Annotated in this window: 50 protein-coding genes (2 of these 50 only partly in view); 25 read left to right on the top strand and 25 right to left on the bottom strand. The window is 70.8% G+C overall.

Annotated elements, in window-relative coordinates; all coding sequences use genetic code 11:
* A protein-coding gene (locus AB0N68_RS07405; RefSeq protein ID WP_363332422.1) for an ABC transporter substrate-binding protein crosses the window boundary here: on the bottom strand, positions 1–52 show its 5' end (the start). 1,499 nt of this gene lie to the left of the window's left edge; 52 of the gene's 1,551 nt are visible here — the first part of the coding sequence; the start codon lies at positions 50–52; the stop codon falls past the left edge of the window.
* 164 nt (positions 53–216) lie between these two features.
* Between AB0N68_RS07405 and AB0N68_RS07400 the strand changes: the two genes are divergently transcribed.
* The 3 genes from AB0N68_RS07400 to AB0N68_RS07390 all read left to right on the top strand — a co-directional run bounded on the left by AB0N68_RS07400 (position 217) and on the right by AB0N68_RS07390 (position 2,754).
* The gene (locus tag AB0N68_RS07400) at positions 217–1,119 is read left to right on the top strand and encodes a MurR/RpiR family transcriptional regulator (RefSeq protein WP_085605640.1); all 903 of its coding nucleotides are present in this window, start codon (positions 217–219) and stop codon (positions 1,117–1,119) included.
* 1 nt (position 1,120) lies between these two features.
* Positions 1,121–2,263: an MFS transporter gene (locus tag AB0N68_RS07395; RefSeq protein ID WP_259953850.1), complete on the top strand. Its 1,143-nt coding sequence runs from the start codon at positions 1,121–1,123 to the stop codon at positions 2,261–2,263.
* 122 nt (positions 2,264–2,385) lie between these two features.
* Complete coding sequence (locus tag AB0N68_RS07390) at positions 2,386–2,754, top strand: hypothetical protein (protein ID WP_280564549.1); 369 nt, start codon at positions 2,386–2,388, stop codon at positions 2,752–2,754.
* Positions 2,755–2,762: 8 nt separating this feature from the next.
* Here the strand turns inward: AB0N68_RS07390 and AB0N68_RS07385 are convergent, their stop codons facing one another.
* Positions 2,763–3,665 (bottom strand): ROK family protein, encoded by a 903-nt coding sequence (locus tag AB0N68_RS07385; RefSeq protein WP_259953848.1) that lies wholly within the window; start codon positions 3,663–3,665, stop codon positions 2,763–2,765.
* Complete coding sequence (gene pyrE, locus AB0N68_RS07380) at positions 3,662–4,222, bottom strand: orotate phosphoribosyltransferase (RefSeq protein WP_187662600.1); 561 nt, start codon at positions 4,220–4,222, stop codon at positions 3,662–3,664. Before pyrE ends, AB0N68_RS07385 begins: the two co-directional genes overlap by 4 nt.
* Positions 4,223–4,259: 37 nt before the next feature.
* Here pyrE and AB0N68_RS07375 point away from each other — a divergent pair, with 37 nt between their 5' ends.
* Positions 4,260–5,105 carry an exodeoxyribonuclease III gene (locus AB0N68_RS07375; protein ID WP_259953845.1) on the top strand — a complete coding sequence of 282 codons (846 nt, stop codon included), beginning with the start codon at positions 4,260–4,262 and terminating at the stop codon, positions 5,103–5,105.
* A gap of 46 nt (positions 5,106–5,151) precedes the next feature.
* The gene (locus tag AB0N68_RS07370; RefSeq protein WP_280564544.1) at positions 5,152–6,009 is read left to right on the top strand and encodes a Cof-type HAD-IIB family hydrolase; all 858 of its coding nucleotides are present in this window, start codon (positions 5,152–5,154) and stop codon (positions 6,007–6,009) included.
* Positions 6,010–6,142: 133 nt separating this feature from the next.
* Here the strand turns inward: AB0N68_RS07370 and AB0N68_RS07365 are convergent, their stop codons facing one another.
* From AB0N68_RS07365 to AB0N68_RS07355, 3 genes are read right to left on the bottom strand one after another with little or no spacing between them, the layout of a single operon-like run.
* Positions 6,143–6,373 carry a hypothetical protein gene (locus tag AB0N68_RS07365; RefSeq protein ID WP_313366521.1) on the bottom strand — a complete coding sequence of 77 codons (231 nt, stop codon included), beginning with the start codon at positions 6,371–6,373 and terminating at the stop codon, positions 6,143–6,145.
* The gene (locus AB0N68_RS07360; protein WP_259953842.1) at positions 6,363–7,001 is read right to left on the bottom strand and encodes a hypothetical protein; all 639 of its coding nucleotides are present in this window, start codon (positions 6,999–7,001) and stop codon (positions 6,363–6,365) included. Before AB0N68_RS07360 ends, AB0N68_RS07365 begins: the two co-directional genes overlap by 11 nt.
* Positions 6,998–8,227 carry an MFS transporter gene (locus AB0N68_RS07355; protein WP_259953840.1) on the bottom strand — a complete coding sequence of 410 codons (1,230 nt, stop codon included), beginning with the start codon at positions 8,225–8,227 and terminating at the stop codon, positions 6,998–7,000. Before AB0N68_RS07355 ends, AB0N68_RS07360 begins: the two co-directional genes overlap by 4 nt.
* Positions 8,228–8,306: 79 nt before the next feature.
* Between AB0N68_RS07355 and AB0N68_RS07350 the strand changes: the two genes are divergently transcribed.
* From AB0N68_RS07350 to AB0N68_RS07330, 5 genes are all read left to right on the top strand, one after another.
* Complete coding sequence (locus AB0N68_RS07350) at positions 8,307–9,560, top strand: sensor histidine kinase (RefSeq protein ID WP_259953838.1); 1,254 nt, start codon at positions 8,307–8,309, stop codon at positions 9,558–9,560.
* Entirely contained in the window at positions 9,557–10,246 is a 690-nt protein-coding gene (locus tag AB0N68_RS07345; RefSeq protein WP_259953832.1) for a response regulator, read from the top strand. The genes AB0N68_RS07350 and AB0N68_RS07345 overlap by 4 nt, the downstream gene beginning before the upstream one ends.
* Positions 10,247–10,284: 38 nt before the next feature.
* Positions 10,285–11,466 carry a benzoate/H(+) symporter BenE family transporter gene (locus AB0N68_RS07340; RefSeq protein WP_280564539.1) on the top strand — a complete coding sequence of 394 codons (1,182 nt, stop codon included), beginning with the start codon at positions 10,285–10,287 and terminating at the stop codon, positions 11,464–11,466.
* Positions 11,467–11,572: 106 nt separating this feature from the next.
* Positions 11,573–12,457, top strand: a complete 885-nt coding sequence (locus AB0N68_RS07335) for an ABC transporter ATP-binding protein (RefSeq protein WP_187664243.1) — start codon at positions 11,573–11,575, stop codon at positions 12,455–12,457.
* Positions 12,454–13,536, top strand: a complete 1,083-nt coding sequence (locus AB0N68_RS07330; RefSeq protein WP_292794968.1) for an ABC transporter permease — start codon at positions 12,454–12,456, stop codon at positions 13,534–13,536. Before AB0N68_RS07335 ends, AB0N68_RS07330 begins: the two co-directional genes overlap by 4 nt.
* An 85-nt stretch (positions 13,537–13,621) precedes the next feature.
* Here the strand turns inward: AB0N68_RS07330 and AB0N68_RS07325 are convergent, their stop codons facing one another.
* The gene (locus tag AB0N68_RS07325; protein ID WP_292794967.1) at positions 13,622–17,140 is read right to left on the bottom strand and encodes a bifunctional proline dehydrogenase/L-glutamate gamma-semialdehyde dehydrogenase; all 3,519 of its coding nucleotides are present in this window, start codon (positions 17,138–17,140) and stop codon (positions 13,622–13,624) included.
* Positions 17,141–17,279: 139 nt separating this feature from the next.
* Between AB0N68_RS07325 and AB0N68_RS07320 the strand changes: the two genes are divergently transcribed.
* Both AB0N68_RS07320 and AB0N68_RS07315 read left to right on the top strand, forming a co-directional pair.
* Entirely contained in the window at positions 17,280–18,188 is a 909-nt protein-coding gene (locus AB0N68_RS07320) for a LysR family transcriptional regulator (protein ID WP_280564535.1), read from the top strand.
* Positions 18,189–18,287: 99 nt separating this feature from the next.
* Complete coding sequence (locus AB0N68_RS07315) at positions 18,288–18,875, top strand: nitroreductase family protein (protein ID WP_280564533.1); 588 nt, start codon at positions 18,288–18,290, stop codon at positions 18,873–18,875.
* 68 nt (positions 18,876–18,943) lie between these two features.
* On the opposite strand, the gene AB0N68_RS07310 is transcribed toward AB0N68_RS07315, so the two are convergent.
* Positions 18,944–21,154 carry an ATP-dependent Clp protease ATP-binding subunit gene (locus AB0N68_RS07310; RefSeq protein WP_187662612.1) on the bottom strand — a complete coding sequence of 737 codons (2,211 nt, stop codon included), beginning with the start codon at positions 21,152–21,154 and terminating at the stop codon, positions 18,944–18,946.
* Between the two features lie 85 nt (positions 21,155–21,239).
* Positions 21,240–22,439: a bifunctional phosphopantothenoylcysteine decarboxylase/phosphopantothenate--cysteine ligase CoaBC gene (gene coaBC, locus AB0N68_RS07305; protein ID WP_280564531.1), complete on the bottom strand. Its 1,200-nt coding sequence runs from the start codon at positions 22,437–22,439 to the stop codon at positions 21,240–21,242.
* A 93-nt stretch (positions 22,440–22,532) separates the two neighbouring features.
* On the opposite strand from coaBC, the gene AB0N68_RS07300 reads away from it, so the two are divergent.
* The gene (locus AB0N68_RS07300; protein ID WP_280564529.1) at positions 22,533–23,231 is read left to right on the top strand and encodes an NRDE family protein; all 699 of its coding nucleotides are present in this window, start codon (positions 22,533–22,535) and stop codon (positions 23,229–23,231) included.
* A 723-nt stretch (positions 23,232–23,954) separates the two neighbouring features.
* Here AB0N68_RS07300 and AB0N68_RS07295 read toward each other — a convergent pair.
* Positions 23,955–24,923: a GlxA family transcriptional regulator gene (locus AB0N68_RS07295; protein WP_280564527.1), complete on the bottom strand. Its 969-nt coding sequence runs from the start codon at positions 24,921–24,923 to the stop codon at positions 23,955–23,957.
* Between the two features lie 86 nt (positions 24,924–25,009).
* Between AB0N68_RS07295 and AB0N68_RS07290 the strand changes: the two genes are divergently transcribed.
* Complete coding sequence (locus AB0N68_RS07290; protein ID WP_259953815.1) at positions 25,010–25,171, top strand: hypothetical protein; 162 nt, start codon at positions 25,010–25,012, stop codon at positions 25,169–25,171.
* Between the two features lie 37 nt (positions 25,172–25,208).
* Positions 25,209–25,805 (top strand): hypothetical protein, encoded by a 597-nt coding sequence (locus tag AB0N68_RS07285; RefSeq protein ID WP_259953813.1) that lies wholly within the window; start codon positions 25,209–25,211, stop codon positions 25,803–25,805.
* A 4-nt stretch (positions 25,806–25,809) separates the two neighbouring features.
* On the opposite strand, the gene AB0N68_RS07280 is transcribed toward AB0N68_RS07285, so the two are convergent.
* Together AB0N68_RS07280 and AB0N68_RS07275 are read right to left on the bottom strand one after the other, a co-directional pair.
* Positions 25,810–27,036, bottom strand: a complete 1,227-nt coding sequence (locus AB0N68_RS07280) for a glycosyltransferase (RefSeq protein WP_292794974.1) — start codon at positions 27,034–27,036, stop codon at positions 25,810–25,812.
* A gap of 5 nt (positions 27,037–27,041) precedes the next feature.
* Entirely contained in the window at positions 27,042–28,271 is a 1,230-nt protein-coding gene (locus AB0N68_RS07275; protein WP_232089256.1) for a glycosyltransferase, read from the bottom strand.
* A 121-nt stretch (positions 28,272–28,392) separates the two neighbouring features.
* On the opposite strand from AB0N68_RS07275, the gene AB0N68_RS07270 reads away from it, so the two are divergent.
* Both AB0N68_RS07270 and AB0N68_RS07265 read left to right on the top strand, forming a co-directional pair.
* A complete protein-coding gene (locus AB0N68_RS07270; protein ID WP_187662619.1) occupies positions 28,393–28,980 on the top strand; it encodes a hypothetical protein in 588 nt (195 codons plus the stop codon).
* Positions 28,981–28,992: 12 nt separating this feature from the next.
* Complete coding sequence (locus AB0N68_RS07265) at positions 28,993–29,760, top strand: hypothetical protein (protein ID WP_280564523.1); 768 nt, start codon at positions 28,993–28,995, stop codon at positions 29,758–29,760.
* Positions 29,761–29,835: 75 nt separating this feature from the next.
* Here AB0N68_RS07265 and AB0N68_RS07260 read toward each other — a convergent pair whose 3' ends face one another.
* A complete protein-coding gene (locus AB0N68_RS07260; protein ID WP_280564521.1) occupies positions 29,836–32,850 on the bottom strand; it encodes an alpha-mannosidase in 3,015 nt (1,004 codons plus the stop codon).
* 134 nt (positions 32,851–32,984) lie between these two features.
* Here AB0N68_RS07260 and AB0N68_RS07255 point away from each other — a divergent pair, with 134 nt between their 5' ends.
* Positions 32,985–34,010, top strand: coding sequence for a LacI family DNA-binding transcriptional regulator (locus AB0N68_RS07255; protein WP_187662622.1), 1,026 nt, complete (start codon positions 32,985–32,987; stop codon positions 34,008–34,010).
* A gap of 78 nt (positions 34,011–34,088) precedes the next feature.
* On the opposite strand, the gene AB0N68_RS07250 is transcribed toward AB0N68_RS07255, so the two are convergent.
* Positions 34,089–35,393 carry a glycoside hydrolase 5 family protein gene (locus AB0N68_RS07250; RefSeq protein ID WP_280564518.1) on the bottom strand — a complete coding sequence of 435 codons (1,305 nt, stop codon included), beginning with the start codon at positions 35,391–35,393 and terminating at the stop codon, positions 34,089–34,091.
* 178 nt (positions 35,394–35,571) lie between these two features.
* Between AB0N68_RS07250 and AB0N68_RS07245 the strand changes: the two genes are divergently transcribed.
* The 4 genes from AB0N68_RS07245 to AB0N68_RS07230 are packed head-to-tail and all read left to right on the top strand — an operon-like array spanning position 35,572 to position 41,928.
* Positions 35,572–36,873, top strand: a complete 1,302-nt coding sequence (locus tag AB0N68_RS07245) for an ABC transporter substrate-binding protein (protein WP_280564516.1) — start codon at positions 35,572–35,574, stop codon at positions 36,871–36,873.
* A 41-nt stretch (positions 36,874–36,914) separates the two neighbouring features.
* Positions 36,915–37,802, top strand: coding sequence for a carbohydrate ABC transporter permease (locus tag AB0N68_RS07240; protein ID WP_060922295.1), 888 nt, complete (start codon positions 36,915–36,917; stop codon positions 37,800–37,802).
* A complete protein-coding gene (locus AB0N68_RS07235; RefSeq protein WP_197971856.1) occupies positions 37,799–38,731 on the top strand; it encodes a carbohydrate ABC transporter permease in 933 nt (310 codons plus the stop codon). Before AB0N68_RS07240 ends, AB0N68_RS07235 begins: the two co-directional genes overlap by 4 nt.
* Positions 38,728–41,928: a GH92 family glycosyl hydrolase gene (locus AB0N68_RS07230; protein WP_363332411.1), complete on the top strand. Its 3,201-nt coding sequence runs from the start codon at positions 38,728–38,730 to the stop codon at positions 41,926–41,928. The genes AB0N68_RS07235 and AB0N68_RS07230 overlap by 4 nt, the downstream gene beginning before the upstream one ends.
* A 1-nt stretch (position 41,929) precedes the next feature.
* On the opposite strand, the gene AB0N68_RS07225 is transcribed toward AB0N68_RS07230, so the two are convergent.
* Complete coding sequence (locus AB0N68_RS07225) at positions 41,930–42,808, bottom strand: endo-beta-N-acetylglucosaminidase H (RefSeq protein WP_280564510.1); 879 nt, start codon at positions 42,806–42,808, stop codon at positions 41,930–41,932.
* A gap of 189 nt (positions 42,809–42,997) precedes the next feature.
* Between AB0N68_RS07225 and AB0N68_RS07220 the strand changes: the two genes are divergently transcribed.
* Positions 42,998–44,860 carry a heavy metal translocating P-type ATPase gene (locus AB0N68_RS07220; protein ID WP_280564509.1) on the top strand — a complete coding sequence of 621 codons (1,863 nt, stop codon included), beginning with the start codon at positions 42,998–43,000 and terminating at the stop codon, positions 44,858–44,860.
* 115 nt (positions 44,861–44,975) lie between these two features.
* Positions 44,976–45,254 (top strand): hypothetical protein, encoded by a 279-nt coding sequence (locus AB0N68_RS07215; RefSeq protein ID WP_071329275.1) that lies wholly within the window; start codon positions 44,976–44,978, stop codon positions 45,252–45,254.
* A 12-nt stretch (positions 45,255–45,266) separates the two neighbouring features.
* On the opposite strand, the gene AB0N68_RS07210 is transcribed toward AB0N68_RS07215, so the two are convergent.
* A complete protein-coding gene (locus tag AB0N68_RS07210; RefSeq protein WP_363332408.1) occupies positions 45,267–46,901 on the bottom strand; it encodes a fucose isomerase in 1,635 nt (544 codons plus the stop codon).
* Positions 46,898–48,415, bottom strand: a complete 1,518-nt coding sequence (locus AB0N68_RS07205) for an FGGY-family carbohydrate kinase (RefSeq protein WP_280564505.1) — start codon at positions 48,413–48,415, stop codon at positions 46,898–46,900. Before AB0N68_RS07205 ends, AB0N68_RS07210 begins: the two co-directional genes overlap by 4 nt.
* Positions 48,416–48,617: 202 nt before the next feature.
* Between AB0N68_RS07205 and AB0N68_RS07200 the strand changes: the two genes are divergently transcribed.
* Positions 48,618–49,496, top strand: coding sequence for a hypothetical protein (locus AB0N68_RS07200; RefSeq protein ID WP_363332406.1), 879 nt, complete (start codon positions 48,618–48,620; stop codon positions 49,494–49,496).
* Between the two features lie 10 nt (positions 49,497–49,506).
* Here the strand turns inward: AB0N68_RS07200 and AB0N68_RS07195 are convergent, their stop codons facing one another.
* From AB0N68_RS07195 to AB0N68_RS07160, 8 genes are all read right to left on the bottom strand, one after another.
* Positions 49,507–50,490, bottom strand: a complete 984-nt coding sequence (locus AB0N68_RS07195) for a LacI family DNA-binding transcriptional regulator (protein WP_187662631.1) — start codon at positions 50,488–50,490, stop codon at positions 49,507–49,509.
* Positions 50,491–50,518: 28 nt separating this feature from the next.
* A complete protein-coding gene (locus AB0N68_RS07190; RefSeq protein WP_280564499.1) occupies positions 50,519–51,430 on the bottom strand; it encodes a dihydrodipicolinate synthase family protein in 912 nt (303 codons plus the stop codon).
* Positions 51,424–52,251 (bottom strand): SDR family oxidoreductase, encoded by an 828-nt coding sequence (locus AB0N68_RS07185; protein WP_187662633.1) that lies wholly within the window; start codon positions 52,249–52,251, stop codon positions 51,424–51,426. The genes AB0N68_RS07190 and AB0N68_RS07185 overlap by 7 nt, the downstream gene beginning before the upstream one ends.
* Positions 52,252–52,265: 14 nt before the next feature.
* Positions 52,266–53,351 (bottom strand): mandelate racemase/muconate lactonizing enzyme family protein, encoded by a 1,086-nt coding sequence (locus AB0N68_RS07180; RefSeq protein WP_259953794.1) that lies wholly within the window; start codon positions 53,349–53,351, stop codon positions 52,266–52,268.
* Between the two features lie 42 nt (positions 53,352–53,393).
* The gene (locus AB0N68_RS07175; RefSeq protein WP_187662635.1) at positions 53,394–54,248 is read right to left on the bottom strand and encodes a carbohydrate ABC transporter permease; all 855 of its coding nucleotides are present in this window, start codon (positions 54,246–54,248) and stop codon (positions 53,394–53,396) included.
* Positions 54,245–55,198 (bottom strand): carbohydrate ABC transporter permease, encoded by a 954-nt coding sequence (locus AB0N68_RS07170; RefSeq protein WP_280564493.1) that lies wholly within the window; start codon positions 55,196–55,198, stop codon positions 54,245–54,247. Before AB0N68_RS07170 ends, AB0N68_RS07175 begins: the two co-directional genes overlap by 4 nt.
* A gap of 8 nt (positions 55,199–55,206) precedes the next feature.
* Entirely contained in the window at positions 55,207–56,454 is a 1,248-nt protein-coding gene (locus AB0N68_RS07165; RefSeq protein ID WP_187662637.1) for an ABC transporter substrate-binding protein, read from the bottom strand.
* A gap of 87 nt (positions 56,455–56,541) precedes the next feature.
* Positions 56,542–57,142 carry the 3' portion of a FadR/GntR family transcriptional regulator gene (locus AB0N68_RS07160; protein WP_187662638.1) on the bottom strand. Its footprint extends 116 nt past the window's final position, so the window shows 601 of its 717 coding nt (coding positions 117–717); its start codon lies beyond the right edge, outside the window; its stop codon occupies positions 56,542–56,544.

The following is a 57,142-nucleotide window of genomic DNA, read 5'->3' as shown; positions in this document are numbered from 1 at the left end:
CGAGGCCCGTGGCGGTGAGGGCGCCGAGGGACGCCCACCGTGCTGTGCTCATGCTGTTTCCTCCTGGCTGGGACCGCGTCGCCCTGGCTCGGATCAGGCGGTGCTGCCTGATACCCCGCGAACATCGTCGGTCTGGGTAAGTACCAAAAGTACACGAAAGTACCTACGCGTGTAACAGAAGTTCCTCTAGTGTTATGAACACCGATCGGAGACCCCATGCCCCACGATGCCGCCCGCGACGATGCCGGCACCCACCTCGTGCTCGTGCGGATGCGCGCCCTCCGCCCCGAACTCCGTCCGAGCGAACAGCGCATCGCCGACCTGTTCCTCGCCGACCCCGCCGGAACCGCCGGGCTCTCCGTCGCGGAGCTCGCGCACCGCTGCGACACCTCGACCACGTCCGTCGTGCGGTTCTGCAAACGACTCGGGTACGAGCATGTGCGCGAGTTGCGCAACCACGTGCTGCGGGAGGTCGAGCGCGAGACGTTCGACACCGCAGCACTCCCCGCCGTGTCCGGCGACATCGACCGCAACGACACCCTCGCCGATATCGTCGCGAAGGTGTCGCTCGCCGAGACGCTCTCGCTCGCCGACACCGCCAAGGTGCTCGACACCGACGCGCTCCGCGCCACGGTCGAGGCGATCACCTCCTCGACCCGGGTGGACATCTTCGGCGTGGGCGCGAGCTCCATCGTCGGGCTCGACCTCCAGCGCAAGCTCACCCGGATCGGGCGGACGGCGTTGGAGTGGTCTGACCCGCACGCCGCGTGGACCTCGGCCGCCACCCTCGGGCCGGGGAACGTCGCGATCGCCGTCTCGCACACGGGCGCCACGACCGACACCATCGAGTTCCTCCTGCTCGCCCGGCAGGCGGGCGCGACGACCATCGCCATCACCAACCACGCCGGCTCCCCGCTCGCCGGTCAGGCCGACATCGTGCTGACCACCGCGGCGCGCGAGACGGGCTTCCGCTCCGGGGCCCTGGGCAGCCGGATCGCCCAGCTCATGGTCGTCGACTGCATCTTCATCGGGGTCGCGCAGTCCAACTACGACCGCTCGATGGAGGCCCTCCGCGACACCTTCGCCGCCGTGCATCACGTGCGCGCGGGCGGTGCCTGAGATGAGCGCGAGCCGACTCCGCGTCGGGCTGTTCACGGCGTTCGGCGGCCTCGGCGTGACCGCGGCGTTCGTCCCTGCCGTCCTCCCCTCCGCGGAGCGCACGACGGACGCCGACCTGAGTGCCGCCGTGCCCGTCCTCTTCGCGGGACTCCTCGTGGGCGTGCTGCTGTCGGGTCCGCTCCTCGTGCGACGCGCGCCGCGGACGACGCTCGTGCTGGGCAGCAGCCTGCAGGCGGCCGCCATCGTCGGTGTCGCCCTCGCGACGGATCCGGGCGTCTTCATCGCCTCCGCCGCGCTCGCGGGGCTCGGGTTCGGTCTCGTCGAGGCCGCGGGCTCCGTGGCCGCCAAGGCCGCCAGCACCGAAAGCGCGACCGGGGTGCTGAGCGCCCTGATGGGCACGGTCGCCGTGTGCGCCGCCGTCACACCGCTCGTGGTGGCGCTCGGGGCCGGTTCCCGTCCGGCTCTGGCGCTGCTCGCGACCGTACCCCTGGCGACCGTCGCGGTGCTCGCCGGTGCCACCACTCTCGCCCGTTCGACCGAGCCCCCGGCGCGACGGGACGCCCGCTCCCTGCTCGTCCTCCTCCCCTTCGCGCTGGCTCTGCCGCTCTACGTCGGCGTGGAGACCGTGCTGTCCGGCTGGTCGGCCGTGATCCCGGAGCGGGTGCTCGCTATCGAGCCCGCCGCCGCCGCCCTCGGCACCTCCGCCTTCTGGGCGCTGATGGCCGTCGGCCGCTTCGGCGCCGCCGCGCTCCGGCGCGCGGCGGTTCCGCCGCTCGCGCTGCTGGCGACCGCGACGGGGGCTGCCGCCGTCCTCCTGGTGCTCGCCGGCGTGCTCCTCGGCGATGAGCCGGTCGCAGCGCTGATCATCCTCGCCGTCGTGGTGGTCCTGCTGGCCCCGAGCTACGGACTCATCCTCGGACTCGCGCTCGACCGTCTCGATCCGGTCCGCAGCGCCGCGGTCACCGGGGCGCTCGTGGCCTGCGGCGCGGTCGGCGGCACGTTCGTGCCCACGCTGGTCCTGCTGATCGGGCGCGACCCGGCATCGAGCGTCACGTTCCTCGTGTCCGCCGTGTTGTGCGCGATCATCCCCGTGCTGATGCTCGTGGCGTCGCACTCCGGGCGCGCCGTCCCGGCGTTGCGGTGACCGACTCTTCCTCCCCTATCGAGCCTGCACGCGACCTCTTCACAGATGCCGGAATTCCGACCGGCGCCCGCACGGCGACCACGTATCGTCGAAGCCACAGCCGCACCGAGGAAGGGAGCACCGTGTCCGCGGACACCCTCACGATCATCGTCAGCGCGATCGGCATCGTGCTCACCCTCGGCGCGAGCCTGTTCGCGGCAGGGGCGTGGATGATCCGTCGCATCGCCGAGCGTCTCGGCACCGTCGACCACCGGCTCTCCGCGCGCATCGACACCGTCGAAGAGAAGCTCGGCGCCCGCATCGACACCGTCGAAGAGAAGCTCGGCGCCCGCATCGACACCGTCGAGGAGAAGCTCGGCGCCCGCATCGACACCGTCGAGGAGAAGCTCGGCGCCCGCATCGATGCGGTGGCGGCGGACGTCACGGACCTGAAGATCGCCGTCGCCCGGCTCGAAGGGCCCCCGCGACGCCTGCTCGTGTCCGGAAGCTGAGCCTCCCGTCAGCGCAGGACGAGGGCGGCGGCGCCGATCAACGGCCCCTCGTCGCCCAGGCCCGAGCGGACGACGCGGGTGCGACGCGAGTATTCGTGCACGGCGCTGGCGGTGAGAGCCTGCTGGACGAGGTCGATGTAGTCCGCCGACACCTGCGAGAAGCCCCCGCCGATGGCGACGACATCGAGGTCGACGAGGGTGGCGGCATCGGCCAGCGCCTCCCCGACGGCGCGGGCCGAGCGCTCGATCGCCGCACGGGCGACGGCGACACCGGCCGCGGCATCCCGAGCCAGGTCCTCCCCGGTCGCGCCGGGCCAGCCCTGCTCCCGCGCCCAGGCGGCACTGGCAGGTCCGGAGGCGATCTCCTCGAGAGTGAGCCCGCCCTCGCGGCGCACCTGGCCGAGGTGCCCGGCGTTGCCGCTCGCCCCGGGCACATACGCACCACCCACGACGAAACCGCCGCCGACGCCGGTGGACACGACGATCGACAACGAGGCTCCCGCCTGCTGCGTCGCCCCCAGCCACGACTCCGCGAGCGCGAGCGCGCCGCCGTCGTGACCCAGGACCGCCGGGACCTCCCGGCCGAGTGCGGTCGAGGCCGCACGGGCGACCGCGTCGACGAGGCCGAAACCCCGCGCGAGGGGCATGTTCACCGGCAGGATCTCACCGCGGGTCCGATCCACGGGACCCGCGCTGCCGATCCCGGCGCCGACGAGCTCCGCGTCGGCGGGAAGGGCCGCGAGCGCATGCCGCACGATCGCGTCGACCGCCGCCGCCAACGACGCCGACGTCGCCTCACGGCCGGTGGGCTGCCGGCTGCGGCTGCCGGGGACGAGCGCGCCGTCGTCGGCGACGAGGGCGGCCTCCATCTTCGTGCCGCCCACATCGACGGCCAGCGCGTAGCGGGTCACTGCGGGTCGAGCCCGAGGTCGTCGAGGTCGAACGCCGCGCGCCACTCCAGACCCTCGGCCTCGATGGCGGCCTGCGCGCCGGTCTTGCGGTCGACGATCACCGCGACGGCGACGACCTCCGCGCCTTCCTTGCGGAGCGCCTCGACGGCCTTGAGCGCGGACTGCCCGGTGGTCGAGGTGTCCTCCAGCACGACCACGCGCTTGCCCTTCACGTCGGCGCCCTCGATCTGGCGACCGCGGCCGTGGTCCTTCGGCTCCTTCCGCACGACGAACGCGTCGAGCGGACGGTCGGTGCCGACCGAGGCATGCAGGACGGCGTTCGCGATCGGGTCGGCGCCGAGCGTCAGACCGCCGACGGCGACGACGTCGAGATCGGCGATCAGGTCGAGCATGATGCGGCCGATCGCCGGGGCTGCGCGGTGGTCGAGGGTGAGCTTGCGCATGTCGACGTAGTACGTCGCCTTCTTGCCGCTGGAGAGGGTGAAATCGCCGTGGAACACCGCCTCGTCCGTGATGAGGGCGAGGAGGGTCCGGCGGTCTGCGTCGAGTGCGGTCACGGCATCCAGTGTAGGAGGCACACCCTAGGCTGGACGCATGCGCTTGGCCACCTGGAACGTCAACTCCATCCGCACCCGCGTCACCCGCACCGTCGAGTTCGCCGTCCGTGAAGACATCGACGTGCTCGCGATGCAGGAGGTGAAGTGCAAGCCGGAGCAGTTCCCGTATGCGCCGTTCGAGGAGGCCGGCTACCACGTCGAGGTGCACGGCCTGAATCAGTGGAACGGCGTCGCGATCGCGAGCCGTCTGCCCGTCACCGATGTCCGCACCGCCTTCGACGGCATGCCAGGGTTCGCGAAGGGCCACGAGGGCCCCGATGCCCCGCAGGAGGCGCGCGCTCTGGGCGTCATGGTCGACGGCGTGCGCGTCTGGAGCCTGTACGTGCCCAACGGCCGCTCGCTCGATGACCCGCACTATGTCTACAAACTGCATTGGCTCGAGCAGCTCAAGCGGTCCACGGCGGCCGAGCTGTCGGCGAACCCCGACCTCCCGCTCGCCCTCGTCGGCGACTTCAACATCATCCCGTTCGACCATGACAACGGCGATCCCGACATCGTGGTCGGCCGGTCCACCCACGTGTCCCCCGCCGAGCGCGACGCGTTCTTCGCCCTGACCGACGCGGGGGTGACCGATGTGGTGCGTCCGCTGCTCCCCGAGGGCTACACCTACTGGGACTACCAGCGGCTGAAGTTCCCGCGCAACGAGGGCATCCGCATCGACTTCATCCTCGGCTCGAAGACGTTCGCCGATGCCGTCACCGGCGCGTCGATCCACCGCAACGAGCGCAAGGGCGAGCAGCCCAGCGACCACGTGCCCGTGGTGGTCGATGTGGACTTCGGCGGCGACGACGCCGACGACGACCTGCCGATGATCTTCTCCTGACCCTTCGACAGGCTCAGGCCCTTCGACAGGCTCAGGGACCCATCGCATGGCAGACTCAGGGACCCATTCCGTGCGGCTGATCGCGACCGACCTCGACGGCACCCTGCTCGATAGCTCGTCCACGGTGTCGCCGCGTACCCGCGCGGCGCTCGATGCCGCGCGGGATGCGGGCGTCGCGGTGGTGCCCGTCACCGCCCGCCAGCCCATCGGCCTTCGCGTGATCGCCGCCGACGCCGGATTCGACGGGTGGGCGCTGTGCGGCAACGGCGCGTACGCGACGCACCTCACCGAGGGCCGCATGCTGTTCGCCGAGGAACTGCCGCCCGCGACCCTTCGCACCGTCGCCGACGCGCTGCGCGCCAGCGTTCCCGGCCTGCTCTTCGCGAGCGTACGGGAGGGCGGCGAGACGTTCGTCGCGCAGCACGGCTACGCGACGATCGCGCAGCTGTCCGACCACAAGCGCGACCCCGCGACGATGAGCGGCGTCCCGCTGGACGAGGTGCTGGCCGCGCCGACGCTCAAACTCGTGATCCGGCACCCCGAGCTCGCGCCCGCCGCACTCTTCGAGACCCTGCGGTCCCTCGGGCTCACCGGCTTCGAGGCCACGCTGTCCGGCGCCCCGTTCGTCGAGGTCATGGCGCAGGGCGTCACGAAGGCCACGGGACTCGCGCGCCTCTGCACCCACCTCGGCATCGATCGCTCCGACGTCGTGGCGTTCGGAGACGCCCTCAACGATGTCGAGATGCTCCGCTGGGCCGGTCACGGCGTGGCGATGGCGCACGCGGAACCCGTCGTGCAGGAGGCCGCGGACGAGACCACCGCGACCAACGACGAGGACGGCGTGGCCCGCGTGATCGAGCGCCTGCTCGACTATCGGGCTATCGCCTCTCGGGCGAATACCTGACAAATCGATTCACCCGACACATCGATATTGCGGGCGGAGCATGCGGGTGGTCGTACCCGTCGCGTTCGCCACCGTCTGCACGTTCACCGTCCCCTCCAGGTTCGAGAACCACCACGTCAGCGTTGTGCCACCGCTACCGCAGAAGTGCGCCGACGAGAGTGAAGATGCCGAAGCCGATGAAGAGTATCCCGACGATGAGCATCCTCATCGGCGTCCTCCCGGGCGGCATCGCATCATCAGCTAACGGCTCCCCGTACATCCTCTCCACGCCGTGATGGAAGATCTGGGAAACAGACCTGCGGAAAATCATCAGGGCAAGCCCGATCACGATCAGTATCGGTCCGATCACTGACTCAGCAGACACGTGCAGTCCCGGGAGCGAAGCTCATAGGTGGTGCCATCGGAGAACTGCCACCCCGCACACGCCGTGCGGCAGCATCCTCCGCTTCATCCCGCGATGGACTGAAGTCAACGAAGGTCTCGTCACAGAACGGTTCGCGAAGCTCGGACCAGTCGGAGCCCGAGAACCGTCCTGCCCCAGGCAGGAAGACCGCTTCTCCGTCGACGCTACGAACGTGAAGTACACCGTCGTCGTCCACCTCCCAACGCGCATCGCCAGCATCTCCCTCGCTGGCGTCAGCGACACAAAGCCGGGCGTCAGCAGACGTCTCGATGTGCCCCAATGAGATTCCCGACAGCTGGGCAGTTCCGTCCGCGTAGAGCTCGATGGTTGTGTTGGCGGCATCCGGGACGTCTGGGTCCTTCGATCGCTGCCAGCTGATCGGGAACTCGAACTGATCGCCGGGCCCCGGTGTCTTCGTGAGAGCAGGAATGACCAAGACCGCGCATATCACCACGAGGAAGATGGCCACCCCCGCCCCCACTACTCCCCACAGCACGGTTTTATTCACTTGCACGCGATCTCTCCACAGTGCTTCAGAATGAAGTTGTAGTACTGAGTACTGGATCGTATTGCACTCGGCGCTCTTCATGTCGCTTCATAGTTCTGCCCTTCGCCGTCGTGTCCGTTCGCCCGGTTCTGGTCCGGCCGCGCGTCGACGCGCGGCGGTCGGAGACCGAGGAGCGCCACGGCCCCGGCTCCCGCCGTGAGCACCGCGATGACGCCGATTCCGACCGCCGGCACCGTCGCCGTCGCCACGGCCCCGGCGACCAACGGGCCACCCGCGTCGCCCAGCTCCCGGCCCAGTTCCGCACTGCCCATCGTGCGTCCCATGCGTTCCGCGGGCGTCGATGCCGCCAAGTGCGAGAACGCCACCGGCGTCGCCAGGCCCACCCCGGCGCCGACCAGCACGCCCGTGACGCACAGCACGATCGGCGTCACCCACAGCGCGGTGAGCCCGATGCCGAGGCCGATCAGGAGCAGCCCGCCGACGGCCCCGAGACGGACGGAGAGCCGACCGCGGTCGTGCGCCGCGCCGACGAACGGCTGCACGATGCTCGACACGATCGCCAGCACCGTGACGATCGCCATGCTGCCCACCGTGCCGAGCCCGGCCTGTCGCCCGAGCAGCGGGAGGAATCCCACGGCCACGGCGAGCGCACCGGTCGTGGCCGCCAGCACGAGGGTGGGGACGAGGAACCCAGGGGCGAGGAGCTCCCGGCCGAGGTCGACGAGCGTCACCCGCTTCCGCGGCAGCACGGGCACGGCGGGGACGGCGAGGAGCACCCATCCGGCTGCCGCGAGTCCGAGCACGGCGAGGGCCCAGAACAGGGCAGGGATCCCTCCCACCACCACGAGCACCGCGCCGAGCAGCGGGCCGAGCGCGTATCCGAGACTCTTCCAGGAGCCGTAGCGCCCGAAGTAGCGGCCACGGGACGCGTCGTCCGTCAACCGGGCCACCGCAGCGGACGAGGCCGGCGAGAACGCCGAGGCCGCGGCTCCCTGGCCGAAGCGCGCGATCACGAGACCGACCATGCCGGGGGCCTGAGCTCCGACCACCGAGAACGCGGCGAAGGCCAACAGCCCGCCGATGATCACGGGACGCACGCCGACCCGGTCGCTGAGGGCGCCGAAGAGCGGTTTCAGCAACACCTCGGCGAGGTCGTACAGCGCGAGCGTGAAGCCGAAGGCCAGCAGCGTCCAGCCGATGTCCTCGGTCTCGGCGCCGAGGGCCGCGGCGATGCCGTGCGCGCCGAAGGCGGTGGTGAACCCGGCGAGGTAGAGCGGTGCCAGGCGCGGGCGCGGCGAGGAGGTCACACCTGATCCTGGCAGACGTACCGCCCGCGTCCGTCGCACGGGGGATGCCGCGCGACAGTCCCCGCCCTACGGTGGAGGGATGGCCTTCACCCGGACGCCGACCCTGCGCGACCAGCGCGGCGACCTCCTCCTCGCGCTCGTCCTCTTCGTCGGTGCGATCCTCAGCGCGGCGCTCTCCTCCATCGCCCAGGTCTACGGCGACGAGCAGGCCCCGCTGTGGACCGCGCTCGTCTACGCCGTCGTCGTGGCGGCGCCGCTCGGGTTCCGCCGACGCTGGCCCGGCACCGTGGCCGTCGTGGTGTCGCTGGCCTACTTCACGGCTGTGACGATCCGAGTGCCGGAGATCTACGTCGGCAACATCGCGATGTTCATCGCGCTCTACACGGTCGGCGCCTGGATGAACGATCGCCGGAAGGCCCTCGTCGTCCGCGTCGCCATCATCGTCGGCATGTTCGTGTGGCTCCTCATCACCATGTACCGCGACGCCATCAGCGAGGCCGATAAGGCGGACGTCGTCGCCGGAGCCATGTCGCCCTACGTGGCGTTCATGCTCATCCAGATCCTCCTCAACGCCCTGTACTTCGGCGGTGCCTATTACTTCGGCGAGCGCTCCTGGGCGGCAGCCGAGCAGCGCACCGTGCTGGAAGAGCGCACCCGCGAACTGGAGCGCGAGCGCGAGGTCACCGCGGCGCAGGCGGTGGCCCTCGACCGGGTGCGGATCGCCAGGGAGCTGCACGACGTCGTCGCCCACCACGTGTCGGTGATGGGCGTGCAGGCGGGCGCCGCGCGCCTCGTGCTCGAGAGCGATCCCGCCCAGTCGGCGCGCATCCTCTCCGGGATCGAGTCCTCCGCGCGGGACGCGATCCAGGAGCTGCGCCAGCTGCTGGAGACGCTGCGCACTCCCGGCGGCGACACGACCGAGTCGGCGTCGACCGTCTCCCTCGACGACATCGCGGCGCTCGCGCAGGCATCGACCGAGGCGGGTCTCCCCACCGCGTACACCGTGATCGGCGATCCGGTGCCCGTTCCCTCGCTCGTCGCCGTGAACCTGTACCGGATCGCACAGGAATCGCTGACCAACGCCCGTCGGCACGCCGGACCGGGGGCGACCGCGGACGTGCGCGTGCGCTACGACGACGACGGCGTGGAGGTCGAGGTCGTGAACACCGGCCGCGCCATCGCCCAGCTGCGACCCGGTCTCGGACAGCTCGGGATGCGCGAGCGCGCGGCAGCCTCCGGCGGCACCGTCGAGGTCACTCCGCGCGTCGCCGGGGGTCTGCGGGTCCGGGCGCGGGTGCCGCTCGGCACGGCCGTGCCGGAGGGCGCACGATGACCGCGCCGATCCGAGTGCTCCTCGTCGACGACCACGCCCTCCTCCGCGCGGGATTCCGCACGATCCTCGACACCCAGCCCGACATCGCCGTCGTGGGCGAGGCCTCGACGGGAGCCGAGGCCGTCGCGCAGGCCGCCGCGCTGCGCCCCGACGTCATCACGATGGACGTGCAGATGCCCGACATGGACGGGATCGAGGCGACGCGCCGCCTCGTCGCCGACCCGTCGGTGGGCGCCGCGATCGCGATCGTGACGACGTTCGACCGCGACGACTATCTCTATCAGGCGCTCGAAGCCGGCGCGAGCGGATTCCTCCTCAAGAACGCGGGCGCCGAGGATCTCATCTCCGCGGTGCGCGCTCTCGCGGCCGGGGACGGCATGCTGGCACCCGAGGTGACCCGCCGCGTCCTCACCCGCTTCGCCGGAGCGACCCCGGAAGCCGGCGCCGCTCCCGCCCGCGCGGTGGCGAAAGCGCCCGCGACGGCCGTACTCGCGGAGCCGCTGACCGAGCGGGAGGCCGAGGTGCTGACCCTGCTCGCCGACGCCCGCAGCAACGCCGAGATCGCCCGGGCTCTGTTCATCGGCGAGGCCACCGTGAAGACCCATGTCTCGCGCATCCTCCAGAAGCTCGGTGCCAGGGACCGCGTGCAGGCCGTCGTGCTCGCGCATCGGATGGGGCTGGCCTGACCGGAGGCGGACCGCTCCCCCGCGATACTCTCGGAGCCATGCCCGCCGCCGTCCCCGTAACCCGTCCGATCGTCGCCGGGATCGTCACGGCACTGGTCGGGTTCACGAGCTCCTTCGCGGTGGTGCTCACGGGGCTCGACGCCGTGGGCGCGTCGGCGGCGCAGGCGGCCAGCGGACTCCTCGCCGTGAGCCTCGCGATGGGGCTCGCCTGCATCGTGCTGGCCTGGCGCTACCGGATGCCGATCACGGCCGCGTGGTCCACCCCCGGTGCCGCACTGCTCGTGGCGACCGGCAGCGTCGAGGGCGGCTGGCCCGCCGCCGTCGGAGCCTTCCTCGTGACGGCGTCCCTCATCCTCCTCACGGCGCTCTGGCCCGCGCTTGGCGCCCTGATCGCGCGGATCCCGCCGTCGATCGCGCAGGCCATGCTGGCAGGGGTGCTGCTGCCGCTCTGCCTCGCGCCGATCACCGGGGTCGTCGCGAACCCGTGGGGTGTGCTCCCGGTCGTGCTGACCTGGCTGCTCTTCGCCCGTCTGGCTCCCCGGTGGGCCGTGCCGCTGGCCTTCGCCGCCGCGGCCGCGGTCGTCGCTCTGTCGCTGGTCTCCGCCGGGACCCCCGTCGACCCGGCCGTCCTCCTGCCGCGGTTCGAGCTGACGATGCCGGCCTTCACGGTCGGGGCCCTGGTCGGCATCGCGCTTCCGCTGTTCATCGTGACCATGGCGTCGCAGAACGTGCCGGGTATCGCGATCATGCGCAGCTTCGGCTACAAGGTCCCGTGGCGTCCGGCGATGCTCGTGACCGGTCTCGGCACGGCGCTCGGCGCTCCGGCGGGCGGTCATGCGATCAACCTCGCCGCCATCAGCGCGGCCCTCGCCGCGTCCCCCGACGCCGACCCCGACCCCACCCGGCGCTGGCTCGCCGGTGTCTCGACCGGAGCGTCCTACCTCGTGCTGGGCGCGTTCTCCGCCGCCTTCGCCACGCTCGTCGTGCTCGCCCCGACGGCGGTGATCCCGGCGGTCGCGGGGCTGGCGCTGTTCGGCGCCTTCGGCGCGGCCGTCCAGCAGGCGATCGACGACCCCGGTGAGCGGCTCCCCGCGGTCGTCACGTTTCTCGTCGCCGCCTCCGGCATCGCGGTGCTCGGGGTGAGTGCGGCGTTCTGGGCGTTGGTCGCCGGCCTGCTCGTGCGCACGGTGCTGCACGTCGGCCGTCCGTCCCGCGGCTGATCCGTCGCAGTCCCCCCTGCGGGGGATGCCCCGCCCCGCCCGCACTCAATAGCGTGAAGATCATGCGGATCACCTTCGGACGGAGCACCACGACATGACAACCGGACTGCTGGAACTCTCCGGCATCACCAAGAGCTACGGCAGCCGCCGGGTGCTGGACGACGTGTCGTTCACGGTCGCGCCGGGCCGCCTCACCGGCTTCGTCGGCGGCAACGGCGCCGGCAAGACCACGACCATGCGCATCATCCTCGGCCTGCTGTCGTCGGACGGCGGACGGGTCGACCTCGACGGGGCGCCCCTCACCACCAGCGACCGCCGCCGCTTCGGCTACATGCCCGAGGAGCGCGGCCTGTATCCGAAGATGAAGGTCCTGGAGCAGATCGTCTACCTCGCGCGCCTGCACGGATTCAGCAAGCCGGAGGCGACGGAGCGGGCGACCGCGCTGCTCACGGAGCTCGGGCTCGGCGAGCGCCTCGACGACACGATCGAGTCGCTGTCACTGGGCAACCAGCAGCGCGCGCAGATCGCCGCGTCGCTCGTGCACGACCCCGAGGTGCTGATCCTCGACGAGCCCTTCTCCGGCCTGGACCCCCTCGCGGTTGACGTCGTCGCCGGGGTCCTGCAGGCCAGCGCGGCCCGCGGCGCCTCGATCCTCTTCTCCTCGCACCAGCTCGACGTGGTCGAGCGTCTCTGCGACGATCTCGTCATCCTCGCCGGAGGCACCATCCGGGCGGCCGGATCCCGGGACGGCCTCCGCGCCGAGCACGCCCGCGATCGGTACGAGCTGGTCTCCGCGGGGGACGCCGGGTGGCTGCGCACCGAGCCCGGGGTCACGGTCGTCGACTTCGAGGGCGGCTACGCGCTCTTCGACGCGGACGGCCCCGACACGGCCCAGCGCGTGCTGCAGTCTGCGGTCGCGCGCGGCGACGTCGCGAGCTTCGCACCCAAGCACCCCTCCCTCGCCCAGATCTTCAAGGAGGTCATCCAGTGAACGCCTCGACCCCCGCACGGAACGGGATCTGGCTGGTCGCCGAGCGGGAGATCGGCTCCAAGCTCCGCAGCAAGGCGTTCCTGATCTCGACCGGCATCCTGCTGCTCATCGCCCTCGCCGGCGTGCTGTTCGGCGGCTTCGCGAGCCAGAACGACGACGCCATGCCGGTGGCCGTGACCTCGGAGACCGCGGGCGCCGTGTCCGCCCTGCCCGACGTCGAGGTGACCGAGGTCGCCTCCCGCGCCGAGGCCGAGGAGCTGGTCCGCGAGGGCGACGTCGATGCGGCGGTGCTCGCGGGCGACAACGCCGCGGGCTACACGATCGTCGCCCTGGAGGATGCCCCCGGGTCGCTCGTGTCCGGGCTGTCGCTCTCGCCCGAGGTCGTCATCCTCGAGCCGGTGACCACCAACCCGCTGCTGCGCTACTTCATCGCGATCGCGTTCGGGCTCGTCTTCATGATGGCGGCGGCCACGTTCGGCGGCACCATCGCGCAGAGCGTGGTCGAGGAGAAGCAGACCAGGGTGGTCGAGGTGCTGCTGTCGGCGATCCCCGCGCGCACCCTGCTCGCCGGCAAGGTCATCGGCAACACGGTGCTCGCGATGGGGCAGATCCTCGCCCTCGCGGCCGTCGCCACCATCGGCCTCATCGTGACGGGTCAACGCGAGGTTCTGACCACCCTCGGCGCCCCCATCATCTGGTTCGCGGTGTTCTTCCTGTTCGGGTTCATCCTGCTCGCGGCGATGTTCGCGGCGGCCGCCTCCATGGTCTCCCGCCAGGAGGACATCGGCTCGACGACGACCCCCATCACGATGCTCATCATGGCGCCGTACGTGCTGGTGATCGTGTTCAACGACAACCCGTTGGTGCTGACGATCATGTCGTACGTGCCGTTCTCGGCTCCGGTCGGAATGCCGATGCGTCTCTTCGTCGGTGAGGCGCAGTGGTGGGAGCCGCTGCTGAGCCTCGCGATCCTCCTGGCGAGCTGCGTCGCGGCGATCGTCGTCGGCGCGAAGATCTACGAGAACTCCCTGCTCCGGATGGGCTCGCGGGTGAAGCTCGCCGAGGCTCTGCGCGGCTGACTCCCGAGACCCCGCTTTCGCGCCGAGACCCCCTGCTGCACGCGCGTGCAGCAGGGGGTCTCGACGTGTAGCCGGGGTCTCGGGATCAGAGGATGCCCTCGGAGAGCGTGGTCGGGTTGCCGAAGCGGTGGTTGGTGATCGACACGGCCTGTTCGCGCAGGAACGGGAGCATCTCCACCCGGCCCGCTCCGGTCACGGCGTGCGACCAGACCGCGACGTCGGGGCTGCCGTCGAGGGCCGTGTGCAGCGCGCCGGCGTCGCCGCCCACGAGCCGCACCCGCTGCCACGACCGGGCCCCCTTCGCGTAGCGCTTGGTCCACGCGGCGTCCGACTCGGTCTTCACGGTCACGCCCTGCGCCTTGAGCGCCTTCTCCACCCGGGACGGCAGCGACGCGGCCGACACGGTGAACGGGCTGCCGCTGCGCAGGGCAGCGGCGAGCACCCGGACCCCCTCGGCGAGCGGCGCGTCCTCGGCGACGCGCACGTCGACGGCCACCGGACGGTACCGGAACACGTTGCGCTCGACGCCGAGTCCGGACTTGTCGCTCACGGCGCCGAACTCGTCGATCCACGCGCGCTCGTCGGCGGCCGCGGCACGATGCAGCCACTCGATGCCCGCGGGGTCGAGCTCGGGTGCGGCGGCCTCCAGCAGCCCCGTCACCGCGGGGGTCACCGCCGCCCCCGGAGCCGCGGCGGGCAGCTCGCCCGCACGCCACTCGCCCAGACCGAAGAGGTAGTTCGGACCGCCGGCCTTGGCCCCGGCGCCCACCGCCGAGCGCTTCCAGCCGCCGAACGGCTGACGCTGCACGATGGCGCCGGTGATCCCTCGGTTCACATACAGGTTGCCGGCCTCGACGCGGTCCAGCCAGGTCGCGACCTCGGCGGAGTCCAGCGAGTGCAGCCCCGCGGTGAGGCCGTAGTCGACCGCGTTCTGCAGCCGGATGGCCTCATCGAGGTCCTTCGCGTGCATGATGCCGAGCACGGGTCCGAAGAACTCGGTGAGGTGGAAGTACGAGCCCTCGCGCACGCCGGTCTTCACCCCCGGTGTCCACTGCTTCCCCTCGTCATCGAGCTTCCGGGGCTCGACCAGCCAGCGCTCGCCCTTGTCGAGAGTGGTGAGCGCGGTGAGGAGCTTGCCGTTCGCGGGCTCGATGATCGGCCCCATCTGCGTGGCGGGGTCGTCGGGAAGCCCGACGCGCATCGAGGTGACCGCGTCCACGAGCTGCCGCTCGAAGCGCTTCGAGTCCGCCACCGACCCGACGAGGATCGCCAGCGACGCGGCCGAGCACTTCTGCCCCGCGTGGCCGAACGCGCTGCGGGCGACGTCGGCGGCGGCGAGGTCGAGGTCGGCCGACGGCGTCACGATGATCGCGTTCTTGCCGCTGGTCTCGGCGAGCAGCGGCAGGTCGGCCCGGAAGGAGCGGAACAGCTGTGCGGTCTCGTAGGCCCCGGTGAGGATGACCCGGTCGACCTGGGGGCTCGCCACCAGGCGGGTGCCGAGGTCGCGGGAGGCGAGGTCGACGAGGGCGAGCAGATCGCGCGGGACGCCCGCGGCCCACAGCGCCTCGACCATCACGGCGCCGCACCGCTGGGTGAGCTTCGCGGGCTTGATGATCACGCCGGATCCGGAGGCGAGGCCGGCCAGCACACCGCCGGCGGGGATCGCCACGGGGAAGTTCCACGGCGGCGTGACCACGGTCACCTTCGACGGCACGAACTCGGCGCCGGGGATGGCCTCGAGATCCTTCGCGCGCTCGGCGTAGTAGTGCGCGAAGTCGATCGCCTCGCTGACCTCGGGGTCGGCCTCGGCGATGGTCTTGCCTGCTTCGTGCGCCATGATCTCCAGCAGCTCGCCGCGGCGGGCGGCGAGCTCGTCGCCCGCGCGGTGCAGGACGGCGGCGCGCTCGGCGGCGGGAAGCGCTGCCCATTTCTCGGCGGCGGACGTGGCGGCCGCGAACACGGCGTCCAGCTCGGCGTCGGTCTCGATGCGGGCCGCGGCGATCGCGTCCCGGCCGAGCGTCGAGGAGACCGAGCGCTGCAGGATCTCCCGGCCCCACGCGCGGTTCGCGGCGAGCGCGGGATCGGTGTCGGGCTCGTTCGCGAAGCCGTCCGTCGTGGCGGCGGGGCGCGGAGCCGTGCGGTCCTGCGTGCGGTTCGGGCCCGGCACCGACGGGTCGGCGACGAGCGCGGCGAGCGAGCGCTCGAAGCGCTCCCGCTCGCGGGTGAGCAGGGTCGGGTTCGAGGCCAGCTCGAACACGGCCGACATGAAGTTCTCGGGGCTCGCGTTCTCCTCGAGGCGCCGCACGAGGTAGGCGATGGCGACGTCGAACTCCGCCGGGTTCACGACCGGCGTGTAGAGCAGGAGACGGCCGACGTCCTTGCGGACGGCCTCGGCCTGCCCGGTCGCCATGCCGAGCAGCATCTCGTACTCCACGAGGGCGCCCTTCTGCCCCTGGGTCCCTGAGGCCGCGCTCCCCTGGGTCCCTGAGCCTGTCGAAGGGCCGGTCACACCACGGGCCTTCGCCAGCAACCACGTGTACGCGATGTCGAAGAGGTTGTGACCGGCGACGCCGATACGCACGGCGTCGAGCCGCTCGGGGGTCATCGCCCAGTCGAGCACGCGCTTATAGTTCGTGTCCGAGTCCTGCTTGGTGCCGTAGGTCGCGAGCGGCCAGCCGTGCACCTTCGCGTCGACCTCCTCCATCGCGAGGTTCGCGCCCTTGACGACGCGCACCTTGATCGGCGCTCCGCCCTTGGCGCGGCGCGCGGCCGCCCACTCCTGGAGCCGCTGCATGGCGCCGAGCGCGTCGGGGAGATACGCCTGCAGCACGATGCCCGCCTCGAGGTCCTCCAGGCCCGGCTGGTCGAGGATGCTCGTGAAGGCCGCGATCGTCAGGTCGAGGTCGCGGTACTCCTCCATGTCGAGGTTGATGAACTTCTGCGTCCCGGTGCGGGCCCCCTTCGCCTCGGCCTTCGCCGCGAGCCGGTACAGCGGGGTGAGCTTCTCCACGACATCGGCGACGGCCTCGTCGAACGACCACATGGAGAGCTGACTGACGACGCTCGAGACCTTGATCGAGACGTAGTCGACGTCCGGGCGGGCGAGGAAGTCGTACGTGCCCTGCAGTCGGCGGCCCGCCTCGCGCTCGCCGAGCACGGCCTCGCCGAGGAGGTTGAGGTTGAGCCGGTTGCCGGTCTTGCGGAGCTTGGCGATGGCCGGGCCGAGCTTGGACGGCGTGGCGTCGAGCACGAGGTGGCCGACCATGGCCCGCAGCACGCGCCGCGAGATCGGGACGACGACGTTCGGGAGCTTCGGCGCCCAGAACCCGCCGGCCTTGATGGCGGCCCGGAGGTAGCCGGGCAGCAGCGTGGGCGTGATGTCCGACAGCTCGGCGAGCTTGCGGCCGGCGACCCGCAGGTCCTCCGGACGCATGACGCCGTCGACGAAGCCGACGGTGAAGTCCAGTCCGTTCGGGTCCTTGAGCACCTCGGAGAGGCGCTGGGCGGCCGGCTCGACCGGGTGGGTCTCGCTCTCGGCGAGCCAGCGCTGCACGAGCGCGGCGACCTCTTCGGTGCGGGGGGTGGTGTCGTCGATGACGGTCATGGGGCGGGGGTACCTTCCTCGGCCTCGCACACCCGGGTGTCGTGTGCGGCTGGATCATTGTCCAGCCGCTCGGTAGGCTCCGTCTATCAACCGATTCGAGTGGATTCTGTTCACTCATCCCGAACGATTGGGAGCCGTCGTGCTCGACGTCCACCGCCTGCGTCTGCTCGTGGAACTGTCGCGCCGCGGCACGCTCTCCGCGGTGGCCGACGCGCTGTCCTACAGCAAGGCGTCCGTGTCCCAACAGCTCGCCGCACTGGAGCGCGATGTCGGGGTGCCGCTGCTGCGTCGGGTCGGTCGCGGGGTGCAGTTCACCCCTCAGGGGAACGTGCTGGTCGCCGAGGCCATCGGCATCCTCGATCAGATCGAGCACGCCCAGGTCGCCGTCGCCGAGTCGCTCACCGAGGTGACCGGCACCGTGCGCCTCGCGGTGTTCCAGTCCACCGCGCACTCCCTGCTGCCCCGCGCCCTCGCGGCCCTCGGCGAGCGCCACCCCGCCCTGCGCGTCGAGGTGACCGAGCGCGACCCGGAATCCGGCCTCGTGGGCGTCTCCAGCCGCGACTACGACCTCATCCTCGCGGAGCAGTATCCGGGGCGCACACGCCCCATCCACGCCGACCTCGACCGTGTCGTGCTCGCCCACGACGCCATCGCCCTCGCCCGGCGCCCCGGAGCTGCGGGAGCCGCCGACCCCGTCGCCGCCCTGTGGGCCACCCGCGCGGAGCCGTGGGTGCTCGAGCCTGCCGGCACGGCGTCCCGCGCGTGGGCCGAGCAGCTCTGTCGCACCGCCGGGTTCGAGCCGGACGTGCGTTTCGAGCTCGCCGACCTCACCGCGCACGTCCGGCTCATCCACGCCGGGCTCGCGGTCGGGCTCCTCCCCGAGCTCGTGTGGGCGGGTGACACCCCGACGGTCGACCTCGCCCCGCTCCCGCAGGAACCGCGCCGGGAGATCTTCTCCTCCGCGCGGCGGGTGTCCGCGGACGCCCCCTCGATCCGCGCCGTCCGCGCCGCGCTCGCCGACGCCGCCTCCCGCAACCTCCTGGACTGACGCGAACCGACCTCCGGGAATATGCATGCACATGCATCGGTTCATCCCCCGTGTACGCGGACGACGGTGTCCGATCCCCTCCGTCCGAAAGGCACTTCCGTGAGCACTCCCGTCATCGACCGCACCGCCCCGACCGAGCACCCCGTCCTCGACGTCCTCGCCGGCCGCTGGAGCCCCCGCGCGTACGACGCGCAGCATCCGATCGACGAGGCCAAGCTCGCCACCGCGCTCGAGGCCGCCCGCTGGAGCCCCTCCGCCAACAACATCCAGCCGTGGCGCTTCATCGTCGCCCGCCGCGGCACCGCCCTGCACGCCCAGATCGTCGACGCGCTCATGGGCTTCAACCAGGCCTGGGCCGGCAACGCGGCCGTGCTCGTCGTCGCGATCGCCGAGACCGCGACCGCCGACGGCACGGCGATCAGCCACGCGTTCTACGACCTCGGCCAGGCCGTGGCGCACTTCTCCGTGCAGGCCCACCACGACGGCCTCGTCGTGCACCAGATGAGCGGCTTCGACCCCGAGGTCGTCCGCGAGTTCGCCGACCTGGAGGCGCGCTTCACCCCCGCCACCGTCATCGCCGTCGGCGAGTTCGGCGACATCGAGGCCCTGCCGGAGGTGCTGCAGGAGCGCGAGGTCGCCCCGCGCGTGCGTCGTCCGATCGCGGAGACGGTCGTCCTCAGCGCCTGAGCATCGACACACGAAAGGCCCGGTATTCGTCGCGCATACCGGGCCTTCTCGCTATGTGCCGGTCGGGATCAGTCGTCGAGCAGCTCCGCCTCGATCACGTCGTCGTCCTCGACCTCCGGCTCGGGGGTCGTCGCCGTGAGCACGAGGCCCGTACCGTCGGCCGCCACGTCCACGCGGACGGTGTCGCCGTCGTGCACGCCACCCGAGAGGAGGGCGGTCGCGAGCTTGTTCTGCACCTCGGTCTGGATGAGGCGACGCAGCGGGCGGGCGCCGAACACCGGGTCGTAACCGCGCTCGGCCAGCCACGACCGCGCCCCAGGAGTGACCGCCAGCGTGAGGCGACGGTCGCGCAGCCGGTCGTGAAGCTGGTCGACCGACAGCTCCACGATCTGCGCGAGGTCGTCCTCGGTGAGCGCCTGGAACATCACGATGTCATCGAGACGGTTCAGGAACTCGGGCCGGAACGCCTGGCGCACGAGCGCCATCACCTGCTCCCGCTTCTCCTCCACGGAGAGCACGGGGTCGATGAGGATCGGCGAGCCCAGGTTGGAGGTCAGGATGAGGATCACGTTCGAGAAGTCGACCGTGCGCCCCTGCCCGTCGGTCAGCCGCCCGTCGTCGAGCACCTGCAGCAGCACGTCGAACACCTCGGGGTGCGCCTTCTCGACCTCGTCGAGCAGGATCACGCTGTAGGGACGACGCCGCACGGCCTCGGTGAGCTGACCGCCCTGCTCGTAGCCGACATACCCGGGAGGGGCGCCGACGAGCCGGGAGACCGAGTGCTTCTCGCCGTATTCCGACATGTCGATGCGCACCATGGCGTGCTCGTCGTCGAAGAGGAACTGCGCGAGCGCCTTGGCCAGCTCGGTCTTGCCGACACCGGTCGGTCCGAGGAAGAGGAACGAGCCCGTGGGACGACCGGGATCGCTGATGCCCGCGCGCGAGCGGCGCACGGCGTCGGACACCGCCTTGACGGCATCCTTCTGGCCGATGAGGCGCTTGCCGAGCTCGTTCTCCAGGTGCAGCAGCTTCTCGCTCTCCCCCTGCAGCAGCCGCCCGACCGGGATGCCCGTCCAGGCCGCGATCACGGCCGCGATGTCCTCCTCGGTGACCTGCTCGTTCACCATGCGCGGCTCGCTCGAGGCGGTGGCCTCGGCCTGCTCCGCCTCCGCGATGTCGCGCTCCAGGCGCTTGATCGTCTCGTACTCGAGCTTCGACGCCTTCGTGTAGTCGGCGTTGCGCATGGCGAGGTCGCGCTGGGTGATCGCGTCGTCGAGCTGCTTCTTCAGCTCACCGACGCGGTTGAGACCCTGCCGTTCCCGCGCCCACCGGGCTTCGAGTCCGGCGAGCTCCTTCTCGAGCTCGACGAGGTTCTCCCGGAGGGTGCCGAGACGCTCCTTGGACGCGGCGTCCTTCTCCCGCTTGAGCGCGAGCTCCTCCAGCTTCAGCCGGTCGACCTGGCGCTTGAGCTGGTCGATCTCGACCGGAGAGGAGTCGATCTCCATCTTCAGGCGCGACATCGACTCGTCGATCAGGTCGATGGCCTTGTCCGGAAGCTGCCGCGCGGGCAGGTAGCGGTTGGACAGCGACGCCGCGGCCACGAGGGCGCTGTCGGAGATGGTCACCCCGTGGTGCGCCTCGTAGCGGCCCTTGAGCCCGCGGAGGATCGCGATCGTGTCCTCGACGGTCGGTTCGCCGACGTACACCTGCTGGAAGCGGCGCTCGAGGGCGGCGTCCTTCTCGATGAACTCGCGGTACTCGTTGAGCGTGGTGGCGCCGATGAGCCGCAGCTCGCCGCGGGCCAGCATCGGCTTGAGCATGTTCGACGCCGCGACCGAGCCCTCGCCGCCGCCCGCACCCATGAGCACGTGCAGCTCGTCGATGAACGTGATGACCTGGCCGTCCGACTCGGTGATCTCCTTGAGGACCTGCTTCAGGCGCTCCTCGAACTGGCCGCGGTACATGGCGCCCGCGACGAGGGCGGAGATGTCGAGCGAGACGAGCTCCTTGTCCTTGAGGGACTCCGCGACGTCGCCCGCGACGATGCGCTGCGCGAGCCCTTCGACCACCGCCGTCTTGCCGACGCCGGGCTCGCCGATCAGCACCGGGTTGTTCTTGGTGCGACGAGTGAGCACCTGGCTGACACGCCGGATCTCACTGTCCCGTCCGATGACGGGGTCGAGCTTGCCCTCGCGGGCGCGGTCGGTCAGGTTGATGCCGAACTGCTCGAGGGCGGACTGCTGTTCCTGGTTCGGGGATCCGGTCTGCGGGGTGGTCATGCGCTCCTCCTGGAGATGCTCCTTCTGAAAGTTGAGTTTGGTTGACTCAAGTTTAGCATTCGGCGGTGCGCGACTCCACCGCCCCTCACCTCTCGCGGGCGACCTCGTCCCAGACGGCCGCCGCCACCTCGCGCTTGCTCCCCGCCGCGGTCCGCGCCACGACCCCGCCGGGCCCGAGGATGTGCACGGCGTTCTCGCCGCGCTCGAACCCCTGCTCCCAACCGACCTCGTTCACCACCAGCAGGTCGACCCCCTTGCGCTCCTGCTTGCCGCGGGCGCGGGCGAGCATCTCCGCCTCATCCTCGGGCGTCTCCGCCGCGAACGCGACGATGAGCTGTCCCGCGCCTCGCTTCTCGACGAGCGCGGCGACGATGTCCTCGTTCTCGACGAGCTCGATGGTGCCGACCCCGCCGCGGTCCTTGGTGAGCTTGCGCGCGGAGACCTCGACCGGTCGATAGTCGGCCACGGCCGCCGCCATCAGCACGACGTCGGCCGCCGCGGACTCCTCCTTCATCGCCGCGGACAGCTCCGCGGCCGTGCCGACCCGGACGATCCGGACGTGCGGGTGGCGGGCCTCCGCGAGCACGTCCCCGGAGACGTTCGCCGCGACGAGCGCCACCTCCGCGCCGCGCGCCGCCGCCTCCGCCGCGAGCGCGACCCCCTGGCGCCCGCTGCTCCGGTTGCCGAGGAAGCGCACCGGATCGATGGGCTCCCGCGTCCCGCCTGCCGAGACGACGACCCGCACGCCTGCCAGGTCGCCCGGTGTCAGCAGCGCCTGGGCCGCCGCCAGGATCTCCTCCGGCTCGACCATGCGACCGGGTCCGCTGTCACCGCCGGCCAGCTCGCCGTCGGCCGGTCCGACCACGTGCACGCCGCGTTCCCGGAGCGTCGCCATGTTCGCCTGCGTGGCCGCGTTCCGCCACATCTCCGCGTGCATCGCGGGCGCGACGAGCACGGGCGCCTCGGTCGCGAGCAGCGTCGTGCCGAGGAGGTCGTCGGCCAGCCCCGCGGCCATCTTCGCGAGCGAGTTCGCCGTCGCCGGGGCGATCACGATGAGGTCCGCTCCCTGGCCCAGGGCGACGTGCCGGACGCGGGCAACGTCCTCATGCACGCTCGTCGTCACCGGGTGCCGACTCAGGGCCTCCCAGGTCGGCAGGCCCACGAAGCGCAGCGCGTCCTCGGTGGGCACCACGGTCACCTCATGACCGGCCTTCGTGAGCAGGCGCACGAGGTGCACCGTCTTGTACGCGGCGATGCCGCCCGTGACTCCGACGACGATGTTCACGCCTCGATTCTGCCCCAGGGTCCGGACGCCCGGGTCATCGCGCACGGATTCGTCGCGGGTCCCGCCCGCCTCGACCGACCTAGACTCGGAAGCGTGTGCACGGTGGTGATCGATGTCGAGACCGCGGGATCCGCGCGGCTGCTGGCCGTCCGCGACGAGGACCCGGCTCGGGAGTGGGATGCCCTGGGCGAGTGGTGGCCCGAGGAGTATCCGGGGGTGATCGGCATCCGTGACCGGCGGGCCGGTGGGGCCTGGCTCGCCGTGAACCCCGTGGAACGACGCCTCGCCGTGCTCCTCAACCGCGCCGACGTGCAGGACCTCTCGGCGGGCGCGGCCGTCTCCCGCGGCACCCTTCCGCTCGCCGCGGTCACCGGCCGCTCCCCGCAGGGCGCGCCGCGGATGCGCGGCTTCAATCTGCTCGAGGTCGGGCCGGACGGCGCCCGGGTGCTCTCCTGGGACGGTGCCGGGCTGCGGGACACACCCATCGAGCCCGGGACGCACATGATCGCCCACGACGACCTCGACGACGAGGAGACCCCGCGCATCGCCGCCTGGCTCCCGGAGTTCCGCGCGCTGGGACCCGCCGCGGCGAGCGCCGACTGGGCGACCGAGTGGACCGCGCTCCTCGGAGCCTCCGCCGCCCTGCCCCCGGAAGACGACCGCGCCATCATCCGTGACAACCGCCCGCACGGCTACCCGACGCAGTCCCTCCTCTACGCGGTCGCCACGGTCACGCCCACCGGGGTCGACGTCCGCGACGTCACCCTCCCCTCCCCCGCCCACTGGCACTGACCCCTCCTCGCTTCCCGATCCCGTCCCGTCCCGCCCCGCGATCCCCGCGCGGGATCAAAAACGCACCTCCCAGCCCCTTCTGCGGAGCCATTCTGATCCCGCCCGCCCGTCACTTCTCGCGCGGGATCAAAAACGCACCCGGTCTGCCATTCCGCGGAGCCATTCTGGTCCCGCGTCGATGCAGCTAGCCTGCCGGCCGGTCCGAGGAGATCCACTGCGGAGCGCACAATGCCCACCCCCGGCGGCTCGGGCCGGAGTGGGGCGCAACGGAGCGGGACGGAAAGAGCTCCGAATGCCACCCCCGCGCGCGCAGTCTTGATCCCGCTCGACAGACGCGGAAGCGGAACGGAAACCGCTCCGGACGCGGCTCACTCCAGCGCGTTCTTGATCCCGAACGGCAGCGGAGAACGGACGCGGCTGGTAGCGGGACGGAAACGGCCCCGGGGACGGTCCACGCCCGCGCGTTCTTGATCCCGAACGGCAGCGGAGAACGGACGCGGGACGGACGCGGCTGGTAGCGGGACGGAAAAGGCCCCGGGACGGTCCACGCCCCGCGCGTTCTTGATCCCGAACGGCACCGGGGACGGACGCGGGGACGGATGTGGGGACGGAAAAGGTCCCGGACACGGTCCGCTAGCGGGCGCTATCGATCCCGCACGTTGGCGGGGCCGGTGCGGGCCCGCGGGACGGGTCCGGCGCGGGCGCAGCGGGAGGGGGAGGCGGTCAGGCGGCAGGGACGGCGGTGGCGCAGGAGAAGCGGGCGCGGTAGGCGGTGGGGGTCACGCCCAGCACGCGGGCGAAGTTCTGCCGCAGGACGGCCGCGGAACCGAAGCCGCAGTCGGTCGCGATGTGCTCGAGCGGAAGGTCGGTGCGCTCGAGGAGACGCTGGGCCTGGATGATCCGCTGCCGCCCGAGCCACGCGGCGGGGGTCGCCCCGTACTCGGCTTTGAAGCGGCGCGCGAAGGTCCGCGGCGACATGAGCGCCCGCGCCGCGAGCTGGTCGACCGTCAACTCGTCACGGAGGTTCTCCACCGCCCAGTCGGCCACCGCGGCGAACGAGTCCGTGGGTGCGACCGGGATGGGCCGATCGATGAACTGCGCCTGACCCCCGTCGCGCTGCGGCGGCACGACCATCCGACGCGCGATCCGGTTGGTGATCTCCGCCCCGAGCTCCTGTCGCAGCAGGTGCAGGCAGGCGTCGATGCCCGCGGCAGTGCCCGCGCTGGTGATGATGCGGCCGTCCTGGACGAAGAGCACGTCAGGATCGATGTCGATGTCGGGGTACATGTCCGCCATCGTGTGCGCGTACATCCAGTGCGTCGTGGCGCGCCGCCCGTCCAGCACTCCGGCCGCCGCGAGGATGAACGAGCCGCTGCACACGCTCATCACCCAGGCTCCGCGCGCCACCGCTTCGCGGGCGACCTCGACGAGGAGCGGATCGATGTCGCCCCAAGTCTCCCGGGGCACCGGGCAGAACACGACGAGGTCGGCCTCCGCGGCGAAGGACAGATCATGCTCCACGTTGATGGAGAAGCCGATCTTGGAGCGCACGACCCCGGGCCGTGGGGCGACGATGCGGAAGTCGAAGTTCGGCACCCCGTCGGACGACCGGTCCAGACCGAACGCCTCGCAGGCGACCCCGAACTCGAACGGCGCGAAGCCGTCCTGCACCACGCACGCGACGGTCTTCATCACATCTCCCGGAATGGCAGTTTTCCTACGAACAGTGCCCGATCCGCCACTCGTGGCAGCATAACACCGAGCGTAGCTTTTCTGCCATGCTACTCCTCATCCTCCTCCTCGCCCTCAGCATCTGGGCGATCATCGCCACGTTCGTCGAACTGCGGCGCGACGGCTACCGTCGCACCCCCACGGACTGGAGCCGCGTCACCGGACAGGACGCCCTGTCGCAGGCCGACCCCGGCCACGTCTACCGCTGACGTCCCGGCCGTCCGCGAGGGGGGCTACGCTCGGGGCATGAGCGACCCCCAGCAGCCCGCACACCCCTCGCGCGACGGTGCCGGCGACCCGGCCGCAGTCCCGACCCCTCCTCCGCTTCCGGCCGAGCCGCAGTACCCCGGTGCCCAGGCCCCCGCCCCCGGGGCCCCCTACGCGCCGACGCCGGGCGGCGGGCACGTGTTCCCCACCGCTGCTGTCCCTCAGGCCTTCCCCACCGCCACCCCTCAGCCGTACCCGACCGCGCCGGGATCCGCCCCCGGATCGGCGCAGGGCGTCCCGCTCTACGGTCCGCCGGTGCCGCGCACTCCCGGCGACTCCCTCGGGCGCGCCGCCTTCATCGTCGCGCTGGTGACGCTGGCGATCGACGTGTTCCTCATCCTCGCGCGGCCGTTCGTCTACATGTCGGACCGGACCTACAGCATGATCGGACTGATCGAGGGGGGATCGGGCATCCTCACCTTCATCGGCTACGGGGCGGCGCTCGTGCTCGGCCTCATCGCGGCACGGCGGCCGGGACCGCGGCTGCTCGCGGGGATCGCCATCGGTGTCTCCGGCGCCGGTCTGCTGACGGTCGTGCTGAGCTGGCTCTCGTCGAACTTCTACGGCTTCCTGTGAGCGCTCAGGCTCCGGAGAGCACCCGCTCGTAGACCTCGATCATGGCGGCCGTCCGCGAGGACTGGCGGAAGGCCTCCGCGACGGCCGGTACCGGCTGCGGCGCGGTCCCGTGCGCGATGTCCGCGGCCGCCTGCCGCAGCGTCGCGGCGAGGGCCTCGATCCGTTGCGCCTCGAGGGCGCGTCCGCGGGCGTGCGGCTCCGCCGTCGGCACAGCCCAGAGCCCGCCCTGAAGCTCAGCGGCGATGTCGGGGTCGCACACGACGGAGGGCGCGCCGAGGGTGGCCGCCTCGAACGGCGTCATCCCCTGGGTCTCGAATCCGATGGACGTCTGCACGAGCGCATCGGCGGCGGCGATCCGCTCCAGGGTCTGCGCATAGGAGAGGCGCCCGGCGAACCGCACGCCCGCACGCCCCGCGACGATCCGTTCGGCCGCCGCCCGCTCTCCGCCGCCGCCGATCACCTCGAGGTCGGCGTCGATGTCCGCGTCCACCCAGGCGCGGAGGAACGGGAGCAGGCGCTTCTCCGGACTCATCCGCCCGAGCCAGACGAACCGAGGACGCCCCGGCATCCGCTCGACGGGAGCCGCCGCGAGCGTCTGCGCGCGGACGTCGTCGTCGATGCCGTTCCACACCACGTCGACGGTGCGGGCGACGCCGTTCTGCTCCAGTCGCCGCGCGAAATGCCCGGAAGGCGCCGTCACGGCGGCGGCGTCCGCCGCGAGCCCGCGGAGGTACGACCACCCGTCGCTGCCGCCGACCGGCACACCGATGCCTCGGAGGGCGGTGCGGCGCCAGAGGTTGAGCACAGCGAGCACGGGCCGGTGCAGCGGCGTGACCGCGGCGAGCCCCACGTCGACCCGGTTGTGCATCGTGTGCACGACCGGGATTCCATGGCGGGCGGCGAACCGGTGACCGATGAAGGCGCCCCAGAAGTCGGCCTGCACGTGCACGAGGTCGACCGGAGGCCGATGCGCCATCGCCCGGTCAAGGGCCCGATCGGTCGCCCGACCCGGCCAGGTCATCGCGTACTCCCGGTCCAGGGTGATCGGCAGCGACGGGAGGTCGACGTTCCCGGGGGACGATGCAGCGTCGTCACGCCGTGCGTGCATACGGGGCGCGACGACCGTCACGGTATGGCCGGCGCGCTCCAGGAACGTCCGCTGCAGCCGCATCGACACCTGCGCCCCGCCGAGGGAGTCGAGGTGCTGATCGGCGAAGAAGACGACGTGCATCCGCGTCACTCGGGCAGCGGCTCGTCGCGGTACAGCGCCTCGAAGGTGTCGAGCGTGCGGTTGATGTCGTGGATGGCCACGCCGTCGAGGGACGCCTTCTGCATCCGCTCGTACTCGCCGGGGGAGGCGGTCAAAACAGCGGTGAGCTTCGCGGCGAGCTCGTCGACGTCTCCCGGCGTGAAGAGGTGGCCGTTCTCGCCGTCGTGCACGAGGTGGGGCAGGGCGACGGCGTCGGCGGCGACGATCGGCAGCGCCGATGCCATGGCCTCCATCGTCGCGATGGACTGCAGCTCGGCGATCGACGCGATGACGAAGAGGCTCGCGCGGGACAGCAGCGCCCGCAGCTCCTCGTCGGTGGTCCGGCCGTGGAAGGTCACTCGATCGGACAGGCCGAGCTGTGCCGTCAGGCTCTCGAGCTGCTTGCGCTGGTCTCCGCCGCCGACGATGTCGAACGTCGTGTTCAGCGCCGGGTCGAGCTTCGTCATCGCCTTGAGGATGACCTCGACCTGCTTCTCCGCCGTCAGCCGGCCCACGAACACGAGCCGGTTCTCCTCGCGCGGGGCGATGACCGGGGTGTACTGGGAGCGGTCGATGCCGCAGCTCACCGGGATGACGCCGCGCACCTCGACCGTCTTCTCCAGGAAGTCGGCGGCCCGACGCGTGGGCGTGGTGATCGCCCGCGTCAGGTCGAAGGTGCGCTTCGCGTCGGCCCAGGCGAACTTGAGCACCATGTCGTCGACGAACTTCGGCATGGTCGTGTGGTCGAGGATGTTCTCGGCCATGACGTGGTTCGTCGCGATGACCGGGATGCCGCGCTGCTTCGCGATGCGGGCGAGTCCACGCCCGATCACGATGTGGGACTGGATGTGCACGACGTCGGGCTGTACGGCATCGAGCACCTTCCGTGCGTAGTGCTTGGAGCGCCACGGCCACACGAAGCGCAGCCAGTCGTGCGGCGCCCAGCGCACAGAGGGCAGGCGGTGGAGCGTCATCGGCTCCCCCTCGATCACCTCGGTGCGGGGCGCGGTGCGGCGGTACGCCTGGTTGGGGGCGACGACGTGCACCTCGTGCCCGCGCTGCACGAGCCCGGCGGCGAGACGCTCGGCGAAGCGGGCGGCACCGTTGATGTCGGGAGCGAACGTGTCACAGCCGAGGAGGATCTTCAGCGGACGGGGCTGTGCGGCGGTGGCGTCGCGCGACGCATCGATCGGATCGTCGGAGGAGGTCACAGAGATGCCTAACGGGGTGGCGGCCAAGGAGAAGCCCTGGTCGGGCGGTGGCAACTCTACCCGAGGGCCCTGTCCGCGACGCCGAGCCATACCGGCATCCTTCAGCCTCGGCCGATACCGTGAAGCCATGCGACTGCACGCCGACGCCGACCCCCAGCTGTGGATCCCCGTGACGGACTCGCTCGGGTGGAAGGGGCGCCGGCATCGCAAGGCCGCGATCCGGATGCTGCTCGGCCAGGTGAACGCCGCGGTCGGCGCGACGGAGCGCCCCGGCTCGCGGTTCGGAGCCTGGGCGATGAGCCAGGCCGCGCCGATGCTCATGAAGAAGGCCGACGGCCGGGTCCTCGCGTGGACCTGGAAGGCGGAGCCGGACCTCGTCGTGGCGATGGCGACGGTGCAGGCGCTCACGCCCGACATCCGGATCGCCCGCGCGTCGATGCCGATGGAGTACGACGACACGACCTCCTTCCCGACCCGGCTCGGCGTGGGCGAGAAGCTCGTGGTCCCGACGCCGCCCTCCCCCTCGGCCCCGCCCTTCGCGACCTACACCTGGGACACCGGCACGCACCTGGTGACCCTGACGGCCGTCTGCAGCGACCGCGAACGCTTCGGGACCCTCATCGGCGCGCTCGACGAGCTGGCCCGCAGCCTCCGCATCGCCGACGACCTCACCGGCGGCGAGTCGCCCGAGGTCCTCCGCCTCCCGCCCGCCTGACAGCGGATGCCGATGAACACTGTCGCGCGGTCCCCGCGCATCGTCGACGGCTCACGATCGGTCCACCCGAACGGCCGCTTCCCGTCTGCGGCGCTCGGGCTCGTCGGCATCCTTCCTCTGCTGCCCCTGCTGCTGGCGATCATGGATACCCGTCCAGGCTTCCGCCTCATCCTGATCGCACTCGCTCTCTACGCCGGGATGCTCGCGGTGGCACTCTGGTTCTGGGTGCGGTCCTTGCGCGAACGCCTGATCCGAATCGAGGCAAGCGGCCCGCTGCGATTCACGCCGTCCACGGGCGTCCGCATCTCCTCATGGCTCGTTCCCCTGACGGGTTTGCTTCCCGCAGCGGCGGCCTTCCTCGTTCAGGCCCTGGACCTTCCGACGATGGGCGGTCGGCTTCTCGAATGGGGCCCGTACGTGCTCGCCGTCGTCTCGCTCGTCGGCCTCGGCCGGGAAGTCCTCGCGCAGGGCCAGCCGCTGGGTCTCGTACTCGACGAGAGGGGCCTGCACGGAGTCCGCAGATCTGCCCGGGTCGATGCCTCCTGGGAGGAGATCGGCACCACCACGCCTGTCGGCCCACACGGGCCGAAGCTGGCGATCTCGATCGCCGGACGCGCCCCCGTGATCCTCGATGCGCATCACCTAGGGTCTGACCCGGCAGCCGTTGCCTCCGTCGTCTCCTTCTTCCGCGACGCCCCCGATCAGCGGCCTGCGCTGGTCGACGGCGTCGCGGCGATGCGCACCGTCGAGGACGCGCACCGATCCCGCCCGGCGAGATGAGAAACGCGCCTCCCGAAGGGCGGGGAGGCGCGTTTCTGATCCGGCACGGAGCGCCGGGCGCGAGGAGGCCGGGGCTCAGCGGGCGATGCGGAGGGTGCGGACCTCGAAGGGGCGGAGGTGGAGCCCGCCCCCGAGACGGGGCGTCTCGATCTCGTCCTCGATCAGGCTCACCTCGCGCACCTCGCGGTGGTCGAAGCCGACCGAGAGCTCGCCGACCGCACGACGCCCGAGCGCCTCGTACACCCGCACGATGACGTCGCCGGAGCCGTCGTCGGCGAGCTTCACGGCCGAGACGACGATCCCCTCACCCGACACCTCCACCAGCGGCTCGACCTCGCGCGTGCCGCGGATCACCGTGGGCACGCTGTTGAGGCGGATGCCCTCGACCGTGGCGATCGCGGCGTCGGCGCCGATCACGAAGCCGACCTCGATCTCGTGGAGCCCGTGATCCGTGTCCGGGTCGGGGAACCGCGGCGCCCGCAGCAGGGAGAGTCGCACGGTCGTGGTGACCCCGTCCTCGCCCACCTCGCGCGTCGTGTCGTACCCGTAGATCGAGTCGTTCACGAGGGCCGCGCCGAAGTCCTGCTCGCGCACCAGCACGAAGCGGTGCATCGACGTCTCGAACTTCGCCGCCTCCCAGCTCGTGTTCGTGTGGGTGACGCGCGCCTGGTAGCCGAACTGCGTCTCGGCTTCGGTGTGCGACGCCTGGATGTCGAGCGGGAAGGCGAGCTTGAGCAGCTTCTCGGTCTCGTGCCAGTCGACCTCGTTGCGGAGGTGCACGGTCCTCGAGCCCGGGGCGAGTGTGATCGTCTGCGTGATCGTCGACTCCGAGAACGGACGCACGACGACGATCTGCGCGACACCGTTCACGAGCGATGCCTCGATCGACGAGACCGCGGTGAGGTCGTCGACGCTGTTGCGGTAGTACCGGTCGATGTCCCACGCGTCCCACATGTTCGGGAAGTCCTGGTGCAGCTGGAACAGGTTCGCGGCCTTGCCCGGGGCGACGGCGTCGCGGCCGGTGGCCTTGTCGACGGCGGAGACGATCAGGCCCTCGCCCGAGACGAGCACGGACACGAGCTCGTTCTCCAGGCGCCAGCCCGGGTGGACCGCTGAGCCTGCCGAAGCGTCCTCGACGAGCGAGACCGCCCCTTCGACGGGCTCAGGGACCCACGAGGCGCCGAGCGCGCGTCCCCGACCGACCGAGGTCGGCTCGAACCGCAGCTCGCGGTCGCCCTCGCCGGCGAGCGACCGGCGCGCGGCATCGGCGATGTCGCGCGCATCCGACAGCACGTCCGACAGCACGGCGACGGCCTCGCGGTGCACCCACGCGATCGATGTTCCGGGCAGGATGTCGTGGAACTCGTGCAGCAGCACGGCCTGCCAGAGCCGGTCGAGCTCGGCCTGCGGGTACGCGGCGCCGGTGCGCACGGCGTCGGTCGCCGCCCACAGCTCGGCCTCCACCAGCGCGTGCTCTGCCCAGCGGTGCAGGGCCTTCGTGGCGTGCTGGCTGGTAAGCGTGCCGCGGTGCAGTTCAAGGTAGAGCTCGCCGACCCACACGGCGGGGTTCGGCAGCTCGGCCTTGGCGACGTCGAAGAACACGTCGGGGTGCTCCCACACGACCTGCGCGCTGCCCTCGAGGTCGCGCAGCCGCTCGGCCTTGCCCGTCATCTCGCGCGTCGTGCCGCCGCCGCCATCACCCCAGCCGACCGGGGCGATCGACCGCGAGCTGAGGCGGTTCTCCTTGAACTGACGAGAGGCCTTCGCGACCTCCATGCCGCTGAGCTGCGAGTTGTAGGTGTCCATCGACGGGAAGTGCGTGAACACCTGCGAGCCGTCGATGCCCTCCCAGAGGAAGGAGTGGTGCGGGAACACGTTCTGCTGATTCCAGGAGATCTTCTGCGTGAAGAACCACTCGAAACCGGCACGGCGCATGAGCTGCGGGAGGGCCGGCGAATAGCCGAAGCTGTCCGGCAGCCACACCCCCTTCGACCGGATGCCGAACTCGCGCTCGAAGAACCGCTGCCCGTGCGAGAACTGCCGCACGAGCGACTCGCCCGTCGGCATGACGGTGTCGGACTCGACCCACATGCCGCCGAGGGGCAGGAAACGTCCGGCGGCGACGGCGGCCTTGACCCGCTCCCACACCTCTGGGCGGTGCTCCTTGATCCAGGCGTACTGCTGCGCACTGGACATGCCGTACTGGAAGTCGGGCTGCTCCTCGATGAGCGTGGTCATGGACGAGGTCGTGCGGGCGACCTTGCGGATCGTCTCGCGCACCGGCCACAGCCAGGCCGAGTCGATATGCGCGTGGCCGACGGCCGAGATCCGGTGCGCACTCGCTTCGGCCGGAGCGGCGAGGGCGTCGGCGAGCCGGGCCCGCGCGTCACCGGCGGTCTCCACGATGTGCTGCAGGTCGAGCACGTCGAGCGCGTCGTCCAGGGCCTGCAGGATGCGCATGCGGCGCGGCGACGTGGCGGGGAGCTCCGCCTGCAGCTCGAACAGCACCTCGAGGTCGAGGGACAGGTCGAACACCTCGGGCTCGAACACCGCGAGGTCGAGGCGCCGCAGCCGGTACAGCGGTTCCTTCGAGGAGGTGAGGATGTCGCCCTCCTGCGTCGGCAGGAAGGGGTGGTAGTCGAGGAGGACGGGGTTGGACGCGCCCTCCAGGTAGAGCTCGACGGCTTCGTCACCCGTGGCACTCTCGGCGATCGCGACCCACTGGTTGCGCGGGTTGATGCTCTTGATCGGCGTGCCGTCGGGGCGGTAGGCGAGGGCCTCGCACTGGAAGCCCGTCATGTTCACGTCGAAGCCCAGGTCGATGAGCGCCTCCACCCGGCGGCCGGCCCAGTCCGCGGGCACCCGACCGGTGAGCTTGAACCAGGTGGTGCCCCAGGCCGGACCCCACAGCTCGCCGACCGCGGCCGGGGCGAACGGGAGCGCCAGGCCCTCCGTCGGGGCGATGGGCTCTCCGGGGAGCTGGTGCGCCTCGACCGTGAGGGGAACCGCGGCCGAGTGGATGGCGGGGCGGATGCGCTCTTCGAGGACCCGCTTGACGCGGCCGACGGTGAGCGAGGTGTCGTCATGCATGTGGGGGTTCTCCGGGCTCGACGGTGAGGGAAGGGGTTCGATGCTCACCGTTTACTAAAACGATCTAGCACGGGAGTCTACGGTACCGTTCCCGTGCTTACGAGAGGCTAAACCGATCAAGTAGGGTGATGCCTATGGCCCCGGGGAAACGCGTGACGATCGCGGACATCGCGCGCATGGCCGGTGTCTCCCCCGGCGCCGTCTCGTTCGCCCTCAACGGTCGTCCCGGTGTGAGCGAGGAGACGCGGCAGCGCATCCTCTCCATCATCGAAGAGCACCACTGGCAGCCGAGCTCCGCTGCCCGCGCCCTCGTCGGCGCCCGGGCCAACGCGGTCGGGTTCGCCCTCGCCCGCCCGGCACGCTCCCTCGGCTCCGAGGCCTTCTTCACCGACCTCATCGCCGGCATCGAGTCCCGGCTCTCCGAGAGCAAGGTCGGGCTGCAGCTCCGCCTCGTCGCCGACATCGACGAGGAGATGGAGGTGCATCGGCAGTGGCGGTCGTCGAATCAGGTCGACGGGATCATCCTCATCGACCCGCGCGACGACGACCCCCGCGGCGAGCGCATCATGGCCCTGGACGCCCGCGCTGTGATGATCGGCTCGAAGCCGTCCCCGGACGGCGCGGTGCCCAGCGTCTGGATCGGCGACGACGCCGTCGCGGAGACGCTCTTCTCCTACCTCGCCGCCCTGGGCCACACCCGTATCGCCTACGTCGCGGGCCCGGCGGAGCTGGAGCACACCCGTCTGCGCGCCGAGGTGCTGGAGCGGATGGCGGCGGACGGCGTCTCCGGCGAGGTCATCACGACCGACTTCTCCCCCGCCCGCGCCTCCGCGGTCACCCGCGCGCAGCTCTCCGGCCGGCAGCGCCCGACCGCGATCGTCTACGACAACGATGTGATGGCCGTCGCCGGCCTCCGGGTGGCGCAGGAGATGGGCCGGGCGGTTCCGCGCGACGTCTCACTCGCGTCGTTCGACGACTCCGTCATCGCGGGCCTCATCAACCCGTCGATCACCGCCATGACCCGCGACACGTTCGAGCTCGGCGAGCAGGCGGCCACGCTCCTGCTGCAGCAGATCGAGGCCGGCACCACGCTGCCGAGCGTCCAGGGCCCGACCCCCGTGCTCACCGCCCGCGAGAGCACCGCGCCACCGCCCCGCTGAGGCCCCGCCTCCCCGCCCATACCCCGGGCTATCGCCGCGCGCACCCCGGGGTCTCGACGACAACCCGGGGTCTCGGCGTCAGACGACGGTGTTGACGGAGGCGTAGCGGGTGACGTCGGACGCGGACGGGGCGGGGTGGATGAGACGGCGGATGCCGCGCGACTCCAGCGCCGCGGGGTCCTGCGCGGTGCGGGAGGTCACCAGGGCGGGGTCCTCGCCCGCGGCGCAGGCGTCGACCCAGGCCTGGAAGACCGCACCGCCGGGGCTCAGGGCCGCCCGGCTCACCGGCACCTCCTGCTCGTCGACGTCCACCACGATCGCCGTCGGGCGGGCCGGAGCCGCGGTGCGGGTGCGCAGCTCGGGGATGAGCTCCGCGAACCGGCGGCCGAGGGGCTTCGCCGCGCCCTCCTGATCGATGAGCCCCAGGGAGTACTCGAGCTCCGGGAAGTCGGCGAGCTCCCGACTCACGTCGTGCGAGCACCACCACGTCACGCCCCAGAGGTTCTCGGTGCGGAGGGCCGAACGCACGGTGGCCTCGAGGAAGCCGGGCATCTCGCTCTCGTCGAGGCAGTTCGAGGGGGCGCCGACCTCCTGTAGCCAGATCGGACGGTCGGGATCGGTCGCGAACGCGCGGGAGAGCTCGATGAGGTACTCCGCGTGGCGGTCGGCGGCGATCGAGCGACCTCCGTAGCGCTGCGCCGTGCCGTTGAAGATCCAGGAGTGGATGGTCGTCATCGCGCCGAGCCGGGAGGCATGCGCCGGCGTGAACCCGTGGTCGTCCATGTACCAGACCGCGTCGTACTCGCTGTGCACGTGCGGCAGCCCCGGGGCGCCCCGTTCCGCCGCGGCGAGCAGCGCCTCGATCCAGCCGCCCGCCTCGTCGGTCGTGACCGGCCACGGCGAGGGGTGGGTGTGCGCGGAGAACTGATTCGTCTCGTTGCCGAGCGTGAGCCCGAGGAAGTTCGGGGCGTCCCGCAGGGCACCGGCGAGCCGCTCCACGAGCTGCACCTGACCGTCGAGGGCCGTCGGATCGGTGAACATGTTCCGGTCGTGCCAGGTGTACAGCCACGAAGGGACGAAGTCGAAGCTCGACAGGTGCCCCTGGATGACGTCGACGCTCACGTCCATCCCGAACTCGGCGGCGATGTCGACCATGGTGCGCACGTCGTCGATCGCCTTCGAGCGGATGAGGGTGCGGTTGGGCTGCAGGACGGTCCAGAGCGGGAACACCCGCACATGGTCGAGGCCGAGCGCGGCGAGGGCCGCGAAGTCGCGACGCACGTCGTCCGGCGTGAAGTCGAGCCAGGAGTGCATCCAGTCCTTCGACGGCGTGTAGTTCGCCCCGAAACGGAGAGGAGCGTCGAGAGCGCCGCGCTGCGTCATGTGTGCACCTTTCGGACCGTGCCCTCCCACGAGGACATGTCGCACCACTATAACGCTTGAGCAACAGCGTCGATAGCGCCCACCTTGACACCGACCGGATCCGATGGTTTCATCTGCTAAAGCGCTGTAGTCCTTTCGTCGGACCACGCCGAATCGCCCGCCTCGAGGAAGAAGCACGATGAAAGTTCCCGCACGCATTGTCGCTCTGGCAACCTTCACGATCGGCGCCCTGGCGCTCGTGAGCTGCACCGGAGGCGGTGCCGCCTCGGACGGCGCCGGCCCCATCGACACCTCCGGCGAGCTCAGCGGAACCATCCAGTTCCAGACCTGGTCACTGAAGAACGAGAAGTTCACCCCCTACTTCGAAGACCTCATCGCGGCCTTCGAGGAGGAGCACCCGGACGTGACCGTGGAGTGGCTCGACCAGCCCGGCGACGGCTACCAGGAGAAGATCCTGAGCCAGGCGAACGCCGACACCCTCCCCGACGTGCTGAACCTGCCGCCGGACATCGCCTACCCGCTCGTCGCCGCCGGGAAGCTCGTCGACCTGGACACCGCGGATCCCGACCTGAAGTCGACCTACAACGCCGGCGCCTGGGACGCCTACAGCCAGTACCCCGGCGTCGAGGGCACATACGGCCTTCCCTGGTACCTCTCCAGCGACGCGTCCTGGTGGAACCTCGCCCAGCTCGCCCCGTACGGCGTCACCGAGGAGAACCTGCCGACGACGGTCGACGAGCTGCTCACGCTCGCGAAGGACGTCGCCACGGAGTCCGGCGGCAAGGTCCAGCTCCTCTCCTCGATCCCGGCGCTGGACACCTTCACCGCCGCCGGCATGGAGGTCATCAACGACGAGGGCGAGTTCGACTTCAACACCGACGAGGCGGCCGCGATCATCGAGCAGTACGCCGACGCCTACGCCGCGGGCGCGATGCCCGCCGAAGCACTCACCGGCGACTACGGCGGGAACGCGGAGGCCTACATCCAGGAGAAGGTCGCCTTCACCACCGGCGGCACCGGGTTCACGACCGATCTGCAGAAGGACGCCCCGGCGCTCCTGGAGAACACCGTCGCCACCCCGCGCCTCGGCGTCGCCCCGCTCTACGTCCAGGGCCTCAACGTCTCCGCCGACTCCGACAACAAGGAAGCGGCTCTCGCGTTCGCCGAGTTCGCCACGAACGAGGAGAACCAGGTCGCATTCTCCTCCCTCGCGGTCGGCACCGCCCCCGGCACGGCCGACGGCGGCGACCAGGTCGTCGAGAACATCGCCTCCTCGGTCACCGACGAGAAGCAGCTCGCGGCGATCGACACCGTGTTCGGCGCGATGAAGGACGCCAAGGCCCTGCCGTTCCAGTGGACCTCGGACATGGCCACCTACATGACCCAGCAGATCGCCCTGGCCGTGAACGGCGAGGCCGACGCCAAGGCGCAGCTCGACAAGATCGTCGAGTACGCCAACGCGAACCGCGTGGACCAGTGACCATGCGCGCGGACACCGGCACCCGGCAGCGGAGGTCGACGATGAGATCCCACAAGTGGTTCACCCCGTGGCTGCTCCTCGCCCCCGCCGTGATCTGGGTGCTGGTGTTCGCGCTCTGGCCGTTCCTCAACACCGTCGTCCTCAGCTTCACGGATGCTCGCCCCCTGCGGACCCCCGAGTTCGTCGGCGGCGCCAACTACGAGCGCATGTTCGGCGACGAGATGTTCTGGAACGCGCTGACCACCTGCCTCATCTACGTGGTCGTGTGCGTGCCGCTGCTCACGGTCCTCCCGCTGCTCCTCGCCCTCCTCGTGCAGAAGAAGCTCCCCGGCATCTCGTTCTTCCGCACCACGTTCTACTTCCCCGTGATCGCGTCAGTCGTCGTGGTCGCGCTCATCTGGACGTGGCTTTTCGACAGCCGGGGCATCATCAACCAGACCCTGGAGTTCCTCGGCCTCATCGACCAGCCGATGGCCTTCCTCGTCGACCGCTGGCTGCTGCTCGGCTGCGCGATCCTGCTGACCGTGTGGAAGGGCCTGGGCTACTACATGGTGGTGTACCTCGCCGCCCTGGGGAACGTGGGCAAGGAGCTGCACGAGGCCGCGATGCTCGACGGTGCGAGCTCGTTCCGCCGCTTCCTCTCCGTCACGATCCCGTCGGTGCGCGGGGCGATGCTCCTCATCGCCGTGCTCATCGCGGTGTCCGCCATGCGGGTGTTCGCCGAGCTGGACGTGCTGTCCAAGAGCACGGGCGGCCCCGGCGGCTACGACATGTCGCTCGTGATGCTCATCCGCCAGGTGGGCTCGGGCCTGAACGGCAACATCGGCTACGCGTCCGCGATCAGCGTGGCGCTGTTCCTCCTCACGCTCGTGCCGCTCGCGGCGATCGCGTTCATGAACCGCGAGAAGAAGGCGAAGGTCTCCGCATGACGACTCTGACGACGCCCCCGGTGGAGAGCACCCCGCCTGCGGAGGAGGCCCCGCGGCCCGGTCGCGAGCGCATCTTCCGCCGCCGCGGCTCCGGCGACTTCAGCAAGCCCACGCTCGGCGGACTCATCGGCAGGTACGCGCTGCTGCTGTTCGTCCTGTTCCTCGTCATCGGCCCCTTCGTCTGGCAGCTCTCCACGTCGTTCAAGGGCCCGCAGGAGAACATCTACTCGTTCCCGCCCGAGCTCATCCCCCGCGATCCGACGTTGCAGAACTACACGAGGGTCGCCGACATCGTCCCCGTCTACCTCTACGCCTGGCACTCGCTGCTCGTCTCGCTCGGCACCGTGCTCAGCAACGTGATCCTGGCCACGTTCGCCGGCTACGCCCTGGGCTGCATGCGCTTCCGCGGCAAGTGGGTCGTCATGGGCATCCTGCTGTCCACGCTGCTGTTCCCGGGCGAGGTCACGGTGACGAGCAACTTCCTCACCATCCGCGCTCTCGGGCTCGCCGACACCCTGTGGGGCGTGTTCCTGCCCGGAGCGATCAGCGCCATGAACGTGCTGCTCGTCGCCACCGCGTGCCGGATGATCCCGAAGGACGTGCTCGACGCGGCCACCGTCGACGGTGCGACCACGTGGCAGCGCATCCGGCACATCGTGTGGCCGAACATCCGCGGCATGGTCTCGGTCGTGGCGATCTTCGCCTTCATCGGCGCGTGGGACGACTACCTCTGGCCGCTCATCGTGCTCTCCGACCCGGCCAAGTACACCCTGACCGTCGGCATGGCCTACCTCAACAGCAGCTTCTCGGTCGATCCGCGACTCATCGCCGCCGGCACCATGATCGCGCTCGTGCCGATCGTCATCATGTTCTCGTTCACGCAGCGCTTCTTCTTCAAGGGCGTGCAGGAGGGGGCGCTGAAGGGGTGAGCGCGCCGCTGCTCCGCCCGGCCTCCGGTCCCGCGGATCCCCCGTCGTCGCGCCCGCACGCCGGGGTGCTCCCCGGAGTGGTCTTCGCGTACACGTTCGACCCGTCCCGCGGAGAGCAGCGGATCGACCTCACCGATCTCGACGACATCGCGCTCACCCCGGACACCGTGCTGCACTGGGCGTTCTACGCGGACGGCCCCGCCGCGACCCTCGCCCCCTGGGCCGCGCTCGCGGTCACCGTCGACGTGCGGACCGCCGACGGCAGCCGGCTGAGCGACAGCGCCGCCGTCCGCGACCGGTACGACTTCCCGCTCACGGCCGAGGGGCAGTTCGCCGCCCGGTGGAGCATGCCTGAGCAGTGGAACGCCGACAGCGTCGCGCTCGCGCCCCTCCACCCCGGCTCCGGCACGGTCGAGCTCGTCCTCGGCACCGCCGCTCTCGAGGCAGCGCCGGAGCTGCCCGCGGAGGTCACCGGTTTCGTGCAGGTCCTCGTCGAGGAGCGCCCGGCCCCCGGCGACCTCCCACCCGTCGAGCGGGTCGACACCCGGCGCGGCTCCCATTCCGGCCCCCGCTTCTCCCGCGGGAACACGGTCCCGGCGGTCGCCGTGCCGCACGGGTTCACCTTCGTCACGCCGGCGACCGACGCCGCGGACGCACGCTGGCCCTACCGTCCGTTCGTACACGACGATCCGCAGGGGCGGCGTCTCGAAGCCCTGCAGTTCTCGCACCAGCCCAGCCCGTGGATCGGCGATCGCGCGGTTCTTCAGCTCATGCCGTTCTTCGGCACAGCACGGTCGGCCAGGGAGGATCGACGCCGCTGGATCGTCGAGGGAAGCGAACGCGCCCGCCCGCACGAGTACACCGCCGACCTCGGCGACGGCGTGCATGTCGAGATGACCGCGACCTCGCACACCGCGGCCTTCCGCGTGCGGTGCGACGATCCGCGCGCCGCCGTGGGTTTCGTGATCGATCAGCTCACGAACGAGGGGCTGCTCACCTTCACCGACACCGGCTTCGAGGGGTGGATCCCCGAGGGTCCAGAGGACTGGGGGAACGCGCCACGCTGCTACTTCGCCGGGACCGTGCACAGCGCGTCGAACGCCGCGCACGGCGCCCTCGACGACGACGGGCGTGCCCGGGTCGCGGGCTTCGTCCGCGCCGTGGGCGCTGTCGAGGTGCGGGTCGGGGTCTCGTTCCTCTCCGTCGCGCAGGCCCGGCACAGCCTCGCCCTCGAGGCACCTCCCGCCGTCCCCTTCGACGAGCTCCGCGCCCGCGCGGCCGCCGCGTGGAACCGCCTGCTCGGGCGCGTGACGATCCCCCCGCTCCCCGAGGCCGAGCGCCCGTTCCGCGGCCTGGCCGACGAGGAGCAGCGCGCCCGGATCGCCGCCGCGCTCCACCGTATGCATCTGTACCCGAACATTGCGGCGGAGAACACGGGCACCGCGGAGGCACCGGCGTGGCGCTTCGCCGACGTGTTCGCCCCGCGGACCGCCTTCGGCGAGTCGGCCACGGGGGCGCCGGTCGCGGAAGGCGAACTCGTCGTCAACAACGGCTATTGGGACACGTACCGCACCGAGTGGCCCGCGCTCGCGCTCCTCGACCCCGCGCTGGCCGGACGCCTGCTGGACGGACAGCTCATGCAGTATCGCCGCGGCGGCTGGATGGCGCGGTGGAGCGCACCCGGGTATGTGGACAGCATGGTCGGGACCTCCAGCGACCAGATCTTCGCCGACGCCGCACGATGGGGAGTGCCGTTCGACCGCGAGACGGCGTTCGAGAGCGGGTGGCGCGACGCGTGCGAGCCGGGACCCGATCCGCGACGGGGTCGCAAGGGCATCGGCCGCGGTCGCTTCCTCGGCTTCATCCCGTCCGACGTGCCGGAGGGGATGAGCTGGAGCATCGAGAACGCCGTGAGCGATGCCGCCCTCGGCCGGTTCGCCGCCCAGCTCGCGGCGTCGACGGCGGCGGACGGCGCCGCGCGCTACCGGGCCTTTGCGCGGTACTTCGCGAACCGCTCCCGCGCGGCGCGCGCCCTGTTCGATCCTGCCTCCGGATTCTTCCGCGGTCGCACGGCGGACGGGTCCTTCGCACCGGATTTCGATCCTCGCGTCTGGGGCGGCGACAACGTCGAGACGAACGCGTGGGGGATGTCCGTGGGCACGGTGCACGACGGGCCGGGCCTCGCGGCGCTCCACGGCGGCCCTGCGGGACTCGGTCGGCACCTCGACGCCCTCTTCGCCGAGCCCGAGACCGCCGACGAGCGCTTCGGCGGTGCGTACGGCACCGTCATCCACGAGCAGCGCGAAGCCCGCGCCCAGCAGTCGGGCATGTGCGCGCTGTCGAATCAGCCGGCGCACCACATCCCCTTCATGTACGCCTTCACGGACCGGCCGTGGCACAGCGCGGGCCTCGTGCACGGCCTCGCGCGCCGCCTCTTCGCCGGTGCCCACATCGGCCAGGGGTTCCCCGGCGACGAGGACAACGGAGAGATGAGCGCCTGGTGGCTCTGGGCCGCGCTCGGCCTCTATCCCCTGGAACTCGCGGCGGGGACTCTGCGGATCGGGTCCCCGCTGTCCGACGACATCCGGGTCGCACGCGGGGACGGCTCGTCGCTGCGCATCCGCTCGAGACGGAGCTCCCCCGAAGCCCACGTGCTGGAGGGCGCCCGGCTGGACGGACGCCCTCTCCCCACCGCCGATCTGCCGATCGACGCGCTTCGGGGGGACGCGGTGCTCGACCTGGTGTTCGGCACGGACCCGGCGCGGGCGCTCGAGAGCGGTGAGGACGCACTCGACGCCGAGCCGTGGCGGTGCGACCTCACCGCCGACGCGGGAGAGATCGTCGCCTCCGCGGATGTCCTCGATGCGCCACGGCTGTTCGACGACGGCGATCCGCAGGGCGACGCGGGCGTCCGGCTGCCGGAAGGCTCGTGGGTGGGCTGGCGATTCCCCTCACCCCGCGGCCTCACCGACATCACCGTCACGAGCCTCGGGCCCACGGCGGCCAATGCGCTGCGCTGGGAGATGGAGGGTGCCGATGGAGCCTGGCATCCCCTCGCCACCAGACACCGCGAAGACCTGGCTCCCGACCGGACGACGCCGTTCACTCTGGAGATGCCGGTCGTGACCTCGGCCGTCCGCGTGCGGGCGACGGTCGAGGTCACGCTCCGTCAGATCGAGCTCTTCGACCTGAGCTGACTCACCGCGACGCTGCGCGGTACAGAGTCGCCTCCCCCTTCAGCGCCTGGGTGATGCCGGAGAGGTAGGCCGACTGATCCGTCGCGGTGAGGTTGTACGCGACGTAGACGCCGTACCCGTCAGCCACCGTGCGCTGGGCGAAGTCCGCGGCCGTCGTGGCGCTCGTGTTCGCGAGGTCGATGGCCGCGGCGCCGAGCCGAGCGCGGTCGTCCAGGCCCGGCACGGTGGGAGCATCGTAGGTCGGGTAGTACGGGTTCCAGGCGTGATCGAGCACGCTGCCGGCGTCGAAGAGGCCGAAGTCCGTGGTCGTGTAGGACGGGCCGATCGCGTACAGCGTGATGAGCTTGTCCGGTCCCAGGCGATCGCGCAGCGCGGAGGCGAGCCAGCCGAAGGACTGCGGGTTCGGCTGCGGCGTGCCGTTCGCCCCGTAGTTGCTCCACTCGTCGTCGAAATCGATGCCGTCCAGGCCGTAGGTGGTGACGGTGTCGGCGAGCTGCGCGGCGAAGGCGTCGGCTTCCGCGTACGAGGTGAAGTTCGCGAAGCCGGCACCCTGGTGGTTTCCGAGCACCGACAGGAGGACCTTGGTGCCCTGGGCCTGCAGCGGTCGGATCTGGTTCTGCGCGTCCTGCAGCGTCTCGGTGACCCGCTCGTTGAGGTGGAGGACCGCCCGCTCCCCGTCGTAGTTGATGTTCGCGGCGAAGATCATGGCCAGATCGACGGCGGGGCGGCCCGACTCGGCGAGCGTGTAGTCCGCGACATTCGCTAAATCGTTCGAGTTGACCTCGACGTAGACGGCGAGCTGCGGGTCGGCGGCACCGGTATCGGCGATGGCCGCCGTCGAGGCGGCGAGGGCGGCGGCTCCGGCGGCAGCGATCGCCACTGCCGCCGCGACACCTCTTCTCAGGCGGGACGATCGTGCGGGTGAGGAACTCATGACGGTGTCTTCTCCTTCGGCGTCGTTGTCGAGATCGGGCCGCGACGTCGCGACTCGCGGCCGACTATATCGCTTAAGCACAGGTGTCGGAAGGGGATGCTGGCGGTGCGCACCGATTCCGACGATGCTGGACGCATGCGCGCCCTCCGACTCCTCTGGCGGTACCCCGTCATCACCCTGACGGTCATCGTCTTCGCCGTGGTCGGAGGGCTGCACGCCGCCGGGGAGGAGACCATCGGCCGGTGGATCGCGACGATCTTCGTGGCTGCGGTGGTGGTCTGGACGCTCGTCGGGATGGTGCGCGACGTGCTCCGCGGCCACGTCGGACTCGACATCCTCGCCGTCGTCGCCATGGTCGCGACGCTCGCGGTGGGCGAATACATCGCGGCGCTCATCATCGTCCTGATGCTCTCCGGCGGCGAGGCGCTGGAGGACTTCGCGGGCCGCCGGGCGAAGCGCGACCTCTCCGCACTGCTGGATCGCTCGCCCCGCAGCGCCCATGTGCTGACGCATCCCGAGGACGCGGACTCGGACGCGGCGAGGGAGGTGCCGGTCGACGATGTGGCCGTGGGCGACGTGCTTCTCGTGCGCCCGGCGGAGATCATCCCCGTGGACGGTGAACTGCTCACGGACAGCGCGTCGTTCGACGAATCGTCGCTCACGGGCGAAAGTCTGCCCGTGACGCGCGGTGCGGGCGACGAGGTGCTGTCGGGCGCGATCAACGGCAGCCGTGCCATCCGCCTCCGCGCCCTCCGCACCGGCGCGGACAGCCAGTACCAGCAGATCGTCGCCCTGGTCGCCGAGGCCGAGTCCTCCCACGCTCCCATCGTGCGTCTCGCCGACCGGTTCGCGATTCCGTTCACCGCCGTCGCGCTCGTGCTCGCGGGGACGGCGTGGGCCCTCTCCGGCGACGCCACCCGGTTCGCCGAGGTGCTCGTGCTGGCGACGCCCTGCCCGCTGCTGATCGCCGCCCCGGTGGCCTTCCTCGGCGGGCTCTCCCGGGCGGCGAAGTCGGGCGTCATCATGAAGAGCGGCGCGGTCATCGAGCAGATCGCCCGGGTGCGCTCGGCCGCGTTCGACAAGACAGGGACGCTCACCCAGGGGAGGCCGGAGCTGGTCGACGTGCGACCGTCCCGCGGTTTCGATGCGGATGAGATCCTGCGACTCGCCGCCTCCGCCGAGCAGTACTCGTCGCACGTGCTCGCCGACGGCATCCGTCGCGCCGCCGCCGCACGGGGCCTGGCCCTGCACGCGGCGACGGAGGCGAGCGAGACCGCGACGAACGGGGTGTCCGCGACGATCGGCGGCCGTTCGGTCGTCGTCGGCAAGCCGGCCTACGTGGCCTCCCTCGCCCCCGACACCGTGCGGGTGGAGCTCGCACCGGGACAGGCCGCCGCGTACGTCGCCGTGGACGGTCGGTTCGCAGGGGCCCTCGTGCTCGCCGACGCCGCCCGCCCGGAGGCGCCCGCCGTGGTCTCCTGGATGCGGACGCACGAGGTCGACAGGCTCGCGATGTTGACCGGGGATGTGGCCACCACGGCGGAGTCGATCGGACGGCAGGTCGGGATCGACGAGATCCACGCCGAGCTGCTGCCTCCCGAGAAGGTGCGTCTGGCCGCCGAGATGCAGCCACGGCCCGTGCTGATGGTCGGCGACGGTGTCAACGACGCGCCGGTGCTGGCGGCGGCCGACATCGGCATCGCGATGGGCGCGAAGGGGGCGACGGCCGCCGGGGACGCCGCCGACGTCGTCATCCTCGTGGATTCGCTCGCCAAGGTCGTCGACGCCGTCGCGATCGGACGGCACACCCTCCGCGTGGCCCTCACCGCGATCTGGATCGGGATCGGTCTGAGCGTGGGGCTGATGGTCGTCGCGATGACCGGCGTCATCCCCGCGGTCGTCGGCGCACTGGTGCAGGAGCTCGTCGACCTCGCGACGATCCTCTACGCCCTGCGCGCGCTGAGCGGCCCGCCGAGCGACCTCCGCCCCTCCCCCTGAGGGCTGCTCCTGCACCGACCCCGGTACCGCTTCTCCCGTCCACAGGTCCCGTGTTCGCGGCCCTGCCCCTGCGGAATACCGTGACAGCCTGAGACCCCGGACTCAGACTGGAGGCATGACCTTGGACGACCCGCAGGTATGGACACTGATCGGCGTCTTCGCCGCCGTGATGCTCGGCGGCATGACACTCATGACGTCCCAGCTCAGCCGCGTGATCCGTGCGGAGGTGGACCGCATCGACGGCACGCTCTCCGCACGGATCGATCGCATCGACGGCACCCTCTCCGCACGGATCGACGGCCTCGACGCCCGGCTCGGACGCATCGAGACGAAGGTCGACGATCTCGACAGGGAGCTCACGAACCTCGCGACGCGGTTCTGGCGCTCGCAGTGACGAGCGGCGGCCTCAGATCGACACGTCGCCGACGAGGTTGACCTTGATGCCCATGCCGTCGAACATCGCGGCCTTCGCGATCAGCGCCTTGTCCGCGGTCTCGGCGTCGGGGGCGTAGACGAGCTGCGCGTGGTTCGCCTTGTGCCGTGCCATGAACTGATCGCGCGAGATGCCGTGCAGCACCACGTGGGCGATCGGCCACTCCGGGTTCGTGGCGTCCTTCCGGCGCTGCGTCTCCTCCGCCGGCAGCTCGACGACCGACGCCCGGAAGATGTCCGCCTGCAGGACCCCCTCGGCGATGAAAACCCGCGAGAGCACGACCTCGCCGGGCTTCGAGACGCCGTTGATCGTGGCGCCGCCCGCAGGGAAGAACACGTGCCCCTGGCGCCAGCCCTCCGCGTTCTGCCAGCCGCCGAGGTGGGAGGCCGGCACCGAGCCGGAGATCTCGTACACCCACACGAACTGCCCGTCGTGGTCCTCGCCCCAGCGGACGTCGTGGAGGGTGTTGTCGGGCACGAGACCCATCGCGCGCCAGACGCGGTCGGTCACGAGGGCATCGACGGCGACGCCCTCGTCGGCCTCGTTGAAGTGCGGGAACGCGCGCCCCTCGTGCAGCACGCGGGAGCCATCGCGCGAGGTCACCGGCGGGCGCTCTGTGGAGTTGAGGATACCCTCCGCCAGGTCCGAGGCCGGAACGAGGTCCTTCAACCCCTGCTGGTACTGGATGCCGACCGCGTCGAGCCCGAAGTCGTCCGCGATGCGGAGCGCGGCGATGTACATCTTCAGCTGCCACTGCACCTGCTCACGGGTGAGCTCGGTCGCGGCGTCCTCGCCGTAGCGGAACGTCATCCCCCGCTCGATCAGCCAGTCGTACGCGGCGTCGGCCTCCTCGTCGGCCACGTTCAGCATCTCCGCGTAGAGCGCCGACTGCGACAGGCGCTCCTTGTAGATGCCGGTCTGGTTGAGGAGCTCGTCGTCGAAGATGGCGTTGTACATTCCCATGCAGCCCTCGTCGAAGACGCCGATGATGGCCTTCTCAGCGCGCAGTTCCGCGGCCAGGGCCTCGCCGAGCTGCTTCTCCGGGCTGTCGGGCAGCGCGGGGAGCGGACGCACGTGGGAGGCATCGTGGGTGATGGCGCCGGTCTCGGTCCACTCCCGGATGCCGTCGCGGAACCAGTCGTCGGTGAAGTCGACCGACCAGATCGTCGCGTACGGCTTGTCCATCTTCGTCAGGCCCGCGTTGAGGCCGAGGAGGCCGACGAGGCCGGGCCAATCGCCCGCGAAGTTCGCCACCGTGAGGATCGGACCCTCGTGCGTGCGGAGGCCCGCGAGCACGTGGTGCGAGTACTGCCAGACGGCCTCGGCGACGATGAGCGGTGCGTCGACGGGGATGTTCTTGAAGACCTCGAGACCCATGCGCTGGCTGGAGATGAATCCGTGGCCGGTCTCCGGGTCGACCTCGTTGGCGCGGATGACCGTCCAGCCGAGGTCGTTCAGCACGCCGGTGACCCCGGCTTCGAGCTCGACCTGGGTGGGCCAGCCGGCCGTGTTGGCCGACTCACGGAGATCGCCGGACGCGATCAGGTAGGCGGTCTTCGGCGCCGTGGCAGGACGGGGCGCCGGGGTGGGCAGCGTGTAAGCGGTCATGAGTTCTCCGGGGTCGAGGTGGTCGGGGAGCCGTCGCGCTGAGCGGCGGCGAGTTCATGGACGACGTCCTTCGAGCCCTCGTACAGCCGCACGTAGCGGTCGAAGAGGGCGTCGGCGAAGGGGCGCAGACCCTCGTCCGGGCGGACGGTGTCGGCGATGGGGTTCCAGTCGGCGATGGCGGGCGCGGCACCCTCGGCGGCCGTGGCCGTCGCCGCGAGGAAGGCCGCGCCGTAGCTCGCGCCGATCGTGGTCTGCGGCACCTCCTGCACGAGCCCGGTGATGTCCGAGACGATCTGCAGCCACAGCCGCCCCTGCGTGCCACCGCCGACCGCCACGATGCGGCGGATGTCGGCGCCGGCGGCGCGCATCGTCTCGACGTTGTGCCGCACGCCCAGCGCTGTGGCTTCGAGCGCGGCGCGGTAGAGGTCTCCTCGGGTGTGCCGGAGGGTGAGCCCGGCGATGACCCCGCGGGCATCCGGATCCTGGATCGGGGTGCGCTCGCCCGCGAAGTACGGCAGCATCAGCAGGCCGTTCGCGCCGGGCCCCGACTCCTCCGCCTCGGCCAGCAGCGCCGGGTAGTCGGCACCGGAGAGGTCCTTCAGCCACGCGGTGAGCGCTCCGGATGTGGACAGCCCGCCGGCGAGGTTGCGCGTTCCCGCGAAGGCGCCGGCCGTCGTCCACATCGAGGGCGTACGGAGGGTCTGCTCCCCGGTCGCGACGAGGAACATCGTCGTACCGTACATCAGCATGAGGTCGCCGACCTCGTGGGCGCCGACACTCACCGCCTCGGTCCAGGCGTCGATCGTGCCGGTGATGACCGGCGTCCCCTCGGGCAGGCCGGTCAGGGCCGCCGCAGCGGCCGTCACGGTGCCCGCGATCTCCCCCGCCCAGCGCAGCGGCGGCTGCTCGACCGTCCCGGCGAACCGCTGCCACCAGGGCTCGTGCCAGCGCTCGCCCTCGATGTCGTACAACGGCGAGACCTGGCTGGCGGACTGGTGGTCGAGGACGTAGGCACCGGTGAGCTTTCGAGCCAACCAGGAGGCGGGCATGTAGAGCCGCCGCGCGCGCTGCCAGATCTCCGGTTCCTCCTCAGCGACCCACGCGATCTTGGGCCCGCCGGCCTGCGACGTGAGGGTCGAGCCGCCCACGCGGGTGATCTCCTCGACGCCGAGCTCCGCCGTCATGCGCTCGATCTGCACGGTGGAACGGGTGTCCACGCCGTAGAGGATCGCGGGGCGCACGGGCTCGTCGTCCTCGTCGGCGAGCAGGATGCACGGGCCCATTCCGCTCACGCCGACCCCCACGACGTCCGCGTCGGGGACCGCGGAGAGAAGGTCCGTGGCCAGCTCGACGAACTCGTCCCACCAGATCCGGCCGTCCATCTCGACCCATCCGGACTGCGGACGGGAGACGTCGTGCGCGCGGGTCGCAGTCGCGAGGATCGTGCCGGCGGGGTCGACGAGGACGCCCTTGCTGCTGGACGTGCCGATGTCCACCCCGAGGGTGCAGCGCATGGTCTCTCCTTCGATACCGACGGGCCGTGCCGACCTGGACCCAGGCTACGCGAAATCGATTTCAGGGCGCAAGGAGGTGACCGCTCCTGCACCGCGATGGCCGATCTCCGAAGATTCCACCATCCCCGCTCCTGACCGGTAAAACGCCGGTTCAGCACCGGAATACCGTGACATCCTGACCCCTCCGATCGAGACTGGAGGCATGCCCTTGGACGACCCGCAGGTATGGACGCTGATCGGCATCTTCGTGACGACGATGCTCGGCGGCATGACCCTCATGACGACGCAGTTCGGTCGCGTGCTCCGTGCGGAGATCGGCGGACTGCGGGGAGAGATGACCGGCGAGATCGGCAGGCTCCGCACCGACATGACCACCGAGATCGCCGGCCTCCGCACAGACATGACCACCGAGATCGCCGGCCTCCGCACCGACATGACCACCGAGATCGCCGGCCTCCGCACCGACATGACCACCGAGACCACACGACTACGCACCGAGATCGGCACCCTCCGCACCGACATGACCGGCGAGATCGGCACCCTCCGCACCGACATGACCACCGAGATCGGCACCCTCCGCACCGACATGACCGGCGAGATCGGCACCCTCCGCATCGACATGACCGGCGAGATCAACGGCCTCCGCACCGAAATGACCGGCGAGATCAACGGCCTCCGCACCGAAATGACCGGCGAGATCAACGGCCTCCGCACCGAAATGACCACCGAGATCGGCACCCTCCGCACCGAAATGACCGGCGAGATCAACGGCCTCCGCACCGAGATGACCACCGAGATCGGCAGCCTCCGCATCGAGATGACGAACGAAACCGGTGGGCTGCACGCGGCGCTGGCAGCGCTGCACGGAGTGATGATGAGCGAGATCGGAGCGCTGCGCGCGGCGATGGGTGCGCTGCAGGGAGCGATGATCGGGCTGCGTGGCGAGATGATCGGGCTCCGCGGCGAGATGACCGCACGACTCGACGGCCTCGATCACCGCCTCGACCGATTGGAGGTGAAGGTCGACGATCTCGACAAGGAGATGACGAACCTCGCAGCGCGGTTCTGGCGCTCCCAGTAGCGACCTGCGGTCAGGCGCGTGCGGTCGCGCGCTGCACCTCGCCGGAGAGGACGACCGTCCGAGCCGGCTGCACGTCTCCCCTGATCCGTTCGAGCAGCATCCGCGCCGCCGTCACGCCCATGTGCCGCGCCGGCAACCGCACGACGGTCACAGCGGAGGGAGACAGCGTCGTGAAGGGCAGCGATCCGATCACCGCGACACCGAGTTCCGGAGGGGTGAGGCCGCGCTCCGTGAGGACCTGGATCGCGCCGACGCCGATGAGGTTGTTCCCGGCGACGACCGCGTCCGGCGGCTCCGGCAGCGCGAGGAGCTCCTCCATGGCCGCACGCCCGCCGTCGACCCGGAACGTGGCGAAGCGCTGGAGCGAGGACAGCTCATGATGGGGATCCATCGCCGAGAGGGCTCCCCGCCAACCTTCCGCCCGCTCGGCCGCGGTGTCGATGTGCGCGGGCCCCCCGATGTACGCGATGCGGCGATACCCGGCGTCGAGCAGGCTCTGCGTCGCTGCGGCTCCCGCCTCCCGGTTGGCCATCACCACGCCGTCGATGTCGGCGGCCGTGCGACGGTCCACGGCGACCACGGGCCGCCCCGTCGCCCGCACCGGCGCGAGATCCGAGTGCTCATCCGCTGTCGCGATGATCACCCCCGACATGTTCTCGGCGATCGCGATCCGGAGGTACGTCGCCTCCTTCTCGACCTGGGCGTCGGAGTTGCAGAGTACGACGGAGTACCCCGCCTCGGACGCCGCGTCCTCCACCCCACGCGCCATCTCGGTGAAGTACGGGTTCTCGATGTCCGGGATCACCAGGGCGATGACCTCGGAGCTCTGGGTCCGCAACGTGCGCGCCGTCCGGTTCGGCGTGAATCGGAGCTCCTCCGCCGCCGCCCGCACGGCCGCCGCCTTCTCCTCCGACACGCTCGTGCCGTTGAAGACGCGTGAGACCGTGGCCGGCGAGACGCCGGCCCGCCGCGCGACGTCGTAGATCGTGGCCATGGGCACCCACTGTAACCGGTTTCAGCCCTCAGACCTCCGCGAGGAATCGATCGAGAGTCACCCCGAGAGCATCCAGCCGGGCCCGAGCCGCGTCCGAGAGCGGTCGGAACGGACGACGGCAGTCGCCCAGTGCTCCGGCGCCACCCGCGCTGCGACCGGAGAGGTACTTCGCCGCAGGGAAGACGTCGATCGCGACCAGCTCGGCGATGACATGGTTGATCCGGCTCTGCACCCGCTGCGCTCCGGCCAGGTCGCCGACGTCGAGGAGGCGACGCGCCGCCTGGAAGAGCTCGACCTGCAGCCCGACGGTCGTGCCGATGGTCCCGCGGGCGCCGGCGGCGACCGCCGGCACGAACACCTCGTCGAAGCCGTTGATGTAGGCCTTGTCGGGGAAGGCCGTCTTCATGCGCTCCAGGGCGTACATGTTGTGCGCGGTCTGCTTGAGTCCGATCACCCGATCGTCGTCCAGGAGCTCGCCGGCTGTCTCGACCGTGAACTCCGTCCCGGTGAACTGCGGGATGTTGTAGACGATGAGCGGGAGATCCACGGCGTCCAGCACCGCGCGGTAATGGTCGAGGACGGCCTCGATGCCGAACGAGTAGTAGATCGGCGGGATCATCGAGAGTGCGGATGCGCCGGCCTGCTGAGCCCGTCGCGCGAGCTCGATCGCCTCCCTCGTGGACAGCGCGCCGACGTGGGCGACGACGGGTATCCGCCCTTCCGCGGCGCTCACCGCGGTCTCCACCACCGCGGTCCGCTCGTCCGCCGACAGGAGGAGGCCCTCCCCCGACGACCCGCAGCAGTAGATCCCCTCGACCCCGCGCGCCACGTAGTCCCCGATGAGCGTCGAGAGCAGCCCGGTGTCGACCGCCCCCTCCGCGTCGTAGGGGGTGGCGATCGCCGCCATCAGCACCCCGAGGTCCGCCGCGGTGGTCACCATGCCGTCCACCCCCCGTCCACGACGAGGTTGGCTCCGGTCATGTAGCGCGAGGCATCGGAGAGCAGGAAGACCGCGGCACCGTTGAAGTCGGTCGCCTCCGCCATCCGCCCGATCGGGATGCGCGCCGTGTAGTTCTGCCGGAAGGTCGCGTCCTGCGTGTCTCGGCCGACGCCGGACGGAGTGAGGGTGTTGACCCGGATCCCCTGCCGCCCCCAGTACGTCGCGCAGTAGCGCGTGAGGTTGTAGAGCCCCGACTTCGCCGCCGAGTACGCCACCGGCTTCACGAACGGCACCCCGGTCTGTTCCTCCTTGTAGGCGTAGATGTCCTGCACCGGGGACACCATCCCGTAGATCGAGCCGACGTTGATGATCGAGCCCGGCTTTCCGACGGCGCGCATCCGGGCACCGGCCGCCTGCGTCACGAGGAAGGTGCCGACGAGGTTCACGTCGACCACCTCCCGGAACACGTCGAGGGGGAAGTCCTCGAACGGGCCGGAGACCTCGGGCGGCGCGCTCGGCTGGGTGTCCAGTCCCGCGTTGTTGATCACGCCGTCCGGCGCCGCACCCCACGCATCGACGATCGCATCGAGGCCGGCCTCGACGCTGTCCTTCGAGACGATGTCCACGGAGACGCCGAGGAGGCGCGGGCTGTCGGCGATCTCGGGGAACGTCTCCTGCAGGCGCGCGGCGTCGACGGTGCGCGATGCCACGGCCACCCGGGCACCGCGCCCGTGCAGCTCGCGGACGAAGGCCGAGCCGATCTGGCCGAGGCCGCCGGTGACGAGGATGATGCGGTCGGTGAGGTCGAAGATGTCCGTCATGTCGTTCGTCTCCCTCAGCTCACCGCGTGCCGTGCGAGGTTCTCGCGGTCGTACTCCAGGCCGTTGCCCGGCGCTCCGGTCGGGACGAAGAACCCGTTCTGCGGCCGCTGCGGCACGATGACGCCGAGGTCGGTGAGCGTACCGCCGTCCGTCATCTCGCCGAACAGGGCGTTGGGCACCGCGCAGAGCACGTTGGCCGTGAGCTCCATCACGAAGTGCGGCGTCATGGGGGCGTTGTACGCCCGGCCCAGGGCGGCGATGTCCATGTAGGGCGTGATGCCGCCGACACGACCGACGTCGGCCTGGATGAAGTCGCACGCGTCGGCGAGGAGGTACTGGTTGAACTGCTGGAGCGTGTAGACGTTCTCGCCCAGGCCGATCGGGATCGGAGAGCGCGCCCGGAGGCGGGCGTGCGAGGCGACGTCGTCCACGCGCAGCGGCTCCTCGACCCAGTACAGGTTGAGGTCGCGGAACCGGGTGACCGCCCGGACCGCCTCTCCGTAGGTCCATCCCTGGTTGGCGTCGACCATGAGCGGGTACTCGCCGACGGCCTCGCGGATCTTGGTGAGCCGGTAGACGTCCTCCTCGAGGTCCGGCTTGCCGACCTTGACCTTCCCGGCGGCGTACCCGTCGGACTTCCACTCCTTGACCTGCTCGACGACCTCCTCGGCGGACAGGTTGAGGTTGATGCCGCTACCGTACAGCGCGACCCGGTCGCGCACCTGCCCGAGGAGCTTCGCGAGCGGCTGCTGGTAGTGCAGCCCCAGCAGATCCCACAGCGCCACGTCGATCGCGGCGAGCGCGAGCGTGGTGGTCCCGCCGGGGCCGTTGTCGCGGAGATGCTGCCAGGAGTGCTGCCAGACGGCTCGCGGATTGACCTCACGGCCGATGAGCGTGGGGATGAGCTCGCGCAGCGCCGCCATCATCATCTGGCCGCCGACGCCGGAGGTGTGGCTGAACCCGGTGCCGACCAGGCCGGTGTCGGTGGTGATGTCGGCGAGGATGATCTCGATGTGGGTCACCCGATGGATCTGGTCCCCCCACGGACCCTTGGGGAGGGGGATGCGGGAGAGCTGGAGGTCGATCGATTCGATTTTCATGCGTGGTCCTTCCGGGACGACGAGGAGGGGTCGGAGGGGGCGTCAGCCCTTGACGGCGCCGGCGGCGAGTCCGGCGACGAGGCGCTTCTGCACGAGGAGGAAGCCGACGACGACGGGGAGCACCGAGAGCACGCCGCCCGCGGTGAGCAGATCCCACCGGATCTGGTACTCGCCGATGAACAGGTGCAGGCCGACCGGCAGGGTGCGGGTCGCCGTCTGCGAGGTGAACGTGAGGGCGTAGAGGAACTCGTTCCAGGTGAGGATGAACGCGTAGGTTCCCGCCGCCACCATCCCCGGCCGCAGCAGGGGCAGCAGCAGGATGCGGATGATCTGCCAGGACGAGGCCCCGTCGATCTGGCCGGCCTCCTCGATCTCGCGCGGGATCGAGTCCGCGAAGCCCTTGAGCAGCCAGGTGGCGAACGGCGTGGCGAACGCGGCGTGGACCAGTGCGAGACCCAGCGTCGTGTCCATCAGCCCCATCCCGCGGAGCTGCCCCTGCAGCGAGATCACGAGCAGCACGGCGGGGAACATCTGTGCGAGCAGCAGCCCGATCATGACGGCCCCGCGGCCGCGGAAGTCGAACCGCGACATCGCGATGGCGGCGCCGGTGGAGACGACGAGGGTCACCGGGACGGCGATCGCGGCGACGGTGAGGCTGTTCCGCAGATAGGTCAGGAACGGCGTGGTCGACAGCAGCTCGGCGTAGGAGGCGGTCGTGAACTCCGAGGGAATGAGGTTCGCTCCAGCGCCGGCGAGCTGATCCCGGGGCGTGAGCGACGTCAGCAGCATGACGATGTACGGCCCGAGCACCATCGCGAGGACGCCGAGGAGGGCGATCGCGAAGCCGGTCCTTCCCGCGAAGCGGCCGAAGCGGACGGGGACGGTCGTCGTACTCATCGCGTGGTGTCCTTCCGGGTGAGGCGCACGTAGAGCGCGATGAAGACGGCGAGGAACAGGGCCTGGATGACGGCGTACGCCGCGCCGGCACCGAAGTCGCTGGCCTTGTATGTCGTCAGATACGACTCGAGCGCCAGCGTCGTCGAGGACGTGCCCGGCCCGCCGCCGGTGAGGATGAAGATGAGGTCGACGTAGTTCGAGGTCCAGATCAGGCGCAGGAGCGTCGTGATGAGGATCGTCGGGAGGATGGCGGGCAGCACGACGTGACGGAACACGCCGACCGGCCCGCATCCGTCGATCTGCGCGGACTCCTTGAGCTCGCCGGACACGCTCTGCAGCGCCGCGAGGATCATGATCGCGAAGAGCGGGATGCCCTGCCAGACGTCGATCATCACGAGGGTCGGCAGCGCGGTGCTGTTCTGCGACAGGAACTCGATCGGGGCGTCGATGACCCCGGCGTTCAGCAGCCACTGATTGAGGACGCCGTTGTTCGGATCGAGGATCCACTTCCACATCAGCGCGACCAGGACGCTGGGCGTCGCCCACGGGATCATGATCAGCCCGCGGTACACGCCCCGCAGCGGGAAGCGGTTGTTCAGCATGAGCGCGAGCGACAGCCCGCCGATCAGCTGGAGGGAGACGGCGCCGAACGTCCAGATGGCCGTGCGGCCGAGCGTGGGCAGGAACTCCGCCGTGCCGATGACACTGGCGAAGTTCTGGAACCCGACGAACTCGAGCACGCCGGTGAAGACGCTCACGTCGTTGAACGAGAACCAGATCGAGCGGACGAGCGGATACCCGGCGAAGACCGCGACCAGCGCGATCGCCGGCGCGAGCAGGACGAGCGGGGCGACCGACCCGCGGCGAGCGCGCCGCCGGGGCCGGGTCACCGGCCGGCGCGGGGCCGGCCGGCCGGTGACGACCGCTTCCGTGAGAGTGGAGCTTGCCATGTCGGTCCTCAGCGCAGCACGTCAGACATCTTCGTCAGCACGTCCTGGCTGCTGATCTCACCCTGGAACGCCTGCTGGATGAGCGGGTTCCACTCCTTGGCGGCGAGCTCCGCCACCCCCTCCAGCGCCGGCCAGGTCTTGGCGGTGGGGATCGCGTCGACCGCGACCGCGAGCTGCGGGTCGGACGAGTACGCCTCGGTGTCGATCACCGACTCGAGCACGGGCAGCTGGCCCTGCGGCGAGGCGGAGATCTTCTCCATCTGCGCCTCCTCGCTCAGCCAGGAGATCCAGGTCCACGCGGCGTCCTTCTTGTCGGAGCCCTCGAGGATGACGTTGCCGCTCATGCTGCCGAGTGTCGCGCCCGGCTTCCCGTCCTCCGTGGGGATCGGGACGACGCCGAGCTTGTCGCCGAAGACGCCCTGCAGCTCCTTCAGGGAACCCGGGTGGTGGATCATCATGCCGGTGAGACCCTCGACGAAGTTCGTCTTGACGTCGGCGAAGGCGGCCGTGATCGATCCGGGGGGCGCGGCCTGCAGGTCGGTGACGATGCTGAGGTAGTCCTCGTTCACCGCGACGCCCTTCGCGTCGTCCAGGACGACCTCGCCGGAGTCGTCGACGACCGACGCGCCGCCGGCGTACATCCATGCGAGCCACTGGTCCTGTCCGCCCGCACCGCCGCGGACGTCGATGCCGTACCGGCCGTCGCCGGTGAGGGCCGCCGCCGCGTCGAGGAGGTCCTGCTGGGTGCGCGGCGCCTCGAGCCCGAGCTCCTCGAAGTAGTCCACGCGGTAGTAGAGGTAGAGCGTCGTGTACTGGTGCGGCAGCATGTAGACGGCGTCCTCGCCGGGCAGCTGCCCCGTCGCCCAGAGCGAGTCGACGACGTCGTCCGAGGCGTCCCAGCCGTCGACGTACGGGGTGAGGTCGGCGATGGCGCCCTGCGGCGCGAACTGCCCGAGCCACCAGTCCTTGCTGCGGGCGGCGTCCGGTCCGGTGCCGTTCATCGCAGAGGACACGAGCTGGTTCTGGTACTGGTCGAGGGGGATCGTCTCCAGCACGACCTCCACCTCGTCCTGCGCGTCGTTGAACTCGTCCGCGAGCTCCGTCCAGGTGGGGTCGGTCGCGTCGTCCTGCCAGAGCCAGTAGGTGATCTCGACGGGACCGTCGCCCTCGCCCGTCGGGGCGCCTCCGGCGCAGCCGGCGGTGAGGGCGACCACGCCGAGGACGGCCAATCCGGGGAGGAATCGGGTGGATCTCATGATGCGTACTCCTTCGTCGATCAGATGAGGGTTGTGCGAAATCGATTTCAAAACGGGTGCGGCAGAACGCGCCGGTGCGGGGAGGGGTCAGACCGGCAGCGCGGCCGTGGTGCCGAAGTCGATGTCCGGGTAGCGGTTGCGGACGCCGTAGAAGTGGGCGTCGAGCTCGTGGACGGCTCGGCGGGTGTCGCCGGCCTCGATCGCGTCGATGATGCGACCGTGCATCGCGGCGATGGCGGGGTCCTCCTCCACGGGCTCCTCCCGTCGCGCGGCCGCGAAGACGACCCAGAAGGATTGCAGGAACTGGTCCACGAACGCATTGCGCATCGGCGCGAGCAGCCCGCGGTGGAACTGCTGGTCGAGCTCCGCGAAGCTCTCGTTGCGCAGGGCTCGCTCCACCATCTCCTCCGAGAGCAGACGCAGGCGGGTCAGGTCGCTCGGCTGCAGGCGCGGGATGACCAGGGGAAGCAGCGAAGTCTCCAGCGCGTGACGCACTTCCAGGAGCTCGCGGGTGGCGGCCTCCGGGTCGTCGACGAAGCCGATCCAGCGGGTGGCGAGATCGGCGGCACGGAACCCGCGCCACACGCGGCGCGCGCCCTGCCGAGAGGCCACGATGCCGAACGCTTCGAGCACGCTGAGGGCCTCGCGGATGCGCTGCCGTCCCACCTCCAGCACGGCGCCGAGTTCG

The organism is Microbacterium meiriae, assembly GCF_040685015.1.
Taxonomy (GTDB): Bacteria; Actinomycetota; Actinomycetes; order Actinomycetales; family Microbacteriaceae; genus Microbacterium; species Microbacterium meiriae.
The sequence above is the reverse complement of the archived record's forward strand: the minus strand, read 5'-3'. Positions and strand labels throughout refer to the sequence as shown.

Excerpts from the sequence above, each read along its gene's own strand:
- AB0N68_RS07235 (WP_197971856.1), top strand. The coding sequence starts at position 37,799 with ATGACGACTCTGACGACGCCCCCGGTGGAGAGCACCCCGCCTGCGGAG.
- AB0N68_RS07350 (WP_259953838.1), top strand. The coding sequence starts at position 8,307 with ATGGCCTTCACCCGGACGCCGACCCTGCGCGACCAGCGCGGCGACCTC.
- AB0N68_RS07195 (WP_187662631.1), bottom strand. The coding sequence starts at position 50,490 with ATGGCCACGATCTACGACGTCGCGCGGCGGGCCGGCGTCTCGCCGGCC.
- AB0N68_RS07270 (WP_187662619.1), top strand. The coding sequence starts at position 28,393 with ATGCGACTGCACGCCGACGCCGACCCCCAGCTGTGGATCCCCGTGACG.
- AB0N68_RS07255 (WP_187662622.1), top strand. The coding sequence starts at position 32,985 with ATGGCCCCGGGGAAACGCGTGACGATCGCGGACATCGCGCGCATGGCC.
- AB0N68_RS07290 (WP_259953815.1), top strand. The coding sequence starts at position 25,010 with ATGCTACTCCTCATCCTCCTCCTCGCCCTCAGCATCTGGGCGATCATC.
- AB0N68_RS07200 (WP_363332406.1), top strand. The coding sequence starts at position 48,618 with ATGCCCTTGGACGACCCGCAGGTATGGACGCTGATCGGCATCTTCGTG.
- AB0N68_RS07295 (WP_280564527.1), bottom strand. The coding sequence starts at position 24,923 with ATGAAGACCGTCGCGTGCGTGGTGCAGGACGGCTTCGCGCCGTTCGAG.
- AB0N68_RS07370 (WP_280564544.1), top strand. The coding sequence starts at position 5,152 with ATGGCAGACTCAGGGACCCATTCCGTGCGGCTGATCGCGACCGACCTC.
- AB0N68_RS07340 (WP_280564539.1), top strand. The coding sequence starts at position 10,285 with ATGCCCGCCGCCGTCCCCGTAACCCGTCCGATCGTCGCCGGGATCGTC.
- AB0N68_RS07245 (WP_280564516.1), top strand. The coding sequence starts at position 35,572 with ATGAAAGTTCCCGCACGCATTGTCGCTCTGGCAACCTTCACGATCGGC.
- AB0N68_RS07220 (WP_280564509.1), top strand. The coding sequence starts at position 42,998 with ATGCGCGCCCTCCGACTCCTCTGGCGGTACCCCGTCATCACCCTGACG.
- AB0N68_RS07375 (WP_259953845.1), top strand. The coding sequence starts at position 4,260 with ATGCGCTTGGCCACCTGGAACGTCAACTCCATCCGCACCCGCGTCACC.
- AB0N68_RS07190 (WP_280564499.1), bottom strand. The coding sequence starts at position 51,430 with ATGGTGACCACCGCGGCGGACCTCGGGGTGCTGATGGCGGCGATCGCC.
- AB0N68_RS07325 (WP_292794967.1), bottom strand. The coding sequence starts at position 17,140 with ATGACCGTCATCGACGACACCACCCCCCGCACCGAAGAGGTCGCCGCG.
- AB0N68_RS07205 (WP_280564505.1), bottom strand. The coding sequence starts at position 48,415 with ATGCGCTGCACCCTCGGGGTGGACATCGGCACGTCCAGCAGCAAGGGC.
- AB0N68_RS07395 (WP_259953850.1), top strand. The coding sequence starts at position 1,121 with ATGAGCGCGAGCCGACTCCGCGTCGGGCTGTTCACGGCGTTCGGCGGC.
- AB0N68_RS07180 (WP_259953794.1), bottom strand. The coding sequence starts at position 53,351 with ATGAAAATCGAATCGATCGACCTCCAGCTCTCCCGCATCCCCCTCCCC.
- AB0N68_RS07310 (WP_187662612.1), bottom strand. The coding sequence starts at position 21,154 with ATGACCACCCCGCAGACCGGATCCCCGAACCAGGAACAGCAGTCCGCC.
- AB0N68_RS07280 (WP_292794974.1), bottom strand. The coding sequence starts at position 27,036 with ATGCACGTCGTCTTCTTCGCCGATCAGCACCTCGACTCCCTCGGCGGG.
- AB0N68_RS07170 (WP_280564493.1), bottom strand. The coding sequence starts at position 55,198 with ATGGCAAGCTCCACTCTCACGGAAGCGGTCGTCACCGGCCGGCCGGCC.
- AB0N68_RS07215 (WP_071329275.1), top strand. The coding sequence starts at position 44,976 with ATGACCTTGGACGACCCGCAGGTATGGACACTGATCGGCGTCTTCGCC.
- AB0N68_RS07185 (WP_187662633.1), bottom strand. The coding sequence starts at position 52,251 with ATGACGGACATCTTCGACCTCACCGACCGCATCATCCTCGTCACCGGC.
- AB0N68_RS07360 (WP_259953842.1), bottom strand. The coding sequence starts at position 7,001 with ATGAAGAGCGCCGAGTGCAATACGATCCAGTACTCAGTACTACAACTT.
- AB0N68_RS07240 (WP_060922295.1), top strand. The coding sequence starts at position 36,915 with ATGAGATCCCACAAGTGGTTCACCCCGTGGCTGCTCCTCGCCCCCGCC.
- AB0N68_RS07250 (WP_280564518.1), bottom strand. The coding sequence starts at position 35,393 with ATGACGCAGCGCGGCGCTCTCGACGCTCCTCTCCGTTTCGGGGCGAAC.
- AB0N68_RS07210 (WP_363332408.1), bottom strand. The coding sequence starts at position 46,901 with ATGACCGCTTACACGCTGCCCACCCCGGCGCCCCGTCCTGCCACGGCG.
- AB0N68_RS07260 (WP_280564521.1), bottom strand. The coding sequence starts at position 32,850 with ATGCATGACGACACCTCGCTCACCGTCGGCCGCGTCAAGCGGGTCCTC.
- AB0N68_RS07175 (WP_187662635.1), bottom strand. The coding sequence starts at position 54,248 with ATGAGTACGACGACCGTCCCCGTCCGCTTCGGCCGCTTCGCGGGAAGG.
- AB0N68_RS07400 (WP_085605640.1), top strand. The coding sequence starts at position 217 with ATGCCCCACGATGCCGCCCGCGACGATGCCGGCACCCACCTCGTGCTC.
- AB0N68_RS07345 (WP_259953832.1), top strand. The coding sequence starts at position 9,557 with ATGACCGCGCCGATCCGAGTGCTCCTCGTCGACGACCACGCCCTCCTC.
- AB0N68_RS07285 (WP_259953813.1), top strand. The coding sequence starts at position 25,209 with ATGAGCGACCCCCAGCAGCCCGCACACCCCTCGCGCGACGGTGCCGGC.
- AB0N68_RS07165 (WP_187662637.1), bottom strand. The coding sequence starts at position 56,454 with ATGAGATCCACCCGATTCCTCCCCGGATTGGCCGTCCTCGGCGTGGTC.
- AB0N68_RS07265 (WP_280564523.1), top strand. The coding sequence starts at position 28,993 with ATGAACACTGTCGCGCGGTCCCCGCGCATCGTCGACGGCTCACGATCG.